General features: G+C 69.7%; 54 protein-coding genes and 1 other RNA gene (2 of these 55 running past the window's edge). 40 read left to right on the plus strand and 15 right to left on the minus strand.

The window, feature by feature from the left end; all coding sequences use genetic code 11:
* The 9 genes from hisG to EV699_RS14880 form a co-directional block, all read left to right on the plus strand.
* Positions 1-240 carry the 3' end of an ATP phosphoribosyltransferase gene (gene hisG / locus EV699_RS14840; protein WP_132544155.1) on the plus strand. Its footprint begins 390 nt before the window's first position, so only the last 240 of its 630 coding nucleotides appear in the window; the start codon falls outside the window, past its left edge; it ends in the stop codon at positions 238-240.
* A 24-nt stretch (positions 241-264) separates the two neighbouring features.
* The gene (hisD, locus tag EV699_RS14845) at positions 265-1,563 is read left to right on the plus strand and encodes a histidinol dehydrogenase (RefSeq protein ID WP_132544157.1); all 1,299 of its coding nucleotides are present in this window, start codon (positions 265-267) and stop codon (positions 1,561-1,563) included.
* Between the two features lie 5 nt (positions 1,564-1,568).
* Positions 1,569-2,636 carry a histidinol-phosphate transaminase gene (gene hisC / locus EV699_RS14850; protein ID WP_132544159.1) on the plus strand — a complete coding sequence of 356 codons (1,068 nt, stop codon included), beginning with the start codon at positions 1,569-1,571 and terminating at the stop codon, positions 2,634-2,636.
* 2 nt (positions 2,637-2,638) lie between these two features.
* A complete protein-coding gene (locus tag EV699_RS14855; protein ID WP_424450041.1) occupies positions 2,639-3,400 on the plus strand; it encodes a Nif3-like dinuclear metal center hexameric protein in 762 nt (253 codons plus the stop codon).
* A 147-nt stretch (positions 3,401-3,547) separates the two neighbouring features.
* On the plus strand, positions 3,548-4,147 hold the full coding sequence (gene petA / locus EV699_RS14860) for a ubiquinol-cytochrome c reductase iron-sulfur subunit (protein WP_132544161.1): 600 nt from the start codon (positions 3,548-3,550) through the stop codon (positions 4,145-4,147).
* Between the two features lie 32 nt (positions 4,148-4,179).
* Complete coding sequence (locus EV699_RS14865) at positions 4,180-5,382, plus strand: cytochrome b (RefSeq protein ID WP_132544284.1); 1,203 nt, start codon at positions 4,180-4,182, stop codon at positions 5,380-5,382.
* Positions 5,379-6,122 carry a cytochrome c1 gene (locus EV699_RS14870; protein WP_132544163.1) on the plus strand — a complete coding sequence of 248 codons (744 nt, stop codon included), beginning with the start codon at positions 5,379-5,381 and terminating at the stop codon, positions 6,120-6,122. The genes EV699_RS14865 and EV699_RS14870 overlap by 4 nt, the downstream gene beginning before the upstream one ends.
* 82 nt (positions 6,123-6,204) lie before the next feature.
* Entirely contained in the window at positions 6,205-6,834 is a 630-nt protein-coding gene (locus EV699_RS14875) for a glutathione S-transferase N-terminal domain-containing protein (RefSeq protein ID WP_132544165.1), read from the plus strand.
* A gap of 53 nt (positions 6,835-6,887) precedes the next feature.
* Positions 6,888-7,268 carry a ClpXP protease specificity-enhancing factor gene (locus EV699_RS14880; protein WP_132544167.1) on the plus strand — a complete coding sequence of 127 codons (381 nt, stop codon included), beginning with the start codon at positions 6,888-6,890 and terminating at the stop codon, positions 7,266-7,268.
* Positions 7,269-7,298: 30 nt separating this feature from the next.
* Here EV699_RS14880 and EV699_RS14885 read toward each other — a convergent pair whose 3' ends face one another.
* Together EV699_RS14885 and EV699_RS14890 are read right to left on the minus strand one after the other, a co-directional pair.
* Positions 7,299-7,883, minus strand: coding sequence for a BON domain-containing protein (locus EV699_RS14885; RefSeq protein ID WP_132544169.1), 585 nt, complete (start codon positions 7,881-7,883; stop codon positions 7,299-7,301).
* 26 nt (positions 7,884-7,909) lie between these two features.
* Positions 7,910-8,314 (minus strand): YraN family protein, encoded by a 405-nt coding sequence (locus EV699_RS14890; protein ID WP_132544171.1) that lies wholly within the window; start codon positions 8,312-8,314, stop codon positions 7,910-7,912.
* A gap of 13 nt (positions 8,315-8,327) precedes the next feature.
* On the opposite strand from EV699_RS14890, the gene rsmI reads away from it, so the two are divergent.
* From rsmI to EV699_RS15000, 22 genes are all read left to right on the plus strand, one after another.
* Positions 8,328-9,194, plus strand: coding sequence for a 16S rRNA (cytidine(1402)-2'-O)-methyltransferase (gene rsmI, locus EV699_RS14895; RefSeq protein ID WP_132544173.1), 867 nt, complete (start codon positions 8,328-8,330; stop codon positions 9,192-9,194).
* A 23-nt stretch (positions 9,195-9,217) separates the two neighbouring features.
* Positions 9,218-9,566, plus strand: an RNA gene (gene rnpB / locus EV699_RS14900) — RNase P RNA component class A.
* Positions 9,567-9,913: 347 nt separating this feature from the next.
* Positions 9,914-10,369 carry a division/cell wall cluster transcriptional repressor MraZ gene (gene mraZ, locus EV699_RS14905; RefSeq protein WP_132544175.1) on the plus strand — a complete coding sequence of 152 codons (456 nt, stop codon included), beginning with the start codon at positions 9,914-9,916 and terminating at the stop codon, positions 10,367-10,369.
* Positions 10,317-11,312: a 16S rRNA (cytosine(1402)-N(4))-methyltransferase RsmH gene (rsmH, locus tag EV699_RS14910; RefSeq protein ID WP_132544286.1), complete on the plus strand. Its 996-nt coding sequence runs from the start codon at positions 10,317-10,319 to the stop codon at positions 11,310-11,312. Before mraZ ends, rsmH begins: the two co-directional genes overlap by 53 nt.
* Positions 11,312-11,671 carry a cell division protein FtsL gene (gene ftsL, locus EV699_RS14915; RefSeq protein ID WP_132544177.1) on the plus strand — a complete coding sequence of 120 codons (360 nt, stop codon included), beginning with the start codon at positions 11,312-11,314 and terminating at the stop codon, positions 11,669-11,671. Before rsmH ends, ftsL begins: the two co-directional genes overlap by 1 nt.
* Positions 11,668-13,425, plus strand: a complete 1,758-nt coding sequence (locus tag EV699_RS14920) for a peptidoglycan D,D-transpeptidase FtsI family protein (RefSeq protein WP_132544179.1) — start codon at positions 11,668-11,670, stop codon at positions 13,423-13,425. The genes ftsL and EV699_RS14920 overlap by 4 nt, the downstream gene beginning before the upstream one ends.
* A gap of 38 nt (positions 13,426-13,463) precedes the next feature.
* Entirely contained in the window at positions 13,464-14,903 is a 1,440-nt protein-coding gene (locus EV699_RS14925; protein WP_132544288.1) for a UDP-N-acetylmuramoyl-L-alanyl-D-glutamate--2,6-diaminopimelate ligase, read from the plus strand.
* Positions 14,900-16,267 (plus strand): UDP-N-acetylmuramoyl-tripeptide--D-alanyl-D-alanine ligase, encoded by a 1,368-nt coding sequence (locus EV699_RS14930; protein WP_132544181.1) that lies wholly within the window; start codon positions 14,900-14,902, stop codon positions 16,265-16,267. Before EV699_RS14925 ends, EV699_RS14930 begins: the two co-directional genes overlap by 4 nt.
* 3 nt (positions 16,268-16,270) lie before the next feature.
* Positions 16,271-17,353 carry a phospho-N-acetylmuramoyl-pentapeptide-transferase gene (mraY, locus tag EV699_RS14935; RefSeq protein ID WP_132544183.1) on the plus strand — a complete coding sequence of 361 codons (1,083 nt, stop codon included), beginning with the start codon at positions 16,271-16,273 and terminating at the stop codon, positions 17,351-17,353.
* Positions 17,353-18,714 (plus strand): UDP-N-acetylmuramoyl-L-alanine--D-glutamate ligase, encoded by a 1,362-nt coding sequence (gene murD / locus EV699_RS14940; protein WP_132544185.1) that lies wholly within the window; start codon positions 17,353-17,355, stop codon positions 18,712-18,714. The genes mraY and murD overlap by 1 nt, the downstream gene beginning before the upstream one ends.
* Entirely contained in the window at positions 18,708-19,925 is a 1,218-nt protein-coding gene (gene ftsW, locus EV699_RS14945; protein WP_132544187.1) for a putative lipid II flippase FtsW, read from the plus strand. Before murD ends, ftsW begins: the two co-directional genes overlap by 7 nt.
* Positions 19,922-21,037 carry an undecaprenyldiphospho-muramoylpentapeptide beta-N-acetylglucosaminyltransferase gene (gene murG, locus EV699_RS14950; protein ID WP_243662691.1) on the plus strand — a complete coding sequence of 372 codons (1,116 nt, stop codon included), beginning with the start codon at positions 19,922-19,924 and terminating at the stop codon, positions 21,035-21,037. The genes ftsW and murG overlap by 4 nt, the downstream gene beginning before the upstream one ends.
* On the plus strand, positions 21,034-22,464 hold the full coding sequence (gene murC / locus EV699_RS14955) for a UDP-N-acetylmuramate--L-alanine ligase (RefSeq protein ID WP_132544189.1): 1,431 nt from the start codon (positions 21,034-21,036) through the stop codon (positions 22,462-22,464). The genes murG and murC overlap by 4 nt, the downstream gene beginning before the upstream one ends.
* A gap of 68 nt (positions 22,465-22,532) precedes the next feature.
* A complete protein-coding gene (locus EV699_RS14960) occupies positions 22,533-23,483 on the plus strand; it encodes a D-alanine--D-alanine ligase (protein WP_132544191.1) in 951 nt (316 codons plus the stop codon).
* Entirely contained in the window at positions 23,480-24,394 is a 915-nt protein-coding gene (locus EV699_RS14965; RefSeq protein WP_132544193.1) for a cell division protein FtsQ/DivIB, read from the plus strand. The genes EV699_RS14960 and EV699_RS14965 overlap by 4 nt, the downstream gene beginning before the upstream one ends.
* 23 nt (positions 24,395-24,417) lie before the next feature.
* Positions 24,418-25,650: a cell division protein FtsA gene (gene ftsA / locus EV699_RS14970; protein ID WP_132544195.1), complete on the plus strand. Its 1,233-nt coding sequence runs from the start codon at positions 24,418-24,420 to the stop codon at positions 25,648-25,650.
* 57 nt (positions 25,651-25,707) lie between these two features.
* Positions 25,708-26,886 (plus strand): cell division protein FtsZ, encoded by a 1,179-nt coding sequence (ftsZ, locus tag EV699_RS14975; RefSeq protein ID WP_132544197.1) that lies wholly within the window; start codon positions 25,708-25,710, stop codon positions 26,884-26,886.
* Between the two features lie 225 nt (positions 26,887-27,111).
* On the plus strand, positions 27,112-28,026 hold the full coding sequence (gene lpxC, locus EV699_RS14980) for a UDP-3-O-acyl-N-acetylglucosamine deacetylase (protein ID WP_132544199.1): 915 nt from the start codon (positions 27,112-27,114) through the stop codon (positions 28,024-28,026).
* A gap of 169 nt (positions 28,027-28,195) precedes the next feature.
* The gene (gene secA, locus EV699_RS14985; protein WP_243662692.1) at positions 28,196-30,916 is read left to right on the plus strand and encodes a preprotein translocase subunit SecA; all 2,721 of its coding nucleotides are present in this window, start codon (positions 28,196-28,198) and stop codon (positions 30,914-30,916) included.
* Between the two features lie 88 nt (positions 30,917-31,004).
* Entirely contained in the window at positions 31,005-32,234 is a 1,230-nt protein-coding gene (gene argJ, locus EV699_RS14990) for a bifunctional glutamate N-acetyltransferase/amino-acid acetyltransferase ArgJ (protein ID WP_132544203.1), read from the plus strand.
* 33 nt (positions 32,235-32,267) lie between these two features.
* The gene (locus tag EV699_RS14995) at positions 32,268-33,221 is read left to right on the plus strand and encodes a Nudix family hydrolase (RefSeq protein WP_132544205.1); all 954 of its coding nucleotides are present in this window, start codon (positions 32,268-32,270) and stop codon (positions 33,219-33,221) included.
* Positions 33,218-33,694, plus strand: coding sequence for a hypothetical protein (locus tag EV699_RS15000; protein ID WP_132544207.1), 477 nt, complete (start codon positions 33,218-33,220; stop codon positions 33,692-33,694). Before EV699_RS14995 ends, EV699_RS15000 begins: the two co-directional genes overlap by 4 nt.
* A gap of 9 nt (positions 33,695-33,703) precedes the next feature.
* Here the strand turns inward: EV699_RS15000 and zapD are convergent, their stop codons facing one another.
* The 5 genes from zapD to pilB form a co-directional block, all read right to left on the minus strand.
* Positions 33,704-34,456: a cell division protein ZapD gene (gene zapD, locus EV699_RS15005; protein WP_165904163.1), complete on the minus strand. Its 753-nt coding sequence runs from the start codon at positions 34,454-34,456 to the stop codon at positions 33,704-33,706.
* Positions 34,457-34,490: 34 nt separating this feature from the next.
* Complete coding sequence (coaE, locus tag EV699_RS15010; RefSeq protein WP_132544292.1) at positions 34,491-35,120, minus strand: dephospho-CoA kinase; 630 nt, start codon at positions 35,118-35,120, stop codon at positions 34,491-34,493.
* Positions 35,121-35,133: 13 nt separating this feature from the next.
* Positions 35,134-36,012: a prepilin peptidase gene (locus EV699_RS15015; protein ID WP_132544211.1), complete on the minus strand. Its 879-nt coding sequence runs from the start codon at positions 36,010-36,012 to the stop codon at positions 35,134-35,136.
* Between the two features lie 88 nt (positions 36,013-36,100).
* Positions 36,101-37,342, minus strand: coding sequence for a type II secretion system F family protein (locus EV699_RS15020; protein ID WP_243662693.1), 1,242 nt, complete (start codon positions 37,340-37,342; stop codon positions 36,101-36,103).
* 3 nt (positions 37,343-37,345) lie between these two features.
* Positions 37,346-39,076: a type IV-A pilus assembly ATPase PilB gene (gene pilB, locus EV699_RS15025; protein ID WP_207923018.1), complete on the minus strand. Its 1,731-nt coding sequence runs from the start codon at positions 39,074-39,076 to the stop codon at positions 37,346-37,348.
* Positions 39,077-39,287: 211 nt separating this feature from the next.
* Between pilB and EV699_RS15030 the strand changes: the two genes are divergently transcribed.
* The 6 genes from EV699_RS15030 (at position 39,288) to EV699_RS15055 (ending at position 43,721) form a co-directional block, all read left to right on the plus strand.
* On the plus strand, positions 39,288-40,448 hold the full coding sequence (locus EV699_RS15030) for a DegT/DnrJ/EryC1/StrS family aminotransferase (protein ID WP_132544213.1): 1,161 nt from the start codon (positions 39,288-39,290) through the stop codon (positions 40,446-40,448).
* 5 nt (positions 40,449-40,453) lie between these two features.
* Positions 40,454-41,266, plus strand: coding sequence for a class I SAM-dependent methyltransferase (locus EV699_RS15035; protein WP_243662694.1), 813 nt, complete (start codon positions 40,454-40,456; stop codon positions 41,264-41,266).
* Complete coding sequence (locus tag EV699_RS15040; RefSeq protein WP_132544217.1) at positions 41,263-42,147, plus strand: lysylphosphatidylglycerol synthase transmembrane domain-containing protein; 885 nt, start codon at positions 41,263-41,265, stop codon at positions 42,145-42,147. Before EV699_RS15035 ends, EV699_RS15040 begins: the two co-directional genes overlap by 4 nt.
* The gene (locus EV699_RS15045) at positions 42,144-43,148 is read left to right on the plus strand and encodes a hypothetical protein (RefSeq protein ID WP_132544219.1); all 1,005 of its coding nucleotides are present in this window, start codon (positions 42,144-42,146) and stop codon (positions 43,146-43,148) included. Before EV699_RS15040 ends, EV699_RS15045 begins: the two co-directional genes overlap by 4 nt.
* A gap of 81 nt (positions 43,149-43,229) precedes the next feature.
* Positions 43,230-43,496, plus strand: a complete 267-nt coding sequence (locus EV699_RS15050; protein WP_132544221.1) for a glycosyltransferase — start codon at positions 43,230-43,232, stop codon at positions 43,494-43,496.
* Between the two features lie 9 nt (positions 43,497-43,505).
* A complete protein-coding gene (locus EV699_RS15055) occupies positions 43,506-43,721 on the plus strand; it encodes an SPASM domain-containing protein (protein ID WP_132544223.1) in 216 nt (71 codons plus the stop codon).
* A 12-nt stretch (positions 43,722-43,733) separates the two neighbouring features.
* Here EV699_RS15055 and EV699_RS15060 read toward each other — a convergent pair whose 3' ends face one another.
* The 8 genes from EV699_RS15060 to EV699_RS15095 form a co-directional block, all read right to left on the minus strand.
* On the minus strand, positions 43,734-44,480 hold the full coding sequence (locus EV699_RS15060) for a class I SAM-dependent methyltransferase (protein WP_132544225.1): 747 nt from the start codon (positions 44,478-44,480) through the stop codon (positions 43,734-43,736).
* Positions 44,477-45,604, minus strand: coding sequence for a glycosyltransferase (locus tag EV699_RS15065; protein WP_132544227.1), 1,128 nt, complete (start codon positions 45,602-45,604; stop codon positions 44,477-44,479). Before EV699_RS15065 ends, EV699_RS15060 begins: the two co-directional genes overlap by 4 nt.
* A 7-nt stretch (positions 45,605-45,611) precedes the next feature.
* Positions 45,612-46,463, minus strand: coding sequence for a glycosyltransferase family 2 protein (locus tag EV699_RS15070; RefSeq protein ID WP_132544229.1), 852 nt, complete (start codon positions 46,461-46,463; stop codon positions 45,612-45,614).
* Positions 46,460-48,352 carry a hypothetical protein gene (locus EV699_RS15075; RefSeq protein WP_132544231.1) on the minus strand — a complete coding sequence of 631 codons (1,893 nt, stop codon included), beginning with the start codon at positions 48,350-48,352 and terminating at the stop codon, positions 46,460-46,462. Before EV699_RS15075 ends, EV699_RS15070 begins: the two co-directional genes overlap by 4 nt.
* 80 nt (positions 48,353-48,432) lie before the next feature.
* Positions 48,433-48,840, minus strand: a complete 408-nt coding sequence (locus EV699_RS15080; protein WP_132544233.1) for a pilin — start codon at positions 48,838-48,840, stop codon at positions 48,433-48,435.
* Positions 48,841-49,170: 330 nt separating this feature from the next.
* Positions 49,171-50,511 (minus strand): sigma-54-dependent transcriptional regulator, encoded by a 1,341-nt coding sequence (locus EV699_RS15085; RefSeq protein ID WP_132544235.1) that lies wholly within the window; start codon positions 50,509-50,511, stop codon positions 49,171-49,173.
* On the minus strand, positions 50,490-52,208 hold the full coding sequence (locus EV699_RS15090) for a sensor histidine kinase (RefSeq protein WP_132544237.1): 1,719 nt from the start codon (positions 52,206-52,208) through the stop codon (positions 50,490-50,492). The genes EV699_RS15085 and EV699_RS15090 overlap by 22 nt, the downstream gene beginning before the upstream one ends.
* Positions 52,209-52,240: 32 nt before the next feature.
* The gene (locus tag EV699_RS15095) at positions 52,241-52,486 is read right to left on the minus strand and encodes a PP0621 family protein (RefSeq protein WP_132544239.1); all 246 of its coding nucleotides are present in this window, start codon (positions 52,484-52,486) and stop codon (positions 52,241-52,243) included.
* 150 nt (positions 52,487-52,636) lie between these two features.
* On the opposite strand from EV699_RS15095, the gene sucC reads away from it, so the two are divergent.
* From sucC to EV699_RS15110, 3 genes are all read left to right on the plus strand, one after another.
* Positions 52,637-53,800 carry an ADP-forming succinate--CoA ligase subunit beta gene (gene sucC / locus EV699_RS15100; protein ID WP_132544241.1) on the plus strand — a complete coding sequence of 388 codons (1,164 nt, stop codon included), beginning with the start codon at positions 52,637-52,639 and terminating at the stop codon, positions 53,798-53,800.
* Between the two features lie 24 nt (positions 53,801-53,824).
* Positions 53,825-54,697: a succinate--CoA ligase subunit alpha gene (gene sucD / locus EV699_RS15105; protein WP_132544243.1), complete on the plus strand. Its 873-nt coding sequence runs from the start codon at positions 53,825-53,827 to the stop codon at positions 54,695-54,697.
* Positions 54,698-54,790: 93 nt separating this feature from the next.
* Positions 54,791-56,401, plus strand: partial view of an NAD+ synthase gene (locus EV699_RS15110; RefSeq protein ID WP_132544245.1) — the 5' portion only. Its footprint extends 24 nt past the window's final position; only the first 1,611 of its 1,635 coding nucleotides appear in the window; the start codon lies at positions 54,791-54,793; the stop codon falls past the right edge of the window.

The following is a 56,401-nucleotide window of genomic DNA, read 5'->3' on the forward strand; positions in this document are numbered from 1 at the left end:
CGCCAGGTCGAGATCATCAAGCTCTACGGTTCGATGGAGCTGGCGCCGCTGGTCGGCCTCGCCGACTGCATCGTCGACGTCGTCGACACCGGCAACACCCTGCGCGCGAACGGCCTCGCCCCGCTGGAGCACATCGCCGACATCAGTTCGCGGCTGATCGTCAACCGCGCGGCGATGAAGATGAAGCACGCGCGCGTCAAGGAACTGATCGAACGCATGGCGACGGCGGTGGCCGCCTGAGCCCCCCGCAACGAGGTATGCCCCGTGGACATCGCTCGCCTGAGCTCCCGAGACCCCGATTTCTGGCCGCGCCTGGAACGGCTGACGGCCTGGGAAGGCGTGTCGGAGCACGCGGTGGCCGACACGGTGCGCGAGATCGTCCACGCGGTGCGCACGCGTGGTGATGCCGCGCTGCTCGACTACACCGCGCGCTTCGACCGCTCGGGGGTGACGCGGGCGGCCGACCTGGAGATCCCGCCGGCGCGCCTCGAACAGGCGCTGGCGGCCATCGCGCCCGCCGAGCGCGAGGCGCTGCAGCTCGCGGCGGCGCGCATCCGCAGCTATGCCGAACACCAGAAGCTCGACTCGTGGCGCTACACCGAGGCCGACGGCACGGTGCTCGGGCAGCAGGTGACGCCGCTCGACCGCGTCGGGCTGTACGTGCCGGGCGGCAAGGCGGCGTATCCGTCGTCGGTGCTGATGAACGCGATCCCCGCCAAGGTCGCCGGGGTGCCGGAACTGGTGATGGTGGTGCCGACGCCGGGCGGCGAGGTCAACGAGCTCGTGCTCGCCGCCGCCGCGATCGCCGGCGTCGACCGCGTGTTCGCGATCGGCGGCGCGCAGGCCGTCGCCGCGCTCGCCTGGGGCACCGCCAGCGTGCCGCGGGTCGACAAGATCGTCGGTCCCGGCAACATCTACGTCGCCACCGCCAAGCGCATGGTGTTCGGCCAGGTCGGCATCGACATGATCGCCGGGCCGTCCGAGATCCTGGTGGTGTGCGACGGGCTGACCGACCCAGACTGGATCGCGATGGACCTGTTCTCGCAGGCCGAGCACGACGAGGACGCCCAGCCGATCCTGATCTCGCCCGACGCCGCCTTCCTCGACCGTGTGGCGGCGGCGGCGGCGCGGCTGCTGCCCGACATGGAACGGGCCGCCATCATCGAGGCCTCGCTGACCCGCCGGGCGGCGCTGATCCACGTCGGCGACCTCGCCGAGGCCGCCGACGTGGCCAATTTCATCGCGCCCGAGCACCTCGAACTCTCGGTGCAGGACCCCGGGGCCCTGCTCGCGCAGATCCGCCATGCCGGGGCGATCTTCCTCGGCCGGCATACCGCCGAGGCGCTCGGCGACTACTGCGCCGGTCCCAACCACGTGCTGCCGACGTCGCGGACCGCGCGCTTCTCGTCGCCGCTCGGGGTGTACGACTTCCAGAAACGCTCGAGCGTGATCTTCTGCTCGCCGGCCGGCGCCGCTGCGCTGGGGCGCACCGCGTCGGTGCTGGCGCGCGGCGAGGGCCTGACCGCGCACGCGCGCTCGGCCGAATACCGGGTGCGGGGCTAGCCGCGATGGGCAATCGCTACTGGAGCCCGGTGGTGCACCGGCTGGTGCCCTATGTGCCGGGCGAACAGCCCAAGCTCGCCGAGCTGGTCAAGCTCAACACCAACGAGAACCCCTATGGGCCGTCGCCGCGGGTGATCGCCGCGATCCAGGCCGAGCTGTCGGACGCGCTGCGGCTCTACCCGGACCCGAACGCCGAGCGGCTGAAGCAGGCGATCGCCGGGTATCACGGCCTGGCACCCGCGCAGGTCTTCGTCGGCAACGGTTCCGACGAGGTGCTCGCGCACGTGTTCCAGGCCTTCTTCCAGCAGCCGGCGCCGCTGCTGTTCCCCGACATCACCTACAGCTTCTACCCGGTGTACTGCGGCCTCTACGGCATCGAGTACACCACGCTGCCGCTCGCCGACGACTTCACGCTGCGGGTGGCCGACTACCTGCGGCCCAACGGCGGCATCGTCTTCGCCAACCCGAATGCGCCGACCGGGCGCCTGCTCGCGCTCGCCGACATCGCCTGGCTGCTCGAGCGCAACCGCGACTCGGTGGTGGTGGTCGACGAGGCCTACGTCGACTTCGGCGGCGACAGCGCGATCGCGCTGGTGGCGCGCTACCCGAACCTGCTGGTGACGCAGACGCTGTCGAAGTCGCGCTCGCTCGCGGGGCTGCGGGTGGGGCTCGCGATCGGCGATCCGGGCCTGATCGAGGCCCTGGAGCGGATCAAGAACAGCTTCAATTCCTACCCACTGGACCGGCTCGCGATCGCCGGCGCGGTGGCCGCCTACGCCGATCGCGAGCACTTCGAGGCGACGCGGCAGGCGGTGATCGCGAGCCGCGAACGGCTGGCGGCGGACCTCGCCGGGCTCGGCTTCGAGGTGCTGCCGTCGGCGGCGAACTTCGTCTTCGCCCGCCACGCGCGTGCCGACGCCGCCGCGCTCGCCGCCGCGCTGCGCGCCCGGCACGTGATCGTGCGTCACTTCCGCCTGCCGCGCATCGAGCAGTTCCTGCGCATCACCATCGGCACGCCGGCGCAGAACGCGGCCCTGCTGGGCGCGCTCGTCGCCGCACTGGCGGAGCTCTGACGGTGGTGGCGCTGCGCGAGCTGGTCGCGTACACCGACGAACTCCTCGCCGCCGGCGCCTTCAGCGACTACTGCCCGAACGGCCTGCAGGTGGAAGGGCGGACCGAGGTGCGGCGCATCGTCGGCGGCGTGACCGCGAGCCAGGCGCTGCTCGACGCGGCCGTGCGCGACGGCGCCGACGCCGTGCTGGTGCACCACGGCTACTTCTGGAAGGGCGAGAGCCCGTGCGTGACCGGCATGAAGCGCCGGCGCCTGGCCACACTGCTGGCGCACGAGCTGAGCCTGATCGCCTATCACCTGCCGCTCGACGCGCACCCGGCGCTCGGTAACAACGCCCGGCTCGGCGCGGAACTCGGCTTCAGGATCACCGGCACGCTGGGCGGCTCCGCGCGCACGCCCGGTCTGGTGATGGTGGGAGAACTCGATGCGCCGATGGACGGGGCAAGGCTCGCCGCGCGCATCGAGACACGGCTCGGCCGCGTGCCCCTGCACGTGGCCGGCGCGCAGACGCCGATCCGGCGCATCGCCTGGTGCACCGGCGGCGGGCAGGGCTACATTGAGGTGGCGGTGGCGGCGGGCGTGGATGCCTACCTGAGCGGCGAGGTCTCGGAGCAGACGGTCCACGTCGCGCGCGAATGCGGCCTGCATTTCTTCGCCGCGGGCCACCATGCCACCGAGCGCTACGGTGTGCCCGCGCTCGGCGAGCACCTGGCCGTGCGCTTCGGCGTGGAGTTCCGTTTCATCGATCTGCCCAACCCGGCATGAGCGGAGCGGCGCACGGGCGTTCGGCTTGACCCGTCAGGTGACGTTATAAGAACATTCGCCGTTTAGTTGCGCCCGCAACACTGCCGTCACGCGCAACCGGAACGGCCCAATCTATCCCTGTATTTTCAGTGCGTTAGGAGAGTGCTCATGAGTACGGCAGGTGGAGTCGACCTCGGCAGACGCCGTTTTCTGACCGCCACCGCCACCGTTGTCGGTGGCGTGGGCGCGGCGTTCGTCGCGGTTCCGTTCCTGAAGTCCTGGTCGCCGAGTGAACGCGCCCAGGCCGCCGGTGCCCCCGTCGAAGCCGACATCAGCAAGCTCGAAGCCGGACAGATCATGACCGTCGAATGGCGGGGCAAGCCGGTCTGGCTGGTGCGGCGCACCAAGGCGATGCTCGACGCCCTGCCGACGCTCGACGGCCAGCTGCGTGACCCGAAGTCGACCGTGGTCGAGCAGCAGCCGGCTTATGCGAAGAACGAATTCCGCTCGATCAAGCCGGAACTGCTGGTGCTGGTCGGCATCTGCACGCACCTCGGCTGTTCGCCGACGTTCCGCCCGGACATCGCACCGGCCGACCTCGGCCCGGGCTGGAAGGGCGGCTTCTTCTGCCCCTGCCACGGCTCGCGCTTCGATCTGGCCGGCCGTGTGTTCCAGGGCGTGCCGGCACCGCTGAACCTCGAAGTTCCACCTTACAAGTTCCTGAGCGATACCCGCCTGATCGTGGGCGTCGGCACGGAGGGCGCGTAATGGCCAGCAATCATCCGGGTACCACCGGCCTCATGGGCTGGATCGATTCGCGACTGGCCGTCACGAATGCGATCCGCGCCCATCTGACCGAGTACTACGCACCGAAGAACTTCAATTTCTGGTACTTCTTCGGCTCGCTCGCGCTGCTCGTGCTGGTCAACCAGATCCTCACCGGCATCTGGCTGACGATGAGCTACAAGCCGTCGGCGGCGGAGGCGTTCGCCTCGGTCGAATACATCATGCGCGACGTCGAGTACGGCTGGCTGATCCGCTACATGCACTCGACCGGGGCGTCGGCGTTCTTCATCGTCGTCTACCTGCACATGTTCCGGGGCCTGATGTACGGCTCCTACAAGCAGCCGCGCGAACTGATCTGGATCTTCGGCGTGCTGATCTTCCTCGCCCTGATGGCCGAGGCCTTCATGGGTTACCTGCTGCCCTGGGGGCAGATGTCGTACTGGGGCGCGCAGGTGATCATCTCGCTGTTCGGCGCGATTCCCGGCATCGGTCCCGACCTGTCGCTGTGGATCCGCGGCGATTACGTCGTCTCGGACGCGACGCTCAACCGCTTCTTCTCGCTGCACGTGATCGCGCTGCCGCTGGTGATCCTGGGCCTGGTCGTCGCCCACATCCTGGCGCTGCATGAGGTCGGCTCGAACAACCCCGACGGCGTCGAGATCAAGAAGTTCAAGGATGCGGACGGCAAGCCGCTGGACGGCATCCCCTTCCATCCGTACTACACCGTCAAGGATCTGGTCGGCGTCGCCGTGTTCCTGATCTTCTTCTGCGCCATCATCTTCTTCGCGCCGGAGATGGGCGGCTACTTCCTCGAGCATCCGAACTTCGATCCGGCCGATCCGCTGAAGACCCCGCCGCACATCGCCCCCGTGTGGTACTTCACGCCCTACTACGCGATCCTGCGCGCCGTGCCGGACAAGCTGCTCGGCGTGATGGCAATGGGCGGTGCGATCGTCGTCATGTTCTTCCTGCCGTGGCTCGATCGCAGCCCGGTCAAGTCGATCCGCTACCGCGGCCCGCTGTCCAAGGCGGCGCTGGCGGCATTCGTCGTGGCGTTCATCATCCTCGGCTATCTGGGGGCGCTGGCGCCCAGTCCGGGACGCACGCTGCTGTCGCAGGTCTGCTCGGTGGTGTACTTCGCCTTCTTCCTGCTGATGCCGATCTACACCTCGATCGACTCGACCAAGCCGGTTCCGGAAAGGGTGACGTCCAAATGAGAAAGCTGATCATCGCGATGGTCTTCGCGGCCCTGCCCGGCTTGGTCGTCGCCGCTGGCGGTGAGGGGTATCCGCTCGAGAAGGCGGACGTCGACGTGAGCAACAAGGCCTCGCTGCAGCGCGGCGCGAAGCTCTTCGTCAACTACTGCATGGGCTGCCACTCGGCGGAGCATCAGCGCTACAACCGCCTGGCACGCGACATCGGGCTCAGTGACGAACAGGTCCGCGACAACCTGATCTTCACCGGCGCCAAGGTCGGCGAGCAGATGAAGAACGCCATGCCGAAGAAGGATGCGAAGAAGTGGTTCGGCGCCACCCCGCCCGATCTGACCCTGATCGCGCGCTCGCGCGGGGCCGACTACCTCTACACCTACCTGAAGACCTTCTACATCGACGAGAGCCGGCCGTGGGGCGTGAACAACGCCGCGTTTCCGCTGGTCGGCATGCCGCACGTGCTGTGGGAACTGCAGGGCTGGCAGAAGGCCGTCGTCGAGACGCACAAGGATGCGGAGGGCAACGAGCGTTCGGTGATCACCGGCTTCGAGATCGTCAAGCCGGGCTCGATGAGCGGGCCCGAGTTCGACAAGGCGATGCGGGATCTCGTCAACTTCCTCGTCTACGTTGCCGAGCCCATCCAGCTCGAGCGCACGCGCATCGGCGTGTGGGTGATCGCGTTCCTGATCCTGCTCACCGTTGTCTTCTACCTCCTGAAAAAGGAATATTGGAAGGACGTGCATTGATCGGAACGGGCCGCCGCGGTGGGGTGGCGGCCCACCCACCGCGGCGGGTCATCCTCCCGCCGCACCGCTTCGGGGGGCGCTGATGGCAGTTACCGCGGGTCGCCGTGCGGCGCTCACTCTCTACTCGGCCCCGAACTGCTGTGCCTGCCACCGCACGCGGCTGGTCGCGCTCGAAAAGGGGCTCGACGTCGACATCTGCTACGTCAGCCCGTCGGCGCCGGTGCCCCAGGAGCTGCTCGACGTCAATCCGGCGGCGTCCCTGCCGACCCTGGTCGACCGGGATGTGGTGCTCTACAACGATCGCGTGATCATCGAGTATCTCGACGAGCGTTACCCGCACCCGATGCTGCTCAAGGCCGATCCGGTCGGCCGCGCCAAGCAGCGTCTGGCGCTCAGCCGGATCGAAAGCGAGTGGTGTGCCCTGCTGCCGCGCTTCAACCGCGCCAATCGCGAGGAGCGCGATCTCGCGCGGGCGACGCTGCGCCAGCAGTTGATCGACAGTACGTCGGTATTCGCGGCCAAGCCCTTCTTTCTCGGCGACGAGTTCAGCCTGCTCGACGCCACGCTGGCCCCGGTGCTGTGGCGGCTGCCCCAGTACGAGATCGAGCTGCCCGCCGAGGCGCAGGCGGTGACCGATTATGCCGAGCGCCTGTTTTCCCGCCCTGCGTTTCGCGCCAGCCTGAGCGCGATCGAATCCGAAATGCGGGCCTGATGCTGCCCGCGCGCCCTGTGGCGCCGGCAGCGGGCCGCGATCCGAGCCCCCAAATGACGTCCAACCGCCCCTATCTGATCCGCGCCCTCTACGAGTGGATACTCGATAACGACCTGACCCCCCACATGCTCGTCAACGCTGAAGCGGCCGGCGTCGACGTTCCGCCACAGCACGTGCACGAGGGGCGCATCGTGCTGAACGTGAGCCCGACGGCGGTGCAGACGCTGCAACTGGGCAATGACTGGATCGAATTCAGTGCCCGCTTCGGCGGCGTCGCACGTCAGGTGCGGGTGCCGGTCGGTGCGGTGATGGCCATCTATGCGCGTGAGAATGGCCAGGGGACGGCGTTCCCGGAAGAGCCGGGGGACGAGCCGCCCCCGCCCCCGTCACAACCCGAGCGCAGCAAGCGGCCGGCGCTGAAGATCGTGAAATAGGCCGCCGGTGCGGCGGCAGCGCTCCCGGCCTCAGTCCATGTATTCGAAGAGGCGGACGACGCGCTGTACGCCGCTCACGCGGCGCACGCTGCGGGTCACGCTCTCGGCTTCGCTCTGACGCACCAGGCCCATCAGGTAGACGATGCCGCGTTCGGTGACGACCTTGACCCGCGTCGGGTCGAAATCCCGGATGCCGTCCACTTCCAGCAGGGCCGACTTGACCTTGGTGGTGATCCACGTATCGCTGCTGCGGCTGCCCAACGAACTGTTGGAGGCCACGGCGAGTTCGTTGAAGACGCTGCGTACTTCGGCGACGTTGCCGACGATGCTTTCGGCCCGCGCGCGCGAGGCCTGATCCGGCACCTCACCGCTGAGCAGCACGACCCGGTTGTAGCTGGTGACGTTGATGTGCGCGCGGCCGTTGAGGCCGGCGCGATCGAGGTCGCCGACGGACTTGGTTTCGATGCTCTCGTCCTCGACGACGGTGCCTGCGGTACGGCGATCGTGCGCGACGCTGACCGCGGTGGCGGCGCCACCGACGAACAGGCCCGCACAGCCGCCGAGCAGCGGCGCACAGGCGAGAGCGATCAGGGCGGAGCGGGTGAGGGGCTTCATGTCCGGTGTCCTCGGCGTGAGCTGGGTCAGGCGGAAAAGGCGTCGCGGATCCATTCGAGTCGCGCTTCGCAGGGGCCGGGGGTGATGGCGATCACGTCGAAACGGCAACCGGCGCGATGCGGGTGCTGCACGAGGTAGTACTGCGCGGCGCGGATCAGGCGTTGCTGCTTGCTGCGGGTGACCGACTCCGCCGGGCTGCCGAAGCCGGCATCGCGGCGGCGGCGCACCTCGACGAAGACGAGGCAGTCGCCGTCGAGCATGACGATATCGAGTTCCCCGACGGGGTAACGCACATTGCGCGCGACGAGACGCAGCCCCTGTCCTTCGAGGTAGTGCAGGGCCTGGTCTTCGCCGACACGGCCCCGCCGCTGTGCGGGGCTGAGGTTCTCGGCGCCCGGATCGTTGTGTCCCGGGGGCTTTCTTGCAGCCAAGGGTGAGAGTCCGGTGTCCTTACAGTCCGCCGCTTTATACGTGGTCGCCACGCCGATAGGCAACTTGCAGGACCTGAGTCCGCGGGCGCGGGAGGTGCTGTCGCAGGTCGATCTCGTCGCTGCCGAGGACACGCGCCACACGCGCCAGTTGTTTCGCCACTTCGGCATCGATACGCCGTTGACCGCGGTGCACGAGCACAACGAGCGCGAGCGGGTGCCCGAACTGCTCGCCGAACTGGCCGCCGGTCGTCGGCTCGCCCTGGTGTCCGACGCCGGCACTCCGCTGGTTTCGGACCCCGGCTTCAGGCTGGTACGGGCGGCGCGTCTGGCGGGCTACCGCGTCATCGCCGTACCGGGCCCGAGCAGTCTGCTGGCCGCCTTGTCGGTCGCCGGCTTGCCGACCGATCGCTTCGTGTTCGAAGGTTTCCTGCCGGCCAAGCCGGCGGCGCGGCGGGCGCGACTGGCGGCGCTGGCAGCCGAAACCCGCACGCTGGTCTTCTTCGAGTCCAGCCATCGCATCGCCGAGTGCCTCGCCGACATGCGCGCGGCGTTCGGCGACGCGCGCGAGGCCGTCGTCGCGCGCGAGTTGACCAAGCTCTTCGAGGAATTGCTGGGAGGGACGCTCGCCGAGGTCGAGGCGGGCGTGGCGGCCGATGCCAACCGGCGCCGGGGCGAGTTCGTCGTGATGCTGCAGGGGGCCGAGGCGCGCGACGAGCAGGCGCCCGATGCCGAGGTCGAGCGCGTGCTGGCCATCCTGCTCGACGAGGTACCGGTCAAGCAGGCGGTGAGCCTGGCGGCCCGCCTCACCGGGCGGCGCAAGAACGCGCTGTATGCGCTCGCCACGTCTATTGCGGCGCACAAAAAGGTTGTCATCGAGTGACGCCGGGCACACAATCCGTGCCGGAAGTTGGCCGGGCGATCGCTGTCCTCACACGGGGGCAGAGGAAAGTCCGGGCTCCGCAGGGCAGGGCGCCAGGTAACGCCTGGGGGGCGTGAGCCCACGGAAAGTGCCACAGAAAATACACCGCCTAAGCCCGCAAGGGCCGGTAAGGGTGAAATGGTGCGGTAAGAGCGCACCGCGTTCCTGGCAACAGGAACGGCAGGGAAAACCCCGCTCGGAGCAAGACCAAATAGGGGGGCGATACGTGTGGCCCGCACGGCCCCCGGGTAGGTCGCTACAGGCGTCTGGTGACAGGCGTCGCAGATGAATGATCGTCCTCGACAGAACCCGGCTTACAGGCCAACTTCCCCTTTCTCGCTCCGCTGCGCCGTGTCCGCGGCCTGTCCCGATGGCATCCCCAGAGTGTGCGGCGAGTGCAGGTCCGGCACTCGTGCGGGATGACTTTCTGAGCAACTGAACCGCCCCTGTCTCGGCCTTCGTGATCTCGAGTGAGTCGCTTATACAACTGCGCATTGCGCTGTTGTATGATTGATACTTTTGTTGTTCAAGAGAATATAAGCTGTTGTGGAGAAAAGAATAATCGTGCCTCCGCCCGGGCGGGTTTCCTTGACACGTATGAAGAGCGGTACCTATAGTGTCAAAAAGTGGGGCGGAGTGGAGCGCGATGGTTCGCCGACCCACGCAAAGGGGGCGGGAGGTTGTTCAGAGGTGTTTCGCCATTGACGCTCGATGCGAAAGGACGGATTTCGATGCCTGCCAAGCATCGGGATCGGCTGATCGAGCGCTGCGGCGGGCATCTGGTGGTTACGGTCGATCGTGATGGTTGTCTCTTGATATATCCGCTTCCCGATTGGGAAGAGGTCGAAGCCAAACTGGTACGCCTGTCCAGTACCAATAAACGTGCGCGCAGCTTGAAGCGGCTCTTGATGGGGCACGCGGAAGAACTCGATCTCGATGGCAGCGGACGTGTCTTGCTACCGGCTCCCCTACGTGAATTCGCGAAGCTCGACAAGCACGTGGTGCTGGTCGGGCAGGGCAACAAGTTTGAACTCTGGGACGAACCGACGTGGCATCGCCTCAGGGATGAATGGCTGGCTGAGGATGAAGGCGAAGACGGCGAGCTTCCCGGCGATCTCGAATCGCTGGCGTTTTGATCGACAACCCAGGGGTTTTCGTCCGGTGCACCAGTCCGTGCTGTTGAACGAGGCGCTCGATGCCTTGCGCGTCGGGCCCGAAGGTCGCTATGTCGATGCGACCTTCGGCCGCGGCGGACATGCGCGCGCGATCCTGGCCCGGCTCGGCTCGAAAGGCTGCCTGCTGGCGCTCGACCGTGATCCGGCCGCCGCCGCGGCAGCAGCCGAGCTCGCGGTCAACGACTCCCGCTTCAGTTTCGAGGCGACGGCTTTCAGTGCGCTGGCCGACGTCGTGCGGTCGCGCGATCTGGCCGGTCGGCTTGACGGCATCCTCTTCGACCTGGGGGTGTCGTCGCCGCAGCTCGACGATCCGCAGCGCGGCTTCAGCTTCCTGCGCGACGGCCCGCTCGACATGCGCATGGACCCCACTCAGGACGAAAGCGCCGCCGAGTGGCTGGCGCGCGCGGACGAAGCCGAAATCGGCGGCGTCCTGCGCGATCTCGGAGAGGAGCGGTTCCACCGGCGGGTCGCGCGCGCAATCGTGGGCGCGCGCGCGCAGGCGCCGATCACCGCGACCGGGCGCCTCGCCAGCATCGTGGCGGAGGCGGTGCCGACGCGCGAGCGCGGCAAGCATCCGGCCACGCGCACCTTCCAGGCCATCCGCATCCATGTCAACCGCGAGCTCGAAGAGCTGCAGAGCGCGCTCGCGCAGGCGGTCGATCTGCTCGCGCACGGCGGGCGGCTGGTGGTGATCAGCTTCCATTCGCTCGAGGACCGCATCGTCAAGCGTTTCCTGCGCAGCTGCGCGCGCGGCGCGGACCTGCCGCCGGATCTGCCGATCACCGGCGCGCATCACGGCGCCACCCTGCGCCTGGTGGGCAAGGCGGTGCATCCGGGAGCAGAGGAGCTCGACGCCAATCCACGTGCGCGCAGTGCCGTGTTGCGGGCTGCGGAGCGTCTGTAATGTCGCTTTCAGCGCAGCACACCGAGGTTTCCGCCGCCGCCGCGACGGAAACGGTACGGCTGGTTCCGGAGCCCGGCGAGGAGGATCTCGTCGGGCGCAACCTGTTACCGGTGCTGGTGTTGCTGGCGGCCATCGTGGCGAGTGCGATCGCCCTGGTCCACACCAAGCACCAGAGCCGCAAGTTGTTCATCGAACTCCAGAGCCTGCAGACCGCCCGCGACGATCTCGAGATCGAGTGGGGGCAGCTGCAGCTCGAGCAAAGCACGCTCGCGACCGAATCGGTCATCGACCAGGCCGCGCGCAGCCGTCTCGACATGGCCATCCCCGCTCCCGAGGCGGTGATCTACGTGATCCGATGAAAGCGCCCACCCGTTCGTCCCGTCAGTCCTGGTCGGCCAACCGGCGGCGGCTCGCGCTCGCCCTGCTGGGCGCGGCCGCCGTCGGCATCTTCGCGCGTGCCGTCTACCTGCAGGTGATCGACACCGAGTTCCTGCAGGGCCAGGGCGACGAGCGCTTCCTGCGCACCGTCGCGGTGCCCGCGCACCGCGGCATGGTACTGGACCGCAACGGTGAGCCGCTGGCGGTGAGCTCGCCGGTCGACAGCGTCTGGGCGCATCCCCCGACCCTGCTCGCGCACCGCGAGCGCCTGCCCGAACTCGCGCGGATGCTCGACATCAACGTCGCCGAGCTCGAAAGCAAGGTGCTCGCGCGCGGCGAGAAGGAGTTCATGTACCTGAAGCGGGCGATGGAGCCCGATGCCGCGCACCGCGTGGCCTCCCTCGGCGTGCCCGGCGTGTTCCTGCAGCGCGAGTACCGGCGCTACTACCCGGCCGCCGAGGTCACCTCGCACCTGCTCGGTTTCACCAACATCGACGACGAGGGCCAGGAAGGCATCGAGCTCGCGCACAACCGCGAGCTGCAGGGCGTGCAGGGCGAGAAGAGCGTCATCAAGGATCGCCTCGGGCGCATCGTCGAGGACGTCGAGAGCGTGCGCGAGCCGCAGCCGGGGCGCGACGTCGCGCTGTCGATCGACCGCCGCATCCAGTACCTCGCCTATCGCGCGGTCAAGGCGGCGATGATCGAGCACCACGCTGCCGCTGCGTCGGCGGTGGTGCTCGACGTGAACACCGGCGAAGTGCTGGCGATGGTCAACCAGCCGGCGGTCAACCCGAACAACCGCCAGGAACTGAAGAGCGACCTGCTGCGCAACCGCGCGCTCACCGACGTCTACGAGCCGGGCTCGGTGATGAAGCCCTTCACCGTCGCGCTCGGCCTCGAAAGCGGCCGCTACACCCCGGAAACGCCGATCAACACCAGCCCCGGCTACATGAGCGTCGGCCGCTACACGGTCAAGGACACGCACAACTACGGCCTGATCGACGTTTCGCGCGTGATCATCAAGTCGAGCAACGTCGGCGCCACCAAGATCGCCTTGTCGATGCCCGCCGAGAAGCTCTGGGACCTGTTCCGCAAGCTCGGCTTCGGCCGGCCCACCGACATCGGCTTTCCCGGCGAGCAGGGTGGATGGCTCGCGCACTACTCGCGCTGGAGCACGATCGGCCATGCCAACCAGAGCTTCGGCTACGGCATCTCGATGACGCCGCTGCAACTGGCCCGCGCCTATGCCGCGCTCGCCTCGGGCGGCGTGATCCGCCCGGTGTCGCTGGTCAAGGTCACGCAGCCGCCCGCCGGCGAACGCATCCTGTCGGAGACGACGGTACGCAAGCTCTTCCCGATGCTCGAAGCCGTGGTCAGCCGCGACGGCACCGCGATCCAGGCGAGCGTCCCCGGCTACCGGGTCGGCGGCAAGACCGGCACCGTGCACAAGATCATCGGGCGCGGCTATGCCAAGAACAACTACTACTCGGTGTTCGCCGGCTTCGCGCCACTCAGCAAGCCGCGCCTGGCGATGGTCGTCATCGTCGACGACCCCAAGGGCAAGTCCTACTACGGCGGGCTGGTCGCCGCGCCGGTGTTCAGCAAGGTGATGGCCGGGGCGCTGCGCATCCTCAACGTGCCGCCGGACAACGTCGTCGACCCGAAGCGCCAGCCGCTCGGTACCGTGGCGAGCACGGCCACCTCCCCCAACGCTGCCAGCCGGGTGCGACCGTGAGGCCGGCCAGCCGCCGCCTGCCGGAACTGCTCGCCGGGATGGCGGACGCCGTTCCGGCGTGCGACGTCAGCGGTCTCGCGCTCGACAGCCGGGCGCTGCGGGCGGGCGACCTGTTCCTGGCCGCCCGCGGCCTGACGCACCACGGCCTCGATTTCCTCGCCGCCGCCGAGGCCGCCGGCGCGGCCGCCGTGGCGTGGGAGCCACCGCACGCGCCGGTGACGAGCCGGTTGCCGCTGGTCGAGGTGCCATCGCTCGGCCGCCACCTCAGCCGCATCGCCGACCGCTGGTTCGAGGCGCCCTCGGCCACGCTCGCGGTGGTCGGCGTCACCGGCACCGACGGCAAGACCTCGGTCGCGCACTTCGTCGCCGAGGCCCTGAGCGAGGCCGGGCGCCCCGCGGGCATCCTCGGCACGCTGGGCTACGGCCTGCGCGGCCACACCGTCATGGCGAGCCACACCACGCCCGATGCGCTCGCGGTGCAGCGCTGGCTGGCGGCGTTCCGCGACACCGGGGCCCGCTACGCGGCGATGGAGGTGTCCTCGCACGCGCTGGCGCAGCACCGCGTCGAGGCGGTGCGCTTCGCGGTCGCGGTGCTCACCAACCTCACCCGCGACCACCTCGATTTCCACGGCTCGACGGACGCCTACGCCGCCGCCAAGGCGCGCCTGTTCACCGAACTCGCACCGGCGCAGGCGGTGCTGAACCTCGACGACGGCTTCGGCGCCGCCCTCGCCGAACGCCTGGGCGACACCCGTCCGGTGATCGGCTACGGCTTCGGCGCGCGGCCCGCCGCCGGGCTCGCCGGCTGGGTCCGGGGTGAGGGGCTGCGTCTCGACGGCGGTGGCCTGACGCTGACCGTGCACAGCCATCGCGGCAGCGGCGAGCTGCGCAGTGCGCTGTTCGGGCGTTTCAACGCCGCCAACCTGCTCGCCGCGCTGGCGACGCTGCTCGCGCTCGACCTGCCCTTCGACGAGGCGCTCGCGCGCGTCGGCCGGGTGTCGACGGTGGCCGGGCGCATGGAGCGCTTCGGCGGCGGTGCGCGCCCGCTCGCGGTGGTCGACTACGCACACACCCCGCACGCGCTCGAATCGGTGCTGCAGGCGCTGCGCGAGCACGCGGCCGGGCGGCTCACCTGCGTGTTCGGCTGCGGCGGCGACCGCGATGCCGGCAAGCGCCCGCAGATGGGCGCGATCGCCGAGCGCCTCGCCGACCAGGTGATCGTCACTCACGACAACCCGCGGCGCGAGGACCCGGCCGGCATCGTCGCCGACATCCTCGCCGGCCTGCGCGAGCCGGCGCGCGCCAGCGTGATCGGCGACCGCCGGCGCGCGATCCGGGCGGCGCTGGCGGCGGCCGGCGCGGGCGACATCGTGCTGATCGCCGGCAAGGGGCACGAGGACTACCAGCTCATCGGCGACGAGCGGCTCGATTTCAGCGACCGCGCCGAGGTCGCCGCCTGGTTCGAGGGGGCCGCATGAGGCCGCTGCGCCTGTCGCAACTGGTCGGCGTGTTCGGCGCCGAACTGGTCGGCGGCGACGCCGAGTTCACCGCGGTCAGCACCGACACCCGCAGCCTCGTCGGCGGCGAGCTGTTCGTCGCGCTCAGCGGGCCGCACTTCGACGGCCACGCCTTCGTCGACGCCGCGCGCAGCCGCGGTGCGGTCGGCGCGCTGGTGAGCCGGCGCGTCGCCTGCGAGCTGCCGCAGCTGGTGGTGGCCGACACCCTGCTCGCGCTCGGCCGCCTCGGTGCGTACAACCGCGAGCGCTTCCGCGGGCCGCTGGTCGGGCTCACCGGCAGCAACGGCAAGACCACGCTGAAGGAGATGATCGCCGCGATCCTGCGCCAGCGTGGTCCGACCCTGGCGACGCGGGGCAATCTGAACAACGACATCGGCGTGCCGCTGACCCTGCTCGGGCTCGATGCCCAGGCCTACGCGGTGATCGAGATGGGCGCCAACCACCCGGGCGAGATCGCCTACCTGACGCGGCTCGCGCGTCCGCAGGTCGGGGTGGTCAACAATGCCGGCCCCTGCCACCTGGAGGGCTTCGGCGATCTCGACGGTGTCGCCCGCGCCAAGGGCGAGCTGTTCGAGCACCTGCCGGCCGGCGCGACCGCGGTGATCAACGCCGACGACGCCTACGCCGACTACTGGCGCAGCCGCTGCGCCGGCCGGCCGGTGCTCGAGTTCGGCCTCGACCAGCCGGCGACGCTGAGCGCGCGCGTGCTCGATGCCGCCGCGCGGCGCTACGTGCTGGTCACGCCGGTCGGCGAGGTCGAGCTCACGCTGCCGCTCGCCGGCCGCCACAACCTGCGCAACGCCTGCGCCGCCACCGCCGCCGCGCTGGCGGTCGGCGCCACGCTCGCCGACGTGCGCGCCGGGCTCGAAGGCCTGGAAGGCGTCGCCGGGCGCTTCCAGCGCCGCGCCGGGCGCCACGGCTGTGTGCTGATCGACGACACCTACAACGCCAACCCGGCCTCGCTCGGTGCCGCGCTGGAGACGCTCGGCAGCGAACCCGGCAGCCACTGGCTGGTGCTGGGCGACATGGGCGAACTCGGCGCGCGTGCCGCGGAACTGCACGCCGCGAGCGGTGCCCAAGCCCGCCGCTGCGGTTTCACCCGGCTGTTCGCCTGCGGCGAACACAGCCGCCACGCCGCGGCCGCCTTCGGGGCGGCGGCGGTCCATTTCACCGGCATCGAGGACCTCATCGCCGCTCTCGATGCCGCGCTCGCCGACGCCGGTGGCCCGACCGTACTGGTCAAGGGCTCGCGTTCGGCGCGCATGGAGCGGGTCGTTTCGGCGCTCGCGATCGACAACCACGACCCTGCGGCGGGGGCTCACTAGACCATGCTGGTCTTTCTTTTCGAACTGCTGACCAAGCTCTACAGCGGTTTCGACGTTTTCCGATACCTCACGCTGCGGGCGATCCTCGGCGTGCTCACGGCCCTGTTCTTCGCGCTGCTGGTGGGGCCGGCGATGATCCGCCGGCTCAGCCTCTACCAGATCGGCCAGCACGTGCGCAGCGACGGGCCGCAGTCGCACCTGTCCAAGGCCGGCACGCCGACCATGGGCGGGGCGTTGATCCTGGTGGCGATCGCGCTGTCGACGCTGCTGTGGGCCGACCTGCGCAACAAGTACATCTGGGTCGTGCTGCTGGTGACGCTCGCCTTCGGCGCCATCGGCTGGATGGACGACTACCGCAAGCTGGTGCTGAAGAACTCCAAGGGGCTGTCGGCGCGCGCCAAGTACGCCTGGCAATCGCTGTTCGGCCTGGCCGCGGCGGTGGTGCTGTACCTGCTGGCGAGCAACCCGACCGAGACGCAGCTGATCGTGCCGCTGTTCAAGAGCGTCAAGCTCGACCTCGGGCTGTGGTTCATCCCGCTCACCTATTTCGTGATCGTCGGTTCGAGCAACGCGGTGAACCTGACCGACGGCCTCGACGGCCTCGCGATCATGCCCACTGTGATGGTGGCGGGCGCCTTCGGCATCTTCGCCTACCTCTCCGGCAACGCGATCTTCGCCAACTACCTCGGCATCCCGCACGTGCCGGGGGTGGGCGAGGTGATCGTGTTCTGCGCCGCGATCTTCGGCGCCGGCCTCGGCTTCCTCTGGTTCAACGCCTACCCGGCGCAGGTGTTCATGGGCGACGTCGGCGCGCTGGCGCTCGGTGCCGCGCTCGGCGCGATCGCCGTGGTGGTGCGCCAGGAGATCGTGCTGGTGATCATGGGGGGCGTGTTCGTGATGGAGACCGTTTCGGTGATTCTGCAGGTCGGCTCCTACAAGCTCACCGGCCGGCGCATCTTCCGCATGGCGCCGCTGCACCACCACTTCGAACTCAAGGGCTGGCCCGAACCGCGCGTGATCGTGCGCTTCTGGATCATCACCGTGATTCTGGTGCTGATCGGGCTCGCCACGCTCAAGGTGCGTTGATGGACACGTGGCACGATCTCACCGGTCTCACGCTCGTCGTCGGACTGGGAGTATCCGGTCTGTCGGCGGTGCGCGCGCTGCGTGCGCTCGGGGCCGAGGTCGCGGTGGCCGATTCGCGCCCGCACCCGCCCGGCCTCGACACGCTCGCGCGCGAGCATCCCGAGGTGGCGGTCCACCTCGGCGGCTTCGACGCGGCGGTGTTCACGCGCGCCGCACGCCTGCTGACGAGCCCCGGCGTGGCGCTCGCCACCCCGGCGGTGCGCGCCGCGGTCGCCGCCGGCATCCCGGTGTGGGGCGACATCGAGCTGCTGGCGCGCCTCAGCACGGTGCCGGTGGCGGCGATCACCGGCTCCAACGGCAAGAGCACCGTCACCACGCTGCTCGGCGAGATGGCCGCGGCGGCCGGGCGCACGGTGGCCGTCGGCGGCAACCTCGGCACCGCGGCGCTCGATCTCTGGCGCACCACCGAGCACGCCGGGCAGCGGCCCGACCTCTACGTGCTCGAACTGTCGAGCTTCCAGCTCGAGACCACTGCCAGCCTGAACGCCGCGGCGGCGACCGTGCTCAACCTGAGCCCGGACCACATGGACCGCTACGCCTCGGTGTGGGACTACGCCGAGGCCAAGCGCCGCGTGTTCCGCGGCGGCGGGGTGATGGTGGTGAACGCCGACGACCCGCTGGTCGAGGCGATGGCCGCGAGCGACCGCGTGGTGCGGCGCTTCCGCCTGGGCGTGCCGGGGCAGGGCGAGTACGGCACGGTCGAGCGCGACGCCCGCGTGTGGCTCGCCCACGGCGACGAGCCCCTGCTCGCCGCCGACGAGTTGCGCATCGGCGGCCGGCACAACCTCGCCAACGTGCTCGCCTGCTTCGCGCTGGGCGATGCACTCGGTCTGGAGCGCGCGGCGATGACGCGGGCCGCGCGCGACTTCGCCGGGCTGGCGCACCGCACCCAGCTGGTCGTCGAAGGAGCCGGCGTGCGCTGGTTCGACGATTCCAAGGGCACCAACGTCGGTGCCACCGTCGCCGCCGTCGCCGGCCTGTCCGGCCCGCTGGTGGTGATCGCCGGCGGTGACGGCAAGGGGCAGGACTTCGCCCCGCTCGCCGCCGCGTTCGCCGGCAAGGTGCGCGCGGCGGTGCTGATCGGGCGCGACGCCGCGCTGGTCGCGCGGGCCCTGGACGGCTGCGTCGAGGTGCACCACGCCGGCTCGATGGACGCCGCGGTGGAACTCGCCGCGCGCCTCGCCCGCCCGGGCGACAGCGTGCTGCTGTCGCCGGCCTGCGCGAGCCTCGACATGTTCAAGGACTACGCCGAACGCGGCCGGGTGTTCGCCGCCGCTGCGCGGAGGGCTGCCGGATGCTGAACATCGCCGGCGTGCTCGCGCGGGTGCGCCCGCCACGCACCGAAGACAGCACCGGGCCGCTGCCGCCGCTCGACCCGTGGCTGGTGTTCCCGGCGCTCTTGCTGCTCGCGCTCGGCGTGCTGATGGTCACCTCGGCGTCGATGCCGATCGCCGACCGGCAGGCCGGCCAGCCCTTCTACTTCCTCTACCGGCAGTGCGCCTACGTGACGCTCGGCGTGGTGCTCGGCTACTTCGCCTACCACATCAACACCGAGACCTGGTACCAGCGCGGGCCGATGCTGCTGCTCGTGGTGATGGGCCTGCTGGTGCTGGTGCTGGTGCCCGGCATCGGCCGGCGCGTCAACGGCTCGTGGCGCTGGATCCCGCTCGGCATCATGAACGTGCAGGTGTCGGAGCTCGCCAAGCTGTTCGCGATCGTCTACGTCGCCGGCTACCTGCGCCGGCACGGCGCCGAGCTGCGCACCTCGATCGTCGCGATGATCCGCCCGCTGCTGGTGCTCGGCGTGCTCGCGCTGCTGCTGCTGATGGAGCCCGACTTCGGCGCCGCGATGGTGATCATCTTCGTCGCGCTCGGCATGGTGTTCCTCGGCGGCGTCAACTTCTGGCAGTTCTCGGCGATGCAGCTGCTGGTGGTGTCGGGCATGGCGGTGCTGCTGTGGTCCTCGCCGTACCGGCGCGCACGCCTGTCGAGCTTCCTCAACCCCTGGGAGGATCCGTTCAACAAGGGCTTCCAGCTCACCCAGTCGCTGATCGCGATCGGGCGCGGCGAGATGAGCGGTGTCGGCATCGGCGCCTCGGTGCAGAAGCTCTTCTACCTGCCGGAGGCCTACACCGACTTCGTCTTCGCGATCATCGCCGAGGAGCTCGGCCTGCTCGGCGTGCTCGCGCTGATCGGCCTGTACACCGTCGTCGTGGTGCGCGCCTTCCAGGTCGGCGCGCGCGCCGAGCGGGTGCGGCAGCCGTTCGCGGCCTCGCTCGCCTACGGCATCGGCCTGTGGATCGGCTTCCAGGCGCTGATCAACATGGGCGTGAACATGGGGGTGCTGCCGACCAAGGGGCTGACGCTGCCCTTCATCAGCTTCGGCGGTTCCTCGCTGGTGGTGATGTGCGTCGCCTACGCGCTGCTGCTGCGCGCCGACGTCGAGACGCGCCACGACGAGAACCCGCGCCTGCGCCGTGACCGGCTGCTGCGCAAGGTGCGTGCCCCGTGACGCGCCCGGTGGTGATCATGGCGGGCGGCACCGGCGGGCACGTGTTCCCGGCGCTGGCGGTGGCGGCCGAGCTGCGCACGCGCGGCGTGCCGGTGGTCTGGCTCGGCACCCGCGCCGGCCTGGAGGCGACGCTGGTGCCGGCGCACGGCTTCCCGATCGAGTGGCTCGGCGTCGCCGGCCTGCGCGGCAAGGGCTGGGCGCGGCGCCTGGCGGCGCCGTGGATGCTGGCGCGCGCCTGCGCGCAGGCGGTCGCGATCCTGCGCCGCCTGCGGCCGCGCCTCGCGCTCGGCATGGGCGGCTTCGCCAGCGGCCCGGGCGGGCTGATGGCGCGCCTGCTCGGCATTCCGCTCGCGGTGCACGAGCAGAACGCCATCGCCGGCCTCACCAACCGCGTGCTCGCGTGCTTCGCCGACCCGGTCTGCGAGGCCTTCCCCGGCGCCTTCCCGCCGGCGCGACGGGCGCAGCTCACCGGCAACCCGGTGCGCGCGGCGATCGCCGCGCTGCCGCCGCCGGCGGAGCGCTTCGCCGGGCGCCAGGGCCGGCCGCGGCTGCTGGTGCTCGGCGGCAGCCAGGGGGCGCTGGCGCTCAACGCCGTCGTGCCGCAGGCGCTGGCCCTGCTCGACCCCGCCGAACGCCCCGAGGTGCGCCATCAGGCGGGCGGCAAGATGCTCGAACAGGCCCGCACCGCCTATGCCACGGCGGCGGTGGAGGCGCAGCTCGAGCCCTTCATCGACGACATGGCGGGCGCCTACGGCTGGGCCGATCTGGTACTGTGCCGCGCCGGCGCGCTGACCGTGGCCGAACTCGCCGCCGCCGGGGTCGGGAGCCTGCTGGTCCCGTTCCCGCACGCGGTGGACGATCACCAGACCGCCAACGGCCGTCACCTCGAACGCGGCGGTGCGGCCTGCCTGATCGATCAGTCCGCGCTGACGGCCGCGCGCCTCGCCGCCGAACTGCGCGCGCGCCTGGCCGATCGCGCCGGCCTGCTGGCGATGGCCGAAGCCGCCCGCCGGCTGGCCCGGCCCGACGCCGCGCGCCGCGTCACCGACCTCTGTCTCACCCGTGCGCTGCCCGCCGCGGCACCGATCGCCTCACAGGATTCGACCCCATGAGCACTCTCCCGAACGGACAGCAGGCCATGCGCCGCATCCGTCGCATCCATTTCGTCGGCATCGGCGGTGCCGGCATGAGCGGCATCGCCGAGGTGCTGCTCAATCTCGGCTACCAGGTGTCGGGCTCCGACCTCGCCAGCAACCCGGTCACGCAGCGCCTCACGGCGCTGGGGGCCGCGGTCTACCAGGGGCACGCCGCCGCCCACGTCGCCGGCAAGGACGTCGTGGTGATCTCCAGCGCGGTGCAGGAGGACAACCCCGAGCTGCTCGCCGCGCGCGAGGCGCGCATCCCGGTGGTACCGCGTGCCGAGATGCTCGCCGAGCTGATGCGCTTCCGCTACGGCATCGCGGTCGCCGGCACCCACGGCAAGACCACCACCACCAGCCTGATCGCGAGCCTGCTCGCCGAAGGCGGGCTGGACCCGACCTTCGTCATCGGCGGCCGCCTCAACAGCGCCGGCGCCAATGCGCGCCTCGGTGCGGGCAAGTACCTGGTGGCCGAGGCCGACGAGTCGGACGCCTCGTTCCTGTACCTGCAGCCGATGATCTCGGTGGTCACCAACATCGACGCCGATCACCTGTCGACCTACGGCGGCGACTTCGGCCGGCTGCGCGAGACCTTCGTCGAGTTCCTGCACCACCTGCCGTTCTACGGCCTCGCCGTGCTCTGCGCCGACGACCCCGAGGTGCGCGCGGTGCTGCCGCGGGTGAGCCGTCCGGTGATCACCTACGGCACCACCGAGGACTGCGACGTGCGCGCCACCGACATCGTGCAGCGCGGCATGCAGACGCACTTCACCGCGCACCTGTCGGGCGGCGCGGTGGCGCTCAAGGTCACGCTCAACCTGCCGGGGCGCCACAGCGTGCTCAACGCCCTCGCCGCGATCGCCGTCGCGCACGAGCTGGGCGTGCCGGTGACGGCGATCCGCGAGGCGCTGATCGGTTTCCAGGGCATCGGCCGGCGCTTCCATCAGCACGGCGAGCTGCGCCTGGCCGACGGCGGCCGCGTCGAGCTGATGGACGACTACGGCCATCACCCGCGCGAGGTCGCCGCGGTGCTCGACGCGATCCGCGGCGGCTGGCCGGACCGCCGGCTGGTGCTGGCGTTCCAGCCGCACCGCTACTCGCGCACGCGCGACCTGTTCGAGGACTTCGCGCAGGTGCTGTCGGGCGTCGACGTGCTGCTGCTGACCGACGTCTACGCCGCCGGCGAGAAGCCGATCGCCGGCGCCGATGGGCGCTCGCTGGCACGGGCGATCCGCGCCCGCGGGCAGGTGGACCCGGTGTTCGTCGACCGTGCCGCGGACCTGCCGGCGGCGCTGCCGGGGGTGCTGCGTGACGGCGACCTGCTGCTGCTGATGGGGGCCGGCGACATCGGCGCCTGTGCCACCCGGCTCGGCAAGGAAGGACTGCCGCTCGCCGGCTGAGGCGGCCGGGCAACCGGTCGGATGGGGTTTCCAGGGCGCGCACCGTGCGCGGCCCGAGGGGGAGGGGAATGACGGGATTGCAGACGCGCGTGGCCGAGGCGAAGGCCTTCGGCAAGGTCGCCGTGCTCTACGGTGGCTGGTCGGCCGAGCGCGAGGTGTCATTGATGAGCGGCAACGCCGTGCTCGCGGCGCTGCGCGGGCGCGGCGTCGATGCGCACGGCATCGACGCCGGGCGCGACCTGCTCGCGGTGCTCGCCGGCGGCGGCTTCGACCGCGCCTTCATCGCGCTGCACGGGCCGTTCGGCGAGGACGGCACGCTGCAGGGTGCGCTGGAGGTGCTCGGGCTGCCCTACACCGGCAGCGGCGTGCTCGCCTCGGCGCTGTGCATGGACAAATGGCGCACCAAGCTGCTGTGGCGCGCCGCCGGGCTGCCGGTGCCCGAGTTCGAACTGCTGAGCGCGGCCAGCGACTTCGACGCGGTGGCCGGGCGGCTCGGCCTGCCGCTGTTCGTGAAGCCGTCGACCCAGGGTTCGAGCGTCGGCGTCAGCAAGGTCCGCCACGTCAGCGAACTGCGCGACGCCTGGGCGCTGGCCGCGCGCTACGACCACGTGGTGCTGGCCGAGCGGGCGATCGGCGGTGGCGAGTACACCGCGGCGATCGTCGACGGCGAGGCCCTGCCGGTGGTGAAGATCGAGCCGGCGACCGAGTTCTACGACTACGAGGCCAAGTACTTCCGCGACGACACGCAGTACCGCTGCCCCTGCGGCCTGCCGCCGGCGCGCGAGGCCGAACTGCGCGCGCTGGCGCGGAGCGCCTTCGAACTCGTCGGCGGGCGCAGCTGGGGGCGCGTCGACTTCCTGCTCGACGAGGCCGGCGCCGCGTACCTGCTCGAGGTCAATACCGCCCCGGGCATGACCGGGCACAGCCTGGTGCCGATGGCGGCGCGCGCGGCCGGAGCCGATTTCCCGGCGCTGTGCTGGCGCATCCTCGAAACCACACTGACCGAGGGCGGCGCGTGAGCGCCTGGGCGCCGGTGGAAGGAGCGGCCGTGCTGCGGCGGCGGCGCAAGCGCGGCGCGACGCCGCGCGCCGCGCGCGAGCCCGGCAGCGAGCGCCGCTGGGCCGCGGGCCTCGGCGGCAAGCTGCTGCGCCTGGTCGGGACGCTGGCGGCGCTGGCGGCGATCGGCTGGGGCGGGCTGCGCACGGCCGAATGGATGCTCTCGGAAGGCGCCTTCCCGCTGCGCCAGGTGCGCGTGGAGGGCGACCTGCGCAACCTCGACGCCGACGACGCAAAGCGCGTGGTGGAGCCCTATCTCGGCCGCAACTTCTTCATGCTGAACATGGCCGCGCTGCACGCGGCCTTCGCCGAGAATCCCTGGGTGGAGCAGGTGGCGGTGAGCCGGCGCTGGCCGGACACGCTGCTGGTGAGCTTCACCGAGCGCGTGCCCTACGCGCACTGGGGCGACGGCGAGATGCTCGACCAGAAGGGGCAGCGCTTCCGCCCCGGCACCATCCGCGAGCGTCACGACTGGCCCCGCCTGCACGGGCCGAACGGCCACGAGGCGCTGCTGATGCGCATCTACGCCGACACCCGTCGGGCGCTGGCGCCGCTCGGGCTCAAGGTCGTGCGCGTGTACGAGGACGCCCGCGCGGCATGGACGGTGGTGCTCGACAACGGCATCGAACTCAGCCTGGGGCGCGAGCAGTTCGACACGCGCCTGCAGCGTTTCATCGAAATCTACCCGAAGGTACTGGCAGCGCAGGCCGAGCGCGTCGCCGCGGTGGACTTGCGCTACGTCAACGGTTTCGCCGTGCGCTGGCGCCCCGCGCCGGCCGATGCGCCGCCGCCGCGCCCGGCGCCGGCCGATCCGGTCGCCGCTACGCAGCGCACCGGCGATCCCAGCGCCACCGGGTTACGAATCGCCGGTTGACGGCAGCAAGCAAGCGAGTACGCATGTCACGCAAACACGAAAAACGCATGGTCGTCGGCCTCGACATCGGCACCTCCAAGGTGGTGGCGATGGTCGGTGAGACCGGCCCCGACGGGCGCATCGAGGTCATCGGCGTCGGCACCCATCCGTCGCGGGGGCTGAAGAAGGGCGTGGTGGTCAACATCGAGTCCACCGTGCAGTCGATCCAGCGCGCGGTCGAGGAGGCCGAGCGCATGTCGGGCTGCTCGATCCACTCGGTGCACACCGGCATCGCCGGCAGCCACATCCGCAGCCAGAACTCCTACGGCATCGTGCCGATCCGCGAGAAGGAAGTGACCCAGGCCGACGTCGACCGCGTGATCGAGGCCGCCGGCGCGGTCGCGATCCCCACCGACCAGAAGGTGCTGCACATCCTGCCGCAGGAGTTCCTGATCGATCACCAGGAGGGCATCCGCGAGCCGATCGGCATGTCGGGGGTGCGCCTGGAAGCCAAGGTGCACATGGTCACCGGCGCGGTCAGCGCCGCGCAGAACATCGTCAAGTGCGTCGAGCGCTGCAGCCTCGAGGTCGACGACATCATCCTGCAGCCGCTCGCCTCGGCGCGGGCGGTGCTGACCGAGGACGAGAAGGAGCTCGGCGTGTGCCTGGTCGACATCGGCGGCGGCACCACCGACATCGCGGTGTTCGTCAACGGTGCCATCCAGCACTCGGCGGTGATCCCGATCGCCGGCGACCAGGTCACCAACGACATCGCCGTGGCCTTCCGCACCCCCACGCAGTACGCGGAGGACATCAAGACGAGCCACGCCTGCTGCCTGACGGCGCTCGCCAGCGCCGACGAGATCATCGAGGTGCCGAGCGTGGGCGAGCGCGCCCCCCGGCAACTGTCGCGGCAGACCCTCGCCGAGGTCGTGGAGCCGCGTTACGAGGAACTGTTCGGGCTGGTGCAGGCGGAACTCCGCCGCAGCGGCTTCGAGGACATGATCGCCGCCGGCATCGTCCTGACCGGCGGCAGTTCACGCATCCGCGGCGCGGTGGAACTGGCCGAGGAGGTGTTCCACATGCCGGTGCGCCAGGGCGTGCCGCTGTACGTGACGGGGCAGCCCGAGATCATCGGCAACCCCGTGTACGCGACGGCGGTGGGCCTGCTGCTGGTCGGCGGTGAAACCCGGATGCAGGGTCGGGGCAGTCCCACGGTGCGCGAGCGGCAGGGCCTGCTCGCGCGGATGAAAAACTGGTTCCAGGGCAATTTCTGAGTTCCGTGGCCGCGCCGCGTGGCCGGCGCGCCAGCACTCGCGAGGAGTACAACAACCATGTTCGAGATCATGGATTCCAGCAGCCAACAAGACGCGATCATCAAGGTCATCGGTATCGGTGGCGGTGGCGGCAACGCCGTGCAGCACATGGTGACGGCCCACGCGATCGAGGGTGTGGACTTCATCTGCGCCAACACCGATGCGCAGGCGCTACGGGCGTACACGTCGATGCACGCGCTGCAGCTCGGCGGCGGCATCACCAAGGGGCTGGGCGCGGGCGCCAACCCCGAGGTCGGCAAGAAGGCCGCGATGGAGGACCGCGAGCGCATCCGCGAGGTGCTCGACGGCGCCGACATGGTGTTCATCACCGCCGGCATGGGCGGTGGCACCGGCACCGGCGGGGCGCCGATCGTGGCGCAGGTGGCGCGCGAACTGGGCATCCTCACCGTGGCGGTGGTCACCAAACCGTTCTCGTTCGAAGGCAAGAAGCGCATGGACATCGCGGTCCAGGGCATCAAGGAGCTCTCCGACGAGGTCGATTCGCTGATCACGATCCCGAACGAGAAGCTGCTGCCGGTGCTCGGCAAGGGCGCGACGCTGCTCGATGCGTTCCGGGCGGCGAACGACGTGCTCGCCGGCGCGGTGCAGGGCATCGCCGAGCTGATCACCCGCCCCGGCCTGATCAACGTCGACTTCGCCGACGTGCGCACGGTGATGTCGGAGATGGGCGTGGCGATGATGGGCACCGGCCGCGCCACCGGCAACGGCCGCGCGCGCGAGGCCGCCGAGGCGGCGATCGCGAGCCCGCTGCTGGAGAACATCGACCTCGCCGGGGCCAAGGGCCTGCTGGTCAACATCACCGCCGGTGTCGACCTGACCATCGGGGAGTTCCACGAGGTCGGCGACATCGTGCGCGAGCTCGCCGCGGACGATGCCACCGTGGTGGTCGGCACGGTGATCGATCCCGACATGAGCAACGAGCTGCGCGTGACCATCGTGGCGACCGGCATCGGCCAGCGCGCCCCCGGCGAGATGCCGGCGCACGTCCCCGCCGCCGCGCCGGCGGTGCGCGTGGTGCAGACCCGTCAGCACGCCACCGAGCGCGAGGCGCGGGTCGAGCGCACGGCCCCCGCCGCTGCCAAGGCCACCAAGCCGGCCACCGACCTGTTCGATCGCAACGAGGCCGATCTCGAGTATCTCGACATTCCCGCCTTCCTCCGCCGCCAGGCGGATTGACGCCACGGCCGGCACATCGCTGCCGGCCACCGCGATGCCGCAACGCTGTTGTATTGACGCAAATCAATGTTGCAATGTTGCGTTGCGGCGATGCAAAATGCCGCCATGTGCCGCCGAGGGGCTGTATCGGCTCCCGGCGGCTTTGAGTAGCTCGACCATCGGTCGACCGGACGGTATCGGTTCCGGACGTCTCCGAGGTGGTCGCCAGGCGCGGTGGGGGTAGGCATGATCAAGCAACGCACGCTGAAGAACGTGATCCGCGCAACCGGCGTGGGTCTGCACACGGGAGAGAAGGTCTATCTCACCTTGCGTCCCGCCGCGGCGGACACCGGCATCGTTTTCCGTCGCGTCGATCTGACGCCGCCGGTCGAGATCCGTGCGGCGCCGCAGCATGTCGGCGAGACGCAGTTGTCCACCACGCTGGCCCGCGGTGACGTGCGCATCTCGACGATCGAGCACCTGCTGTCGGCCTTCGCCGGCCTCGGCATCGACAACGCCTACGTCGACGTCAGCGCCCCGGAAGTGCCGATCATGGACGGCAGCGCCGGTCCGTTCGTGTTCCTGATCCAGTCCGCCGGCATCGAGGTGCAGAACGCGCCGAAGCGCTTCATCCGCATCAAGCGGACGATCCAGGTCGAGGACGGCGACAAGTGGGCGCGCTTCGAGCCGTTCGACGGCTTCAAGGTGGGCTTCACGATCGATTTCGACCACCCGGTGTTCCGCAACCGCTCGCAGAGCGCCGAGGTCGACTTCTCGACGACCTCGTTCGTCAAGGAAGTCAGCCGTGCGCGCACCTTCGGCTTCATGCACGAGATCGAGTACCTGCGCGAGCGCAAGCTGGCGCTGGGCGGCAGCCTCGATAACGCGGTGGTGGTGGACGAGTACCGCGTGCTGAACGAGGACGGCCTGCGCTACGAGGACGAGTTCGTCAAGCACAAGATCCTCGACGCGATCGGCGACCTCTACCTGCTCGGGCGCAGCCTGATCGGCACCTTCCGCGGCTACAAGTCCGGGCATGCGCTGAACAACTGCCTGCTGCGTGCGCTGCTCGCCGACCGCTCGGCGTGGGAGGAGGTGACCTTCACCGACGAGCACCAGGCGCCGATCTCCTTCCTGCAGCCGGCGCAGGTCGCCCGCTGACGGCAACGTCTCGCCCGCTTCGAAACTGCGGGGGCACGGCGCGCGAGCGTCGTGCCCCCGCTGCGTTTCGGGGTTGCCGCCGCGCCGGGGGCGCTGCGATTCGGCGGGAGCTTTCGGGTATCATGCGCCGTTTCCGGCGCGGATGACGCGAGCCAAAGGCTTCAACCTCATGAACCTGATGAAACTGATCTTCGGCAGCCGCAACGATCGCGTGATCAAGGGCATGCGCAAGCAGGTCGCCCGTATCAGCGCGCTCGAACCGAGTCTCGAGAAGCTCACGGATGCCGAACTCAGGGCCAGAACCGACGATTTCAGGACGCGCCTCGCAGCCGGTGCCAGCCTCGACAGCCTGCTGCCCGAGGCCTTCGCGGTGGTGCGCGAAGCGGCCAAGCGCGTCCTCGGCCTGCGCCCGTTCGACGTCCAGTGTATCGGCGGCATCGTGCTGCACCAGGGCAAGATCGCCGAGATGCGCACCGGCGAGGGCAAGACCCTGATGGCCACGCTGCCGGCCTATCTCAACGCGCTGTCGGGGCAGGGCGTGCACGTCGTCACCGTCAACGATTACCTGGCGCGCCGCGACGCCACCCAGATGGGCCGGCTGTTCGGCTTCCTCGGCCTGAGCACCGGCTGCGTGGTTCCGGGCATGGATGCCGAGGCCAAGCGCGCCGCCTACGCGACCGACATCACCTACGGCACCAACAACGAGTTCGGCTTCGACTACCTGCGCGACAACATGGCCTTCAGCCTGGAGCAGAAGGTCCAGCGCGAGCCGCACTTCGCGATCGTCGACGAGGTCGACTCGATCCTCATCGACGAGGCGCGCACGCCGCTGATCATCTCCGGGCCGGCCGAGGAGAGCTCGGAACTCTATCGCCGCATCGACGCGCTGGTGCCGCGACTGGTCCGCCAGCAGCAGGAGGACGGCCCGGGCGACTTCTCGGTCGACGAGAAGATGAAGCAGGTCTTCCTGACCGAGCAGGGCCACGAGACGGTCGAGCGCATGCTGGTCGAGGCGGGGCTGCTGCGCGAGGGCGAAAGCCTCTACGACGCGGTCAACCTGACGCTGTTCCATCACCTGAACGCCTGCCTGCGCGCGCACCAGCTCTACCAGCGCGACGTCGACTACATCGTGCGTGGCGGCCAGGTGGTGATCGTCGACGAATTCACCGGGCGCACGCTCGCCGGCCGGCGCTGGTCCGACGGCCTGCACCAGGCGGTCGAGGCCAAGGAGCGCGTCGAGATCCAGGCGGAGAACCAGACCCTCGCCTCGATCACCTTCCAGAACCTGTTCCGCCTCTACAAGAAGCTCGCCGGCATGACCGGCACCGCCGACACCGAGGCCTTCGAGTTCCAGCAGATCTACGGCCTCGAGGTCGTCGTCGTGCCCACGCACCGGCCGATGATCCGCAAGGACATGGGCGATCTGGTGTTCCTCACCCAGCCCGAGAAGTACCAGGCGGTGATCGCCGACATCAAGGACTGCCACGGCCGCGGCCAGCCGGTGCTGGTCGGCACCACCTCGATCGAGGTCTCGGAGCTGATCTCCGGGCTGCTGCAGCAGGACGGCGTGCCCCACGAGGTGCTGAACGCCAAGCAGCACGAGCGCGAGGCCGAGATCGTCGCCCAGGCCGGCCGGCCGGGGGCGGTCACCATCGCCACCAACATGGCCGGCCGCGGCACCGACATCGTGCTCGGCGGCAACCTCGCCGCGGAACTCGATGCGCTCGGCGCCGAGGCCGACGCCGCGCAGCGCCAGGCGGTGCGTGATGCCTGGCAGCAGCGCCACGAGCAGGTGGTCGGCGCCGGTGGTTTGCACATCGTCGGTACCGAGCGCCACGAGTCGCGGCGCATCGACAACCAGCTGCGCGGCCGTTCCGGGCGCCAGGGCGACCCGGGCTCGTCGCGTTTCTACCTGTCGCTGCAGGACAACCTGATGCGCATCTTCGCCTCCGAGCGCGTCTCGGGGCTGATGCAGAAGCTCGGCATGAAGGAGGGCGAGGCGATCGAGCACCCCTGGGTGTCGCGCGCGATCGAGAACGCCCAGCGCAAGGTCGAAGCGCACAACTTCGACATCCGCAAGCACCTGCTCGAGTTCGACGACGTCGCCAACGACCAGCGCCGCGTCGTCTACAGCCAGCGCAACGAGGTGCTCGCCGCCGCCGACGTCGGCGATACCGTGGCGTCGATGCGCCATACGGTCATCGATCGCGTGTTCGCCACCCACATCCCGCCGGAATCGCTGGAGGAGCAGTGGGACGTGCCGGCGCTGGAGGCGGCGCTGGCGCAGGATTTCGGGCTGGTGCTCGACATCCGCGGCTGGCTCGACGGCGATACCGCCCTCAACGCCGACGCGCTGCGCACGCGCGTGCTCGAAGCCGCCGACGCCACCTTCGCCGCGAAGGAAGACCTGGTCGGCGCCGAGTGGATGCGCCAGTTCGAGAAGAGCGTGCTGCTGCAGGTGCTCGACAACCACTGGAAGGAGCACCTCGCGGCGATGGACTACCTGCGCCAGGGCATCCACCTGCGCGGTTACGCGCAGAAGAACCCGAAGCAGGAATACAAGCGCGAGGCGTTCGAGATGTTCGAGGCGATGCTCGAACGCATCCAGCACGACGTCGTGGGCTTCCTGTCGCGGGTGCAGTTCCAGCAGCAGGAACCGCCGCCGGCCCTGCCCGAGCGCCATGAGGCGCCCGAGCGACTGCACTACGAGCACGCCGAGGTGTCGGCGCTCGGCGGCGATGACGACGCGGCCGCGGCTGCGGCCGCCGAACAGGCCGAGCAGGCGGCGCACACGCCCTTCGTGCGCGAGGTGCCGAAGGTCGGCCGCAACGAGCCCTGCCCGTGCGGTTCGGGCAAGAAGTACAAGCATTGCCACGGCCAGCTGAGCTGAGCACCGCGGCCTCGCCCGTGCCGCCCGGCGGCGCGCGGCGCGCCTGCCCACCGTTTCCCGAGGCGTCCTTCCGGAGGTCGATGCCAACATGCCGGTCCATCTGAGTCCGCCCGCACCGGGCAGTTTGAAGCCGGTCGCCGGCGTGCGGCTCGGCGTCGCCGAGGCCCACGTCCGCAAGCCCAACCGCAAGGACCTGCTGGTGGTGGAGCTGCCCGCCGGTGCGCGCGTGGCCGGCGTGTTCACGCAGAACCGCTTCTGCGCCGCGCCGGTGCAGGTGTGCCGCGAGCGCCTCGGTGCCGGCACGCCGATCCGCGCGCTGGTGGTGAACACCGGCAACGCCAATGCCGGCACCGGGGAGGATGGCCTCGCGCGCGCGCGCGCCGTGTGCACCGCGCTGGCCGAGCGGCTGGGCTGCGCGCCCGAGCAGGTGCTGCCGTTCTCGACCGGCGTGATCATGGAGCCGCTGCCGGTCGAGCGCATCGTCGCCGGGCTGCCCACCTGCATCGCCGCGCTGCGCGAGGACGCCTGGGGCGTGGCGGCCGAGGCGATCATGACCACCGACACGGTGCCCAAGGGCACCAGCCGCCAGGTCGAGGTCGACGGGCGCCGCTTCACCGTGACCGGCATCGCCAAGGGCTCGGGGATGATCCACCCGAACATGGCGACGATGCTCGGCTTCGTCGCCACCGATGCGCCGGTGGCGCAGCCGCTGCTGCAGCGCCTGCTGAAGGCGGTCACCGATGACTCCTTCAACCGCGTCACCGTCGACGGCGACACCTCGACCAACGACTCCTTCATCCTGGTCGCCACCGGCGCGGCGGGGGGCGACGAACTCGTCGACGCCGACGCGCCCGCCGCGGTCGCGTTGCAGCGGGCCTTGCGGGAGGTCGCGGTCGAACTCGCGCAGGCGCTCGCCCGCGACGGCGAGGGTGCCACCAAGTTCATCACCATCGAGGTCAGCGGCGGGCGCGACCGCGCCGAGTGCGTGCGCGTCGGCAAGGCCATCGCCCACTCACCGCTGGTGAAGACGGCCTTCTTCGCCTCCGACCCCAACCTCGGCCGCCTGCTCGCGGCGATCGGCTACGCCGGCATCGACGACCTCGACGTCGGCACCGTGCGGCTGTGGCTGGGCGAGGTCCTCGTGTCGGCGTTCGGCGGCCCCGCGGCCGGCTATGTCGAGGCCGACGCCGCGCGGGTGATGCGTGAGGCGGAGATCACCGTGCGCGTCGACCTCGGCCGCGGTACGGCCACGGACACGGTCTGGACCTGCGACTTCTCCTACGACTACGTGAAGATCAACGCCGAGTACCGCTCGTGACGCGGGCCTCGGTGCGACGCTGAGGACGCGCGCATGCGGGTGGTGCACGTCGTCGCCGCGGCCCTGATCGACGCCGAAGGGCGCGTGCTGGTGGCACGCCGCCCCGAGGATGTGCACCAGGGCGGCCTGTGGGAGTTCCCGGGCGGCAAGGTCGAACCCGGCGAACGGGCCGAGGAGGCGCTCGCGCGCGAACTCGACGAGGAGCTCGGCGTGCGCCCGCTCGCCGCGCGTCCGCTGATCCGCGTGCATCACGCCTACCCCGACAAGGCCGTGTGCCTCGACGTGTGGCGCGTCACGCGCTGGGACGGCGAGGCGCACGGCCGCGAGGGGCAGCCGCTCGCCTGGTGGGCGCCGGCCGACTGCGATCCGGCGCGGTTCCCGGCCGCCGACGGGCCGATCATCACCGCGCTGCGCCTGCCGGCGACCTACCTGATCACCCCCGAGCCGGGCGACGACCGGGCGGCCTTCCTCGACACCGTCGAGGCGGCGCTGCAGCGCGGCGTGCGCCTGCTGCAGCTGCGTGCGAAGACACTCGCCCCCGCGGCCCTCGCCGAGCTCCACGGCCGGGTGCAGGCGCTCGCCCATCGCTTCGAGGCACACGTGCTGCTCAACGCCGAGCCGGCGCTCGCCGCCGCCATCGGCGCCGACGGCGTGCACCTGAGCACCGCCGCGCTGCGCGCGCTCGACCGGCGCCCGCCCGCGCGGCACTGGGTCGCCGCCTCGTGCCACGACGCCGACGAGCTCGCCCACGCCGCGCGCATCGGGGTCGACTTCGCCGTGCTCGGGCCGGTGGCGGCGACGGCCACGCACCCGGGCGCGCCGGTGCTCGGCTGGCAGCGCTTCGCCGCACTGGCCGGGGCCGCCGCGCTGCCGGTGTTCGCGCTCGGCGGCCTCGCCCCGGCCGACCTCGACGCTGCCTGGCGGCACGGCGCGCAGGGCGTGGCGGCGATCCGCGGCCTGTGGAGCGCCCCGAACGCCCGCGCATGACGCGCGCGGCCGGCGCGCTGTTCGCCCTCGCCCTGCTGCTCGGCATCGCCATCGGCGTGTTCGCGCCGCGCTGGCGGGCGTGGCTCGATGGTGGCGCCGGGCCGCTCACGGTGCTCACCCCCGATCCCGCCTGCCGTCCGCTGGGGGCGTCGTGCTCGGCCGCCGGCCACGACCTCGGCATCACGGTCCGGCTCGGGCAGACGGTGCGTCCGCTGGTCGCCTTTCCGGTGGAGGTTCGCCTGTCGGGCCCGGCGGCAGCCGCGGTGCGTGGCGTCGAGGCGCACTTCGTGATGGTCGACATGGACATGGGGCTGATGCGCTTCGCGCTCGCGCCGCAGCCCGACGGCAGCTGGCACGGCCAGGCGCTGCTGCCGGTGTGCAGCAACGGGCGCAGCGACTGGCAGCTGCGCCTGCGCGTGCAGACCGCCGGGACGCGTTACGAGGCGGGTTTCCCGTTCCAGGCCGAACGCTGAGCGCGCGCCTCAGATCACGCAGCAGGCGAGGGCGAAGCCGACGTCGTCGTCGGTCTGGAACGGGCGCTGCGCCGGGTTCGGCTGGCGCATGAAGCGGATCGAGAAGCGGTGGCGTCCGCCGCTGATCTCGGGGAAGACGTCGACGGCGCCCGGCAGCGCCACGCGCACGAGCTGGCTCGGCGCGGAGGCGTCGAGCGACTGCTGGTAGAAGCCGCCGTAGGCGATCTCGTCGGCGGGTTCGGCGGCGGCGCGCACGATGCGCAGCAGCAGGGTGACGCCCTGGCGCAGCGCTTCGAGCGGTTCGAGCCACTGCCCGATCTGCTCGAAGCGCACCTCGGGCTCGCGCTGCAGCCAGTGGTGCAGGGCCGGCAGGTCGAACTGGCAGGTGCCGCCGGGAATGCTGTTGCGCTGGCGCAGGGCGACCAGGAAGTCGCCCTGGCGCACCTCCTCGATCCGGCGCGTGTCGAGCGCGTGGATCGCCGCGATGATGGCGTCGAGCTCGGCGCGCAGCGGATCGAGCCTGCTGCCGCCCAGGCGCGCCAGGGTCGTGGCGTGGCGGTCGAGATCCTTCAGCAGCTCGGTGCGCGGTTCGCTGCGCCCGAGCAGGTTGAAGACGTCGAGCAGGCCTTCGAGTGCGGCGCGGCTGTCCCATACGCTGTGGCCGGCGGCGGCGTGCGCGACGCGGGCGAAGAGGAATTCCAGGCGCAGCCAGGTGCGGATGCGTTCGTTCAGCGGCAGTTCGTACCAGACGGTGCGCTCCACCCGGGGCGTCCTCCCGTGGGGATCTGTGGGGGCGTCATTCTGGACCAGCGTCACGCCGGCGTGCCAGTACAAGGTAGTGCGCATGCAGCGCGTCGATGCGCCGTTCCAGCGTGGCGAGGTTGGCGTCGTTGACGATCACGTCGTCGGCCGCGGCGAGGCGCGTGTCGCGGTCCGCCTGCGCGGCGAGCATGGCGCGGGCGAGGTCCGCGCCGATGCCGTCGCGCGCCATCGTGCGCTGCAGCTGCGTCGCGGTGTCGACGTCGATTACCAGGATGCGGTCGACCATCGTCTGCATGCCGCTTTCCACCAGCAGCGGTACCACCAGCACGCAGTAGGGCGGCGGCGCTTCGGCGCGGGCGGCGGCGGCGATGCGCGCCGCGGCGAGGGCGCGGATGCGCGGATGCAGGATGCCCTCGAGCCGCGCGCGGGCACCCGGGTCGGCGAACACGCGCGCGCGCATCGCCGCGCGATCGAGACCGCCGTCGGCGGCGAGCACGTCGGGACCGAAGGCGGCGGCGATCTCGGCGAGCGCCGGGGCCCCCGGCGCGACCGCCTCGCGCGCCAGCAGATCGGTGTCGATCACCGTTGCGCCGCAGCGCGCGAAGGCGTCGGCGGCCGCCGATTTGCCGCTGGCGATGCCGCCGGTCAGGCCCAGCACCCACATCGCGGCGATCACGTCAGAACCCCGCCCAGCGCAGGTAGGCGGCGTTGATCGCATCGCCGCCGAGCAGCGCGATCCAGCCGGCACCGGCCAGGTAGGGGCCGTAGGGCAGCGGGTGCGCGGCCGCATGGCGGCCGAGCGCGATCAGCGCGAGCCCCACCGCCGCGCCGACCGCCGCCGACAGCAGGACCACGGTGGCCAGGTGCTGCCAGCCGAGCCAGGCACCGAGCATCGCCAGCAGCTTGAAGTCACCGCGGCCCATGCCCTCGCGCCCGCTGGCGAGCCGCACCAGCCAGTACACGGCCCAGAACGTGCCGTAGCCGGCCATCGCCCCGATCACCGCGCTGGGCAGGTCGGCGAACACCGGCAGCAGCGCGCAGGCCAGGCCGGCCCACAGGCCGGGCAGGGTGATCGCGTCGGGCAGCAGCAGCGTGCGCAGGTCGATGACCGCGAGCGGGATCAGCAGCCAGGTCAGCAGCAGCCCCGCGGCGCACTGCGGCGAGAGGCCGAAGCGCCAGGCGACCGCTGTGGCGGCGAGCGCGCTCAGCGCTTCCACCAGCGGGTAGCGCAGCGGGATCGCCGTGCCGCAGGCGCGGCAGCGGCCGCGCTGCAGCAGGTAGCTGACGAGCGGGATGTTCTCCAGGGCGCCGAGCACGTGCCCGCAGGCCGGGCAGTGCGAGCGCGGCAGCACCAGGTTGAAGGGTTCGGCCGCCACCACCGGGTCGCCGGCGAGTTCGGCGCACTGCGCCCGCCACTCGCGTTCGAGCATCAGCGGCAGGCGGTGGATGACGACGTTGAGGAAGCTGCCGACCACCACGCCGAGCACGGCGATGGCGCCGACGAACAGCGGCGTCGAGGTGGCGAACAGGTCCAGCAGGGTGCGCGTTTCGGGCATCGACAGGTCGTGGTGAAGGCCGGGTGCCCGCATTCGCGCGGGCGCCCGGCAGGAGCCGTGAGGGGCGGGAAGGGGCTGTGCTCGCGCGTCAGACCACCGAACCGAGCTTGAAGATCGGCAGGTACATCGCGATCACCAGGCTGCCGACGATCACCGCCAGGATCGCCATCACCAGCGGTTCGATCAGCGTGGTGAGCTTGCTCACGGTGTTGTCGAGCTCCTCCTCGTAGAAGTCGGCGACCTTGGCCAGCATGTCCGACAACGAGCCCGACTCCTCGCCGATCGCCACCATCTGCACCACCATGTCGGGGAACAGCGTCGACTGGCGCATAGCGAAGTTGAGCTGCTGGCCGGTGGCGACCGCTTCGCGCATGTCCATCACCGCCTCCTCGAACACCACGTTGCCGGTCGCGCCGGCCACCGAGCGCATCGCTTCGATCAGCGGCACGCCACTGCCGAACATCGTCGACAGCGTGCGTGCGAAGCGGGCGTTGGCGCCCAGGCGCACCACGCTGCCGATGATCGGCACCTGCAGGGCGATGCGGTCGATGGACTTCTGCATCGGTCGCGAGCGCTTGTAGGTGTAGAGCAGGCTGCCGATCACGCCGGCGACGCTGCCGAGCAGCAGCCACCACCAGTCCTGCATGAAGCGCGAGATCTCGATCACGAGCTTGGTGAAGGCCGGCAGGTCGGCGCCGAAGCCCCTGAACAGCGACTCGAACTGCGGGATCACGAACAGCAGGATGAACACCGTCACCAGCACCGCCACCAGCATCACGATCGCCGGGTAGAACAGCGCCTTCTTGATCTTGGCCTTCAGGGTTTCGGTCTTCTCCTGGTAGATCGCGATCTTGTTCAGCAGGGTTTCGAGCACGCCGGCCTCCTCGCCGGCCTGCACCAGGTTGACGTAGAGATCGTCGAAGTACAGCGGGAACTTCGCGAGCGACACCGCGAGCCCGGTGCCCGATTCGACGTCGTTCTTGATCGCCAGCACCATCTCGCGCAGCTTCGGGTTGCGCGAGCCGTTGCCGACCAGATCGAGCGACTGCACCACCGGCACGCCGGCGCCGAGCATCGTGCACAACTGCCGGGTGAACAGCATCATGTCGCGTGAGGTGATGCTGCCACCGCCGCCGAGCAGCGGCTTGGACTTCTTGCGCAGCTTCAGCGGCGTGATGCCCTGGCGGCGCAGGTCGTTGCGCACCGCGCCCTCGTTGAGCCCGCGCAGTTCGCCCTTGACGCGGCGGCCGCGCTTGTCGGTGCCTTCCCAGACGAAGGTGAGATCGTCCGGGGCCTTCTTGGCGGTGATCCTGGTCGCGGGTCTGGCCACCGGTCAGTCCTTGGTCACGCGGTTGATTTCATCAAGGCTGGTCAGGCCCATGCGGATCTTGTTCAGGCCCGAGGCGCGCAGGTCGCGCACGCCTTCGCGCCGCGCCTGGTCGGCGAGGGCGATCGAGTTGCCGCCGCTCATTATCAGCCGCCCCATCTCCTCGGAGATCGGCATCACCTCGTAGATGCCGATGCGCCCCTTGTAGCCGCCGGTGCACTGCTCGCAGCCCACCGGTTTGTAGATCGTCAGCCGCTCGAGTTCGTCGGGGTGGAAGCCGAGCTTGAGCAGTTCCGGCGCCGGGATGTTGTGCTCCTCGGCCTTGCAGTGCGGGCAGAGCCGGCGCGCCAGCCGCTGGGCGACGATCAGCGTCACGCTGGCGGCGATGTTGTAGGGCTCGACGCCCATGTTCATCAGCCGCGACAGCGTCTGCGGCGCATCGTTGGTGTGCAGCGTCGACAGCACCATGTGCCCGGTCTGCGACGCCTTGATCGCGATCTCGGCGGTCTCGAGGTCGCGGATCTCGCCGACCATGATGATGTCCGGGTCCTGGCGCAGGAAGGCGCGCAGCGCGTTCGCGAAGGTCAGGCCGGTCTTCACGTTCATGTTGACCTGGTTGGCGCCGGGCAACTGGATCTCGACCGGATCCTCGGCGGTGGAGATGTTCACCTCGTGGGTGTTCAGGATGTTCAGTGCGGTGTAGAGCGTCACCGTCTTGCCGCTGCCGGTGGGGCCGGTCACCAGCACCATACCCTGCGGCTTGTGGATGGCGCGGAGGAAGGCTTCGCGCTGGTCGGCCTCGAAGCCGAGCGCGTCGATGCCGATCTTCGCCGCGCCGGCGTCGAGGATGCGCAGCACCACCTTCTCGCCGTACAGCGTCGGCAGCGTGTTGACGCGGAAGTCGATCGAGCGCCGGGCGGTGAGCTTCATCTTCATGCGCCCGTCCTGCGGCACGCGGCGCTCGGCGATGTCGAGGTGCGCCATCACCTTGAGCCGCGCGGTGACGCGCACCGCCAGGTTCAGCGGCGGCTTCGCCACCTCGTGCAGGATGCCGTCCTGGCGGAAGCGCACGCGGAAGAAGTGCTCGTAGGGCTCGACGTGGATGTCGGAGGCGCCGCGGTTGATCGCGTCGAGCAGCAGGCGGTTGACGAAGCGCACCACCGGCGCATCCTCGGCTTCCGGCACGCCGGAATCGTCGGCGACGTCGTCGCCGCCCTCGACCGCGATGTTGTCGAGCGACTCGTCGAGCAGCGAGCCGAAATCGGTCGGCTTGTCGAGCGCCTGTTCGAGGACCGTCCCGATCTGGCTCTGCAGCGTCACGATCGGCTCGATCGCCAGTCCGCTCTGGAACTTGATCTCGTCCAGCGCCTGCTGATCGGTGGGGTCGGCGACGCCGACGTACAGCCGCGAGCCGCGCCGCCACAGCGGCAGCACCTGGTGCTTGCGCAACAGTTTCTCGCTGATCGCGGCAATCGGCAGTTGCGCGACGTCGACCGCGCTCAGGTCGAGCAGGGGCAGGCCGAGCTCGCGGTGCGCGGTGAGCGCGATGTCGAGCGCGGTGGCGAGCTTCTGTTCGACCAGCCAGGCCGCCAGCGGCTGGCGCTGCCGCTCCGACTGCTCGACCGCCTTGAGCGCCACGGCCTCGTCGAGCACGCGGTTGCGCACCAGCAGCCGCGCCAGGCCGGACAGGCTGGCCGACAGGGCGGTGCCAGGCACTTCGGGGGAGGGCTTCAGCATGCGGGCATCCGGTGGACGGTGGCGGCTGGGCGGCCGCTAGACTCTAGCGCCGCTGCCGGGCGGCGGGAAGGGTGGGGGCGCCGGGCTGGCTGGTCAGACGATGGCCGGCCACGTGGGCGCCCGTTAGACTCGGTCGCCCGCGCGACGTCCGCTGCCGGCGGCCCCGGGATCGCACCGGGCAGGATCATAAAGCCAAGCAGGCCCCCCATCGATGAGTGACGAATTCCTGGTGTTCGGAGCGCCGCAGATCGCGCGGGCCGAGATCGACGAAGTGGTAGCCGTGCTCGAATCCGGCTGGCTCGGCACCGGGCCGCGCGTCGCCGCCTTCGAACACGCTTTCGCAACGTACAAGTCCCGGGTCGCCTCCCATGCCGCCGCGGTCAATTCCTGTACCGCTGCGCTGCACCTGGCCCTGCTCGCCAGCGGGGTGGGACCTGGCGACGAAGTGATCACCACGCCGTTGACCTTCTGCGCGACCGTCAACGCGATTCTGCATGCGGGTGCGACGCCGGTCCTGGCGGATGTCGATCCGCTGACGATGAACCTGGATCCCGCCGCGGTCGCCGCGGCCATCACGCCGCGCACGCGGGCGATCCTGCCCGTGCATTTCGCCGGCCGTCCCTGCGACATGGATGCCCTGCTCGCGCTGGCTGAGCGCCATGGCCTGCAACTGATCGAGGATTGCGCCCACGCCATCGAGACCGAGTGGCGCGGGCGCAAGGCCGGCACCTTCGGGGATTTCGGCTGCTTCAGCTTCTACGTGACGAAGAACGTCATCACCGGCGAGGGCGGCATGGTGCTCGCGCGCGACGCGCGGGCGATCGGCCGCATCAAGATGCTGGCACTGCACGGGATGAGCAAGGACGCCTGGCATCGTTTCGGCGATGCCGGCTACAAGCACTACTTCGTGATGGAATGCGGCTTCAAGTACAACATGACGGATCTGCAGGCTGCGATCGGCCTGCACCAGCTCACGCGCATCGAGGCCAACTGGCTGCGCCGGCGTGCGTTGTGGGCACATTATCAGTCCGCCTTCGCGGACCTGCCGGTGACCTGCCCGGCCGAGCCCGCGCATGACACCCGCCATGCCCATCACCTTTATACGCTGCTGATCGACGCTGACGCCTGCGGCATCACCCGCGATGCCTTCCTCGAGGCGATGACCGCCCGCGGTATCGGCGTCGGCGTGCACTATCTGAGCATCCCCGAACACCCGTACTACCAGCAGCGTTTCGGCTGGCGTCCGGAGCAATGGCCGCGGGCGATGCGCATCGGTCGGCAGACCGTGAGTCTGCCGCTGTCGCCGCGGCTGACCGATGTGGATGCCGAGCGGGTGATCGGTGCGGTTCGGGACGAGACGAGGCGGTCGTGAAGGGCATGGACGCTGCCGGTACACCCGCCGAACCGGATGACGTCGGTCGACTCCGTTATGCCTGGGAGTCACGTGCACGCCTTGTCGGCACGGACCTCGCCGCCGTGCTCTACCGGGGTTTCCCGCCGCTCGCCAACGAGTATCTGCACGCGTGGCATCAGGCAGTGGTCAGCCGCTGCATGCTCGCGCACCTGCCGGCATCGGGGCGGCTCCTCGATCTGGGCTGTGGTTATGGCCGCATCGGCGAGCACGTGCGGACGCAACGCCCCGATCTCGAACTGGTCGGGCTCGATCTCGCACCGACCTTCTGCCGTCTGTTCTCCGACCGCCTGGCCGCTCCGGCGGTCTGTGGTGACCTTGGCCAGGCGCCCTTTCGCCCGGGCAGCTTTGACGGCGTGCTCGCAGTCACGGCTCTGATGTATGTACCCCCCGCACAGCGCGCACAGGTGTTGGGGAACTGGTTGAGCCTGCTGCGCCCTGGAGGCCGTCTGTTGCTGGTGGAGCCCGGTGAGGAGTTCCTGAGGGTGGCGCGCCGCCTCGGTGCACCGGCTTCGCCTACCGGCGGTCATGGTTTTGAGCGGTCGGAACTGTTGCACCTGCTGCAGGAGCTGATGCCCGATGCCCGCGTTCGTTGTGGCGGCGTTCCGGGGTTTTCGCTCGCGGTACCGGTCATGCTTGCCTGCCGACGATTGCCGCGGGTGCTGGGGCTGCTGTTGAGGATGACGGCGGCGCTGGACCGGCATGCAGAAGGCTGGACGCGCCTGTCTCTCCAGCGCTGGACGCTGGTGCTGTTGCCTGATCATGGAAGCCGCGCGTGACGGCGGCCCAACCGATGGCGTCCTTTGGGGGCGGGGCGGTTGCATACCTGATCTGTGTGTTGCTGCATTTCCTCAGCGAACCGGTGCGCTGGCGGATCGTGTTCGGCGGTGAGCGCCTTCGTCCCTATCTGCACGTGTATTTCCTGACCGCCCTGATGAGCTATCTGCTGCCGGCGAAGCTCGGGCTTCCGCTGCGCGTGCTGATGCTCAATCGTCGCCTGGGCGTGCCGCTCGGCGCGGTATCGGCAGGGCTCGTGGTGGATGCCCTCGTCAGCTACAGCAGTTGGCTGCTGGCCGGGGGGCTGGCCGGTATCGCTGTGCTGGGGCGGATGCCCGCAGAGTGGCGATACGGGTTTCTGCTGGGGGGGGGCGCCCTGGTGCTGGGGGGAGGCTTGCTGATGGCGGTACGTCGGCGTTGGCGCCGGATTGGCGACGGGGTGCGGGCGTCATGGTGGAACGGCGCCATCTGGGCACGCATCGGGCGCCGGGGGGCGGCGGTGCTGCTGCTGGCGGTGGCGATCGATATCGCCAGTCATGCCGGCCGGCACCTGGCGCTCGCCACGCTGTTGGGGCTGGATGTGCCGCCGGGCGATCTCGCGGTACTCGCGGTGTTCGCGGTGTTCGCCGGCATCGCCAGCTTCATGCCGATGGGCCTCGGCGGCTATGACGTCACCCTGGCTGCCGGTCTGATCGGACTCGGCGCTCCTCCGGATGCGGCGGCGACGATGGTTCTGGCCAACCGTGTCGGCACGCTCGTCGTCAGCGCCGTGCTTGGCCTCTGGAGCGCACATGCGCTCGGGTTCGAGTTGCGCGGCTTGCGTGACCGCGTCGGTCGCCTGCTGGGAGCCGGCCGTGATACCGAGGAGCGGTCCGGGTCATGAGAATCCTTCTGGCCGGTCCCAAGGTGTGTTCGCCATGGACCGAGGGACGCAAGCGCTTCGTGCGTGATCTCGCCGGGGCCTTTGCAGCCGACCACGAGGTGCGTGTCGTAACGACCGTCGCGCCCGGCGAGTGCGCGGACTTCGCCGTGCCGGCCGTCAGTGCCGTAGCCGACGGTGGGGCGCGGCACCTGCTGGGCTTTCATCGCCTGCTGGGCAGGACGCTCGACGCCTGGCATCCCGATCTCGCCGTTCACCTGCCCACGACGTCGTTCCACGGGCGCTACCGGATCGGCAACATCGCCAGCATGTGGCTTGCCGATCGGCAGTGCGCGCAGCGTGGTGTCGTCTGCCTGACGCTGATGTACGCGATCACGCGGGAAGCCTCCGTGCGTGCCCTGCGGCCTTGGGTGCGCCACCTGTTGACCAACCCCTACGTCCATGGCGGACATCCCGTGCGTTTCGGCGTCGCCTTGCCGCAAAGCGATGTCCCGTCAGCCGGCCCGCCGCGCGAACTGCTGTTCATGGCGGGCATGGCCGAGCCCACGCGGGAGCGGCTTCGCCATGTGCTGGAAGTGCGAGGTCTGGGGGTGCTGCTGCGCGCCGGCGCCCCGCTGGCGGAGGCGGGCTTCCGCCTGACGATCGCCGTTCCATTGCTGAGGGATCCGTTGCTGCGCCGCTCGCTCCTGGAATGGCCCGGTAATACGTGGCCGGCCGCAGCGCTGCGGATGCTCGGCGAGGCGCGGGTGCCCGATATCTTTGCTGGTATGGGCTGCTTCGTCTTCCCCTATGGCCGCGATGAAACGCAATTCGTGCCGACCTCGGTGATCGAGTGGAGTAGAGGCTGTTGGGCACCCGCTCGCCATCCCTGTCGAGCATCCCGGCTTCGCGGGCGCCCATCCCGTGCCTCTACGGCGTGTTCAACGGCCCCGGTTCGCCCTGCGCATCGGGCCTGCTACGCCCGTCGAGACGCGCTGCGCAGACCCGATGCTCAAATGGCTTGACGCCCTTCTCCCTGGCTACCGGGGGCTCCTCGGCTCGCGGGTCGCTCCATGCCTCCTCGAGCGATGCATGCCGGCGTGCCCGTGGTATTGCCGCGCCATCCGTTCCTCGCCCCGCTTTGGAAGGGAGGCTGGGCCGCGACTTTTACGCCGGGCGATCGCGACGATCTCATCCGTGTCCTCCTGGCTATGGCCGAAGGGGCTGATGAGCGTGAGCGGCAGCGTCAGGCCGCCGCCGCATTCGTGCGCCAGCGGATGGACATCGACGGCAGTCGTGAAGACATCCTGGCCCTGATGCGTCGCTGCGTGACTGAGGATGTATCTCCACAGGAGCGTTCCCGATGGCGCTGAGCCACCGCCGTGCCCGGCATTTTTCAGTTGATCGTCAGCCTTGATGCCGCCGAGCAGGGCGCTTTCGCCGCGATGCGGCCCGGCGCCGACCTCGACGCGATTGCAGTCAACGTCGGCGAGATCTGGAACTCGGATGCCTACCGGGCCTTCCGCGACCAGCATGCGCACGGCAACTACCCGGGTTTCTGCGCGGCCTGCTACCGACCGGAGTCGGCACGTCACTGACGCGGTACACCGTCAGCGACGCACGGCCTCGATCAGGAACTGCTCGGCGAGTACCGCCAGTGCGCCGCTGCGGTGACGTCTTCCGGCGCGCAGTGCCCGATCATCATTGAAGGCGGCGATCGCGGCCAGATGGGTACCGCCCAGGCCCACGGTGCGGACCGTTTCCAATCCCAGGTGATTCAAAACGTCAGCGGTAGCGGTGGGACGGTTGTAGTAGGTGTCCGCTGGCGCGAGCCGCCGATGGCGCAGCAGGTTGTAGAGCGCGTAGGGCACGGCGAACAGCCAGCGGCTGCTCCAGTTGTCAAAATCCACCAGCAGTCGGCCACCCGGCCTCAGCACGCGCGCCATCTCGCCGAGTACCGTCGTCTGTCCGCCGCTATCGAACAGGTGCAGAAAGCGTGTCGAGACCACCAGGTCGAAGGTGGTATCGGCAAACGGCAAGCGTGTCGCGTCGGCACGCATGAAATGCACCGCCGGCACCCGGCCTGCGTAGCGCTCCATGGCCTGTTTCATCATGGCGGGTGTCAGGTCGCAGGCGACCACCGTGAAGCCGAGCGCCTGCAGCAGCCCCGTCACGTGTCCGGTTCCGCAGGCGACTTCCAGCACACGCGCGTCGCGCGGAATGTCGTCGAGCGCGGCGATCAGGGCTTCATGGTGCAGCCGCGCATAGAGGCGGCCATACAGTGTGCGGTAGCGGCTGGCGTCGTAGCGGGCCGCTTCGGCACGGTAGAACGTTTCGAGCCGTTCGCGATCGATCATGGTTGGCTCGCCAGTCTTTCGAGCAGGAGCGCTGCGTTCGCTTCAACCGAGAAGCGGTTCAAGGCTCCCGGCGCGAATGTCGGTAGTGGCTGCTGCGATGCCACGCTGCCTCGGATCGCCGCGGCGAATGCTGACGCCGTGACTGCCTCTGCAAGCCAGCCACTGCGGTCTTCCCGCAGCAGGCGCGGCAGGTCGCCGACCGGCATCGCCACCAGCGGGCAGCCGGCCTGCAGCGCATCGGAATACACGACCGGGATGCTTTCGATGCGCGAGGGTAGCAGCAGGCGATCGGCCCAGGTCAGCAGGTCAGCAGCGGCTTCGCGGTCGAGATAACCCTCGTCGTGGACGGGGCGACCGCCTGCTCGCAGGGTGACACAGCCCTGGCGGACGGCGGTTTCCAGCGGGCCGCCGCCGGCGATGCGGACCGACTCGATGCGCGCCCAGGTCGCCTCGTCCAATTGACCCAGTGCATCGAGCAGCAGGTCGATACCTTTGTTGGCGTGCCAGCGGCCGAGGAATGCGAGCTTCAGCGGGCCGTCCGCCGCGCGGGCGGTTTTCTCACGTCGCGGCAGGCGCCGGCTGCTGGCCAGGAACGCGCACGGACGACCACCGAGTCGCTCGACGTCCTCGGCAAGCTGCAGCCCGTCGGCAAAGCGATGCGTCGCACGGCGCAGGACGTGACGCAGCACCTGTCGCACCAGAGGCAGGCGCCTCAGGGTCCAGATATCGCTGCCCAGCGCCCAGATGGCGTAAGGCACGCCGCTGCGGCGTGCCCATTCGCCGCACGGCAAAGCCCATAGCGCCAGGATGTGCTCGGGGCACTCCCGTTCGCAGGCGTGCGCGACGGCTATCCGGCCGGCTCGCAGGGTGCTGGCGATGACAGGCCAGTCGGTGAGGCGGCCGGCCGACAGTTGAGAGAGCGGCAACCGCGGCACGGCGAACCGGTGGACCGTCAGCGTGGGCTCCTGCTGCGTGCTGCTGCTCGTGCGGCCGGGGCAGACCACGCCGACGCGGCAGTGTGACGACAAGGCGGCGGCGAAGTCGGCGACGAACGATCCGGCCGCCGCCTCGCCCTCGCCGGCGTCGGGGTAGGAACTGGTCACGAGCAGCAGGCGATCGACCATGCCGGCCTCACTCGCGTCGGTAGAGCAGGCTGGTGATCTGCTCCGACACCAGCCCGATCAGGAAAATGATCACCGAGGTGGTCAGCAGCAGTGCGCTCATGTTGGTGAAGCGGTGATCGGCGATGAAGGTGTAGGTGTAATAGCCCGCACCGAGCAGGAAGAAGAACAGACTCACCGGACCGAACAGCTTCATCGGCGAATACAGCGTGCCGACCTTGAAGATGATCAGCAGGAAGCGCAGTCCGTCCCGCAAGGGTTTGATGTGACTGGTGCCCGAGCGACGTCCGGCGACGATGGGGACGTAGGCCACCGGATAGCCGCTACGAAAGAACGCCATGGTGATCGTCGTCGGATAGGAGAAGCCGTTCGGCAGCAGGTACAGGAACTCGCGGAAGCGCTCCGTGCGTACTGCACGGAAACCCGAGGTGAGGTCGTCGATCCGGTGGCCCGTCATCCAGCTCGCCAGGCGGTTGTAGAAGGCATTCGCCAGGCGTCGTGGAAGGCTGGCATGCGAGGAGGGCGCCCTGGCACCCACCGCCATGTCGTATCCCTCGTCCAGCTTCTCGACGAGGCGGCGCACGTCGACCGGGTCGTGCTGGCCGTCGGCATCCATCAGCACAAGGACGTTGGCCATGGCGTGGCGGCAGCCGGTCTTGATGGCGGCGCCGTTGCCGAGGTTATAGGGATGCCGCAGGTGTACGACGCCGTATTCCTGGCACAGGCTGGCCGTCGCGTCGGACGATGCATCGTCGACGACGATGATCTGTTCGGGGTCGACCAGACTGCCGAGGCTTTCCAGCAGCGTCGGCAGCGTCGCGGCTTCCTGGCGGGCCGGTATGACGATGTTGATGCTCTTCATTCGCTTCCGGATGCGCGCAGAAGTTTATCGACGGCGCCGATATCGGGTTCCAGGCCGAGCGAGTGCGCACGATTCAACGCGATGATCTCGTCGAGCTGGGCTTTCGCGGCGTCCGTGTCTTCGGTCGCCAGTAGTACCTGCATGCGATACAGCAGCGGGACGACGCGGTGCACGACGGGCATCGAGGCGCCCAGGTCATAGGCCATGCGGAATTGGACGGCGGCGGCGGCGTAGCGGCTATTGAGTGCCAGGGCTTGTCCGTCCAGGTAGTGCACATGAAACGGCGAGGTTTGGCGCACGTTGCTCACGGCGGCATCGGTGAGCCGAAGCAGTAACTCGGGTGACACCGCTGGACAGTCGTTATGCCGCTCGATCTTGGTATCGACGAGCCGGCGCAACGTATCGGTCGCGTAGGCCGTCAGCCGGCCCTGGCTCAAGGCGGATAACACGTTCTCGACGAGAGCAGGAGGGGGTGCCGCTGTCGCGCAATACGTTATCAACAAGTGAAGGGGAGGACCGGCGTCGCCCGGGATGAGTTTCATCGCGGTTTCGATGTGGGCGCGGATCTGTTCCGGGTCGCCCCGGTTTTGAATCAGGAGATTGGCGGCTGCGATCTGGGCGCGTGGCGACGCGGGGTGGGTGGCGACACTATAGGTGACGAACAGATCGTAACTGCCAAAGATGTCGGCACGCGCGTTCGTCAGCCAGGCCAGCAGGCAAGCGTACAGCAGCCAAGGCGCTGCGCTCAGCAGGCGTGAGCGCAGCCGCGTGAGCACCTGCCAGCCGTAGTAGACCAGACACAGCAGGGGACCGTAGCTCGCAGCGTAGTTGCGATGTTCGAAGACCATTTCCAGCCCGAACACCGTCGACTCGAGCAGATGGGCAATGCAGAACCAGCCGATGCCGAGCGTGATGACGGGATGCTTGCGATGCGCACCGACGGCGATCGCGATCAGCGCCAGCCAGAACAGCACGGCCAGTGCCGTGGCGACGTCGAGATGCCGCGAGATCGGGAAGCCGTCCTGAAACAGCCCCATGTCGGCAAGTCGTGGCAACACGATCAGATGCAGGTAATGGAGGAGGACTCTCGGCTGTGTGAGGAGGCGTTCGGTGAGTGTGAAATCCCGGCTGCGATAGCCCGACATGACATATTCGGGGTGCGTGATCAGGTAGCCGATGGCGGCCACGACCGGCAGGACACAGCAGAGCAGGAGTAAGGTGTTGACGAGGTTTCTGCTGGTCCTGTCTTCATGGGCCGGCCGGAAGGCCGTGTACTCGACGAGCAGGATGTACAGGGGCAGCAGGGCGCCGTTTTCCTTGCTCAACAGGCCGAGTACACCGAATCCGGCACATAACAGGAGGCAGCACAACGATTTGAAGCGCTCGCCTCTGATCAGGTGTTCGCGGGCCAGCACATAGCACAGCATGGCCGCGACGACGAAGAGCGCCGAGAGCAGGGCCATGCGCTGCACCGCATAGAGTACGGTGCTGGCATTCAGCGGGTGCAGCAGCCAGAGGGCAGTCACCAGCACTGCGATCAGTTCCGGGCTGGAGTTCTGCGGGCGTAGAGGTTCCTGGCGCAGCAAACGGATGGTGAACCAGCAGATCAGGACACCCGTCAGCGCGTGCAGCATGAGGTTGACGTACTTGAGTGGCCAGGGATCGTAGCCGCTGAAGAAGATGTTGAGCGCAAAGCTCAAGGCGGCAACCGGTCGCCCGAGTTGGCCGCTGTAGTTTCCGAAGACGGCTTTGCGCAGTTCGTTCCAGTCGAGCGAATCGATGATTGCCAGCTTCAGGTTGGGGTCGTCATCCAGAATGAACGGGCCGCCTAACCCGGGCCAGTAAACGAAACAGGTCGTCGCCAGAACCAGCCCGAGGAGGGCTGCCAAGCAGAGATCCGGGTGGCGGTATGCGCGCATAGAAAAAGCCGCGGCATGGCCGCGGCTGGGGAGTGCGATCAAGAGACAGCTTACTTGCAGGAGGACGGCGCGTACTTCGAGGTCGCGGCGCACTTCCAGGTAACGCCGGTGCCGGAGGTGTACGTAGGGGTGAGTGAAACCGTTGCGCCGCCGAGTTTTGCTGTCGCCGTGATCACCAGTCGGTTGGTGCTCCAACCGATGCTTGAGACCAAGCTGGTCGCCGGGCTGGAAAACCCGATGGCCGTAGGCGACGAACCACTGGCGGGGACGCCGCCCTTCGCGATCGTGTACTCGTTCACGGCGAGTTTCGCCGCCGATGCCATCGACAGCAGTTCGGAGAACTGCGCCTTGCGCGTGTAGTCCTGGTACGACGGGATCGCGATCGCGGCGAGGATGCCGATGATCGCCACGACGATCATCAGTTCGATGAGAGTGAAGCCTTGCTGCATCTTCTTCATGGTGTGTTCTCCCTGTGGGTCGTCGGGACCGGTGAGCTTGCGTTCCGTCGGCAAGCGACGGCTCCACGCGCCCATTGTCGAGCAAATAGCTTGCCGTCCGGCGTGGTGGCTGCATCGGCTTGGCCGATCAGCGGCTTGCTGCATGCCACCCGGCGGCGGTGCCATGTGCGGGAAGCCGGCGGATGACTCGATGTGCCAGGAACTGACGTTTTTCGTCACCCCGCTCGGTGGAGGGAAACCGGACGCCGGGGACTGCGGCACGAGCAACCGGGTGACGGCGCCCGTCGACCACGCAGGTCGCCGTTCGGGCGCGGGATCTCCGCGCGGGGTTCACTCCATGCCGAGTTTCTTCAGCCGGTAGCGCAGCGCGCGGAAGCTGATGCCGAGGCGTTCGGCGGCAGCGGTCTTGTTGTAGCGGCAGGCGCGCAGGGCCTGTTCGATCGCTTCCTTCTCCAGCCCTTCCAGGTAGCCCTCGAGGTCCGATACCGGCACCGCGGTGCGCACGGTTCCGGCGTCGGCGGGCGGAGGGTCGGGCTGCAGGTCGGCCGGGCCGATGGTGTCGTGGTCGCAGAGCGTGAAGGCGCGCTCGAGGATGTTTTCGAGCTCGCGCACGTTGCCGGGGAAGGGGTGGCGCTGCAGGGCGGCGATCGCCTGCGGATGCATGTGCGGGCAGGGCAGGCCGGCCGTGGCGGCGAGGCGCGCGAGCAGGTGCTCGCACAGCACCGGGATGTCCTCCGGCCGTTCGCGCAGTGCCGGCAGGTGCAGTTCGATGACGTTCAGGCGGTAGTAGAGATCACGCCGGAAGCCGCCCTCGGCGATCATGCGGCCGAGGTCGCGGTGGCTCGCGCTGAGCACGCGCACGTCGACGGGCACCTCGTGCGTCGCCCCGACCGGTTTGACCGCGCGCTCCTGGATCGCGCGCAGCAGCTTCACCTGCATGTGCTGCGGCAGTTCGGCGATCTCGTCGAGGAACAGCGTGCCGCCGTCGGCCGCCTGGAACAGGCCGGCCTTGTCCTGCACCGCGCCGGTGAAGGCGCCGCGACGGTGACCGAAGAACTCGCTCTCCATCAGCTCGGCGGGGATCGCACCGCAGTTGACCGGCACGAAGGGCTTGTCGGCGCGCGGCCCGGAGCTGTGCACCAGGCGCGCGGCGAGTTCCTTGCCGGTGCCGGATTCGCCGCTGATGAACACCGGCGCCTGGCTGCGTGCGAGCCGGGCGATGAGGCTGCGCACGCGCTGCATCGCCGCGGAGTCGCCGAGCAGGGTCTGGCGCGGCACCGCAGCGCTGCGGGCGTCGGACGGGCGGGCGAGCTTGCGCGCGGTGGCGACCATGCTGCGCAGCGTGGCGATGTCGAAGGGCTTGGAGACGAAGTCGTAGGCGCCGAGCTTGAGCGCATCGACGGCGCTCTCGACGTTGCCGTGCGCGGTGATCACCGCGATCGGCATGTCCGGGTGGTGGCGCTGGACGTGGGCGACGAGCTCCAGGCCGTTGCCGTCGGGCAGGCGCATGTCGGTGATGCAGAACTGGTACGGCCGCGTGCGCAGCAGCCGGTGTGCGTCGGCCAGCGTCGCGGCGCTGTCGCAGCGGACGCCCTGCGGCTGCAGGGTCATCTCGATCAGCGTGCGGATGTCCTCTTCGTCGTCGACGATCAGTGCCTGGCAAGTGTCCATGGCGCGTCCTCGTTGCGTCCGGTCGCCGGAAAGGTCACGCGGAAGCAGCTGCCGCCGCCGCTGGGGCGCAGGTACTGCAGTTGCGCGCGGTTGGCCTCGCACAGTTCGCGCGAGATGTAGAGGCCGAGGCCGGTCCCGCGCGGGTTGGTGGTGAAGAAGGGCTCGAAGATCTGGCGTGCCTCGGCCTCGGGAATGCCGAGGCCGCTGTCCTGCACGTCGAGGAAGGGGCGGCGGCGTTCGGCATCGACGGCCGCGGTGAGGCGGATGCGCGCCGCCCGGCCGGGTTCGCTGCCGTGCTCGCAGGCGTTGCTGCACAGGTTCCACAGGACCTGCTGCAGGTGGCTGGCATCGAAGCGCACGGCGAGGCTGGCCGGTTCGACGGTGATCGTGATCGTCGGCAGGGGGGCGCCGCGGCCGCGGCTGAACTCGCGGGCGAACTCCTCCAGCCAGGGCTTGAGCAGCAGGGTTTCCGGCCTGGCCGCCTCGCGCCGCGACAGGTCGAGCACGTTGGCGATGATGCGGTTGGCGCGGCCGGCGTTCTCGAAGATGATTCGGCCCAGGCGCTTCTCGGTCGGACCGACGCTGGATTCGCTCAGCAGTTGCGCCGCGTGACTGATCGAGGCCAGGGGATTGCGGATCTCGTGGGCGATGCTCGCGGTGAGCCGGCCGAGCGCCGCGAGCTTGATCTGCTGCAGGCGCTGCGCGGCGGCCGAGGAGTCTTCGAGGAACACCAGGGTGTCGAAGGCCCGGCTGGCCGGCAGGTGGCTGAACTCGGGGATGATCTCCGGCAGGTGTTCGGCCTGGCGGAACGGCCGCGGCGTGCTGCCCTCGGCGCCGACCCAGGCGGCGAGGCGTTCGCCGAGCACCGGCGACAGTTCGGCGAGCGGGCGGCCCTCGGCCGGGCCCTGCACGTCCAGCAGTTGGGCGGCGGTCTGGTTCATCATCCGCACGTGCGAGTGGCGGTCGACGACGACGATGCCGGACTGCAGGTGCTTGAGGATGGTCGCGTTGAGCTCGGCCATCTCGAGCAGCTCGAAGGTGCGCTCGAGCACCAGGTGCTCGCTGCGCCGGGTGCGCTCGGCGAGGTGATAGGCGATCGCGGCGGCGGCGGCGAGCAGCAGGCACAGCAGCGCCGGGCGGCTCGATTCGAAACCGCTGCCGCTCGCGAACTGCACCAGCGGCACCAGGTACTCGGTGCCGAAGCGCGGTGCACCGGTGCGCTGGCTGAACACCGTCCAGAGATGCGCGAGCCACGCCAGCGAGGCGGCGGCGCAGGCGAGCGCGACGACGCCGATCAGCGGCCGCGGTGGCAGCAGGATGGCGCTGCCGGCGGCCGCGGTGACGAGCAGCGCCCCGATGCTGGCATCGCCGGCGCTCGCATACAGCAGGAGCCCTAGGCAGATCGCGTCGACCGCCCCCTGCGCCGAGGCCTGGATCAGCAGCGGCGGCCGGCGCGCGTAGCTCAGGCCGAGCGTCAGCGCGACGATCCAGAAGTAGACGAGGGCGACCCACCAGAACAGCTCGGGCCGCACGGCGCCGAGGATGCGGCCCTGTTCACCGGCCGCGCAGATGCCGAGCAGCAGCGCCGCCAGCGCCAGCCGGTACAGGTTGTAGGCGCGGAACACCGACCAGCCGTGGCGGCGATCGGCGACCGTGCCGGGCAGGATGCCTGCCAGGGAGGGCTGATGACTGCTCATGGTCCTTGGAGCCGGATAGCCTGGTGCCAGCATCATTCCGATCGGTCGGTGGGGCGCGCGGCCGCGGCGCTGCGGCGGTGCTCCTCGCAGCAGTAGGGCTGGCCATCGCCGCCGGTCAGCGCGCGCTCGGCCGGCAGGTGCACGCCACAGTGCCGGCAGCGGACCGTGCGCCGGTACTCGGTGGGCGCCTGCGGCCGTGCGCGGCGTGACCGCCGCAGGCGCCCGACGATCCAGACGCCGACGGCGATCAGCAAGAGAACGATGAGCACGCGGGACATGGTTACACCTGCGCCGGAAGCGTCGCGCAGCCGCCACGATAGCAGAGCGGCGGCGGCCCCGCGCAGGCGCCGTCCGAGGGCGTACTAGGCAGCGTTTGCGGCTTTTCGGCTATAGTACGGCCTCCTACAAATACAGGGGGTGGCACGCGCATGAATCTCCATGAATATCAGGCGAAAGACCTGTTCCGCCAGTTCGGCGTCGCGGTGCCGCGCGGGATCAAGGCGACTTCGATCCGCGAGGCCGTGGACGCGGCGAAGACGCTCGGCGGCTCCGTGTGGGTCGTCAAGGCGCAGGTTCATGCGGGTGGCCGTGGCAAGGCCGGGGGCGTCAAGCTCGCCCGCAGCCTCGACGAGGTCGACGACATCGCCGGGCAGATGCTCGGTTCGCGCCTGTCGACGATCCAGACCGGCCCGGTGGGGCTGCCGATCCATGCGGTGCTGATCGAGGAAGGGCTGAACATCGTCGACGAGCTCTACCTCTCGGTGCTCGTCGACCGCTCCCGCAAGAAGATCACCTTCATCGGCTCCAGCGAAGGCGGCATGGACATCGAGGAGGTCGCCGCGCACACCCCCGAGAAGATCCTCACCGTCGCGATCGACCCGACGGCGGGCTTCCAGGCCTACCAGGCGCGCCAGCTCGGCTTCGGCATGGGCCTGAAGAAGGACCAGGTCAACCACCTCGTCAAGGTGATGCAGGGCCTCTACGACATGTTCGTCGAGAAGGACTGCTCGCTGGTCGAGATCAACCCCCTGATCGTCACCGCCGACGGCAAGCTGCTCGCGCTCGACGGCAAGGTCAATCTCGACGACAACGCCAGCTACCGCCACAAGGATCTCGCCGAGATGCGCGATCCGACGCAGGAGGACGAGCGCGAGCACATCGCCCACGAGATCGGCCTCAACTACGTGGCGCTCGACGGCAACATCGGCTGCATGGTCAACGGTGCCGGCCTGGCGATGGCGACCATGGACATCGTCAAGCTGCACGGCGGCGAGCCGGCCAACTTCCTCGACGTCGGCGGCGGCGCCACCGCCGAGCGCGTCGCCAAGGCCTTCAAGCTGATCCTCTCCTCCGACAAGGTCGAGGCGATCCTGGTCAACATCTTCGGCGGCATCGTACGGTGCGACCTGATCGCCGAGGGCATCATCGCTGCCGTCAGGGAAGTCGGCCTCACCATCCCCGTCGTGGTCCGTCTGCAGGGCACCAACGTCGAGGCCGGCCGGCAGATGCTGGCCGAGAGCGGCATGAACATCGTTGCCGCCGACGACCTCACCGACGCCGCCAAGCAGGCCGTGGCCGCGGCCAAGAAGTAAGCCGAATCCGGGGACGAGAACACGATGAGCATCCTGATCGACAAGAACACCAAGCTGATCTGCCAGGGCTTCACCGGCTCGCAGGGCACCTTCCACTCCGAACAGTGCCTGGCCTACGGCACCAACCTGGTCGGCGGCGTCAGCCCCGGCAAGGGCGGCGAGACCCACCTCGGCAAGCCGGTGTTCAACACGGTCCACGACGCGGTCGCCCAGGCCGGCGCCAACGCTTCGATGATCTACGTGCCGGCGCCCTTCGCCGCCGATGCGATCCTCGAGGCCGCCGACGCCGGCATCAAGGTGATCGCCTGCATCACCGAGGGCATCCCGGTGATGGACATGCTGAAGGTCAAGGCCGCGCTCAAGGGCAGCGGCGTGTACCTGATCGGCCCCAACTGCCCGGGGCTGATCACGCCCGGCGAGTGCAAGATGGGCATCATGCCGGGCCACATCCACAAGCCGGGCAAGATCGGCATCGTCTCGCGCTCGGGCACGCTGACCTACGAGGCGGTGCACCAGACCACGCAGATCGGCCTCGGCCAGTCCACCTGCGTCGGCATCGGCGGCGACCCCATCCACGGCATGAGCTTCATCGACGTGCTGGAGCTGTTCGAGGCCGACAGCGCCACCAAGGGCATCGTGATGGTCGGCGAGATCGGCGGCTCGGCCGAGGAGGAGGCCGCCGAGTACATCAGGGCGCACGTGCGCAAGCCGGTGGTCGCCTACATCGCCGGCGTCACCGCGCCGCCCGGCAAGCGCATGGGGCATGCCGGCGCCATCATCATGGGGGGCAAGGGGACGGCCAAGGACAAGTTCGCCGCGCTCGACGCCGCCGGCGTCAGGACCGTGCGCTCGCCCGCCGATCTCGGCTCGGCGATCAACGAGTTCTTCTCCGGCTGAGCCCCGGCCCGCCGCGCGCGGGGTCTAGAATCCGCAGGGCGGGACATCCCCGCCCTTTTTGTTTGCCCGTTACCGCATTCCGAGGCCGGTCGCATGAGCAGCAGCCACGCACTTCGGGTCGTGATGGCCCAGTTCAACCCGCTGGTCGGTGCCGTCGAGGCCAACGCCGAGCGCATCGTCGCCAGCGCCCGGGAGGCCCGTGACCGCCACGGCGCCGACGTGATCGTGTTCCCCGAACTGACCGTGACCGGCTACCCGCCCGAGGACCTGCTGCTGCGCCCCGAGTTCATCCGCGCCACCGCGGCCGCGGTGGCACGCATCGCCGCCGCGGTCGAGGGCGTGGCGGTGGTGATCGGCTACCCGACGAGCAGCCTCGGCGGCCTCTACAACGCCGCCGCGTTCATCGCCGACGGCGCCGTCAAGGCGGTCTACGCCAAGCAGCGCCTGCCGAACTACAGCGTGTTCGACGAGAAGCGCTACTTCGTTCCGGGCACGACGCCGACCGTGGTCGAGCATCGCGGTGTGCGCCTCGCCCTCAGCATCTGCGAGGACGTGTGGTTCCCCGAGCCGACGGCGCAGGCGCTCGCGGCCGGCGCCGAGCTGATGCTGAACCTCAACGCCTCGCCCTTCCACCTCGGCAAGGGCCGCCAGCGCACCGATGTGCTGCGTGCCCGCGTGCGCGAGAGCCCGCTGCCGATCGTCTACGTCAACCAGGTCGGCGGCCAGGACGAACTGGTGTTCGACGGCGGCTCGCTGGTGCTGGATGCCGCCGGCGAGATCACGCAGCGCGCGCCGTTCTGCGTCGAGGGCCTGTACCCGGTCGACTTCACGCGCGACGCCGACGGGCGGCTGCTGCCGGTGCCGGGCACCCTCGCCCCCGAGCCGAGCGAGGAGGAAGCCGTGTACCGCGCGATCGTGCTCGGCGTGCGCGACTACGTCACCAAGAACGGCTTCAAGGGCGCGGTGCTCGGGCTCTCCGGGGGCATCGATTCGGCGCTGACCCTCGCCATCGCCGTCGATGCCCTCGGCGCGGACGCGGTCGAGGCGGTGTCGATGCCGTCGCGCTACACCGCCGACATGAGCAATGCCGACGCCGCGCTCGAAGCCCGCCAGCTCGGCGTGCGCTACCACGTGATCTCGATCGAGCCGGCGTTCGACGCCTTCAACACCCTGCTCGCGGAGCGCTTCGCCGGCCTCGCCGCCGACACCACCGAGGAGAACATCCAGGCGCGCTGCCGCGGCGTGCTGCTGATGGCGCTCTCCAACAAGACCGGCCGGCTGGTGCTGACCACCAGCAACAAGAGCGAGACCGCGGTCGGCTACTCGACGCTGTACGGTGACATGGCCGGCGGCTTCGCGCCGATCAAGGACGTGCCGAAGACCCTGGTGTACCGGCTCGCGCACTGGCGCAACGCGCTGACGCCGGTGATCCCGCAGCGGGTGATCGACCGCCCGCCGTCGGCCGAGCTGCGCCCGGAGCAGACCGACCAGGATTCGCTGCCGCCCTACGACGTGCTCGACGCCATCCTGGAGCGCTACGTCGAGCAGGACCGCGCGGTCGACGAGATCGTCGCCGAGGGCTTCGAGCGGGCGACCGTCGAACGCGTGGTGCGGCTGGTGATCGTCAACGAGTACAAGCGCCGCCAGGCCGCACCGGGGGTGCGGATCACCCCGCGGGCCTTCGGGCGCGACCGCCGTTACCCG

The organism is Plasticicumulans lactativorans, from assembly GCF_004341245.1.
Classification (GTDB): domain Bacteria; phylum Pseudomonadota; class Gammaproteobacteria; order Competibacterales; family Competibacteraceae; genus Plasticicumulans_A; species Plasticicumulans_A lactativorans.

Excerpts from the sequence above, each read along its gene's own strand:
- EV699_RS15065 (WP_132544227.1), bottom strand. The coding sequence starts at position 45,604 with ATGGTCGATCGCCTGCTGCTCGTGACCAGTTCCTACCCCGACGCCGGC.
- secA (WP_243662692.1), top strand. The coding sequence starts at position 28,196 with ATGAACCTGATGAAACTGATCTTCGGCAGCCGCAACGATCGCGTGATC.
- ftsA (WP_132544195.1), top strand. The coding sequence starts at position 24,418 with ATGTCACGCAAACACGAAAAACGCATGGTCGTCGGCCTCGACATCGGC.
- coaE (WP_132544292.1), bottom strand. The coding sequence starts at position 35,120 with ATGTGGGTGCTGGGCCTGACCGGCGGCATCGCCAGCGGCAAATCGGCG.
- EV699_RS14875 (WP_132544165.1), top strand. The coding sequence starts at position 6,205 with ATGGCAGTTACCGCGGGTCGCCGTGCGGCGCTCACTCTCTACTCGGCC.
- hisC (WP_132544159.1), top strand. The coding sequence starts at position 1,569 with ATGGGCAATCGCTACTGGAGCCCGGTGGTGCACCGGCTGGTGCCCTAT.
- EV699_RS14880 (WP_132544167.1), top strand. The coding sequence starts at position 6,888 with ATGACGTCCAACCGCCCCTATCTGATCCGCGCCCTCTACGAGTGGATA.
- EV699_RS15045 (WP_132544219.1), top strand. The coding sequence starts at position 42,144 with ATGAGAATCCTTCTGGCCGGTCCCAAGGTGTGTTCGCCATGGACCGAG.
- EV699_RS15015 (WP_132544211.1), bottom strand. The coding sequence starts at position 36,012 with ATGCCCGAAACGCGCACCCTGCTGGACCTGTTCGCCACCTCGACGCCG.
- murC (WP_132544189.1), top strand. The coding sequence starts at position 21,034 with ATGAGCACTCTCCCGAACGGACAGCAGGCCATGCGCCGCATCCGTCGC.
- EV699_RS14995 (WP_132544205.1), top strand. The coding sequence starts at position 32,268 with ATGCGGGTGGTGCACGTCGTCGCCGCGGCCCTGATCGACGCCGAAGGG.
- petA (WP_132544161.1), top strand. The coding sequence starts at position 3,548 with ATGAGTACGGCAGGTGGAGTCGACCTCGGCAGACGCCGTTTTCTGACC.
- sucC (WP_132544241.1), top strand. The coding sequence starts at position 52,637 with ATGAATCTCCATGAATATCAGGCGAAAGACCTGTTCCGCCAGTTCGGC.
- EV699_RS15030 (WP_132544213.1), top strand. The coding sequence starts at position 39,288 with ATGAGTGACGAATTCCTGGTGTTCGGAGCGCCGCAGATCGCGCGGGCC.
- rsmH (WP_132544286.1), top strand. The coding sequence starts at position 10,317 with ATGAAGGCGAAGACGGCGAGCTTCCCGGCGATCTCGAATCGCTGGCGT.
- EV699_RS15085 (WP_132544235.1), bottom strand. The coding sequence starts at position 50,511 with ATGGACACTTGCCAGGCACTGATCGTCGACGACGAAGAGGACATCCGC.
- EV699_RS15035 (WP_243662694.1), top strand. The coding sequence starts at position 40,454 with ATGGACGCTGCCGGTACACCCGCCGAACCGGATGACGTCGGTCGACTC.
- EV699_RS15060 (WP_132544225.1), bottom strand. The coding sequence starts at position 44,480 with ATGATCGATCGCGAACGGCTCGAAACGTTCTACCGTGCCGAAGCGGCC.
- argJ (WP_132544203.1), top strand. The coding sequence starts at position 31,005 with ATGCCGGTCCATCTGAGTCCGCCCGCACCGGGCAGTTTGAAGCCGGTC.
- EV699_RS14865 (WP_132544284.1), top strand. The coding sequence starts at position 4,180 with ATGGGCTGGATCGATTCGCGACTGGCCGTCACGAATGCGATCCGCGCC.
- pilB (WP_207923018.1), bottom strand. The coding sequence starts at position 39,076 with ATGCTGAAGCCCTCCCCCGAAGTGCCTGGCACCGCCCTGTCGGCCAGC.
- EV699_RS14885 (WP_132544169.1), bottom strand. The coding sequence starts at position 7,883 with ATGAAGCCCCTCACCCGCTCCGCCCTGATCGCTCTCGCCTGTGCGCCG.
- EV699_RS15090 (WP_132544237.1), bottom strand. The coding sequence starts at position 52,208 with ATGAGCAGTCATCAGCCCTCCCTGGCAGGCATCCTGCCCGGCACGGTC.
- ftsW (WP_132544187.1), top strand. The coding sequence starts at position 18,708 with ATGCTGAACATCGCCGGCGTGCTCGCGCGGGTGCGCCCGCCACGCACC.
- sucD (WP_132544243.1), top strand. The coding sequence starts at position 53,825 with ATGAGCATCCTGATCGACAAGAACACCAAGCTGATCTGCCAGGGCTTC.
- EV699_RS14960 (WP_132544191.1), top strand. The coding sequence starts at position 22,533 with ATGACGGGATTGCAGACGCGCGTGGCCGAGGCGAAGGCCTTCGGCAAG.
- EV699_RS14925 (WP_132544288.1), top strand. The coding sequence starts at position 13,464 with ATGGCGGACGCCGTTCCGGCGTGCGACGTCAGCGGTCTCGCGCTCGAC.
- EV699_RS15095 (WP_132544239.1), bottom strand. The coding sequence starts at position 52,486 with ATGTCCCGCGTGCTCATCGTTCTCTTGCTGATCGCCGTCGGCGTCTGG.
- EV699_RS14920 (WP_132544179.1), top strand. The coding sequence starts at position 11,668 with ATGAAAGCGCCCACCCGTTCGTCCCGTCAGTCCTGGTCGGCCAACCGG.
- mraY (WP_132544183.1), top strand. The coding sequence starts at position 16,271 with ATGCTGGTCTTTCTTTTCGAACTGCTGACCAAGCTCTACAGCGGTTTC.
- EV699_RS15000 (WP_132544207.1), top strand. The coding sequence starts at position 33,218 with ATGACGCGCGCGGCCGGCGCGCTGTTCGCCCTCGCCCTGCTGCTCGGC.
- murD (WP_132544185.1), top strand. The coding sequence starts at position 17,353 with ATGGACACGTGGCACGATCTCACCGGTCTCACGCTCGTCGTCGGACTG.
- ftsL (WP_132544177.1), top strand. The coding sequence starts at position 11,312 with ATGTCGCTTTCAGCGCAGCACACCGAGGTTTCCGCCGCCGCCGCGACG.
- EV699_RS14870 (WP_132544163.1), top strand. The coding sequence starts at position 5,379 with ATGAGAAAGCTGATCATCGCGATGGTCTTCGCGGCCCTGCCCGGCTTG.
- EV699_RS15070 (WP_132544229.1), bottom strand. The coding sequence starts at position 46,463 with ATGAAGAGCATCAACATCGTCATACCGGCCCGCCAGGAAGCCGCGACG.
- ftsZ (WP_132544197.1), top strand. The coding sequence starts at position 25,708 with ATGTTCGAGATCATGGATTCCAGCAGCCAACAAGACGCGATCATCAAG.
- EV699_RS15080 (WP_132544233.1), bottom strand. The coding sequence starts at position 48,840 with ATGAAGAAGATGCAGCAAGGCTTCACTCTCATCGAACTGATGATCGTC.
- lpxC (WP_132544199.1), top strand. The coding sequence starts at position 27,112 with ATGATCAAGCAACGCACGCTGAAGAACGTGATCCGCGCAACCGGCGTG.
- EV699_RS14930 (WP_132544181.1), top strand. The coding sequence starts at position 14,900 with ATGAGGCCGCTGCGCCTGTCGCAACTGGTCGGCGTGTTCGGCGCCGAA.